General features: G+C 66.8%; 59 protein-coding genes and 1 pseudogene (2 of these 60 cut by a window edge). 29 read left to right on the top strand and 31 right to left on the bottom strand.

The genetic code is table 11. The features are described from left to right. The 4 genes in view from DQP57_RS01590 to DQP57_RS01575 are tightly spaced (at most 41 nt apart) and all read left to right on the top strand, a layout consistent with a single transcriptional unit that may run on beyond the window. On the top strand, positions 1-444 hold the 3' portion of the coding sequence (locus DQP57_RS01590; protein WP_112631093.1) for an LLM class flavin-dependent oxidoreductase. Its footprint begins 858 nt before the window's first position; the window shows 444 of its 1,302 coding nt (coding positions 859-1,302); its start codon lies off the left edge, out of view; the stop codon is at positions 442-444. 41 nt (positions 445-485) lie between these two features. After that, positions 486-1,313: a coniferyl-alcohol dehydrogenase gene (locus tag DQP57_RS01585; RefSeq protein WP_112631091.1), complete on the top strand. Its 828-nt coding sequence runs from the start codon at positions 486-488 to the stop codon at positions 1,311-1,313. Next, entirely contained in the window at positions 1,301-2,290 is a 990-nt protein-coding gene (locus DQP57_RS01580; protein WP_112631089.1) for a cyclase family protein, read from the top strand. The genes DQP57_RS01585 and DQP57_RS01580 overlap by 13 nt, the downstream gene beginning before the upstream one ends. Then, the gene (locus tag DQP57_RS01575; RefSeq protein ID WP_112631087.1) at positions 2,290-3,105 is read left to right on the top strand and encodes an alpha/beta fold hydrolase; all 816 of its coding nucleotides are present in this window, start codon (positions 2,290-2,292) and stop codon (positions 3,103-3,105) included. Before DQP57_RS01580 ends, DQP57_RS01575 begins: the two co-directional genes overlap by 1 nt. A gap of 3 nt (positions 3,106-3,108) precedes the next feature. Here the strand turns inward: DQP57_RS01575 and DQP57_RS01570 are convergent, their stop codons facing one another. After that, positions 3,109-4,719 carry a multicopper oxidase family protein gene (locus DQP57_RS01570; protein ID WP_112631085.1) on the bottom strand — a complete coding sequence of 537 codons (1,611 nt, stop codon included), beginning with the start codon at positions 4,717-4,719 and terminating at the stop codon, positions 3,109-3,111. Positions 4,720-4,997: 278 nt separating this feature from the next. Beyond that, on the bottom strand, positions 4,998-5,762 hold the full coding sequence (locus DQP57_RS01565) for an SDR family oxidoreductase (RefSeq protein WP_112631236.1): 765 nt from the start codon (positions 5,760-5,762) through the stop codon (positions 4,998-5,000). Between the two features lie 183 nt (positions 5,763-5,945). Between DQP57_RS01565 and DQP57_RS01560 the strand changes: the two genes are divergently transcribed. Beyond that, positions 5,946-6,755: an SDR family NAD(P)-dependent oxidoreductase gene (locus tag DQP57_RS01560; RefSeq protein WP_112631083.1), complete on the top strand. Its 810-nt coding sequence runs from the start codon at positions 5,946-5,948 to the stop codon at positions 6,753-6,755. Between the two features lie 20 nt (positions 6,756-6,775). Here DQP57_RS01560 and DQP57_RS01555 read toward each other — a convergent pair whose 3' ends face one another. The 4 genes from DQP57_RS01555 to DQP57_RS01540 are packed head-to-tail and all read right to left on the bottom strand — an operon-like array spanning position 6,776 to position 10,761. Continuing rightward, positions 6,776-7,609: a glycosyltransferase family 2 protein gene (locus DQP57_RS01555; protein ID WP_112631081.1), complete on the bottom strand. Its 834-nt coding sequence runs from the start codon at positions 7,607-7,609 to the stop codon at positions 6,776-6,778. After that, the gene (locus tag DQP57_RS01550) at positions 7,609-8,541 is read right to left on the bottom strand and encodes a glycosyltransferase (protein ID WP_240631642.1); all 933 of its coding nucleotides are present in this window, start codon (positions 8,539-8,541) and stop codon (positions 7,609-7,611) included. Before DQP57_RS01550 ends, DQP57_RS01555 begins: the two co-directional genes overlap by 1 nt. Next, positions 8,477-9,718 (bottom strand): glycosyltransferase family 4 protein, encoded by a 1,242-nt coding sequence (locus DQP57_RS01545; protein WP_112631077.1) that lies wholly within the window; start codon positions 9,716-9,718, stop codon positions 8,477-8,479. Before DQP57_RS01545 ends, DQP57_RS01550 begins: the two co-directional genes overlap by 65 nt. Then, positions 9,715-10,761 carry a glycosyltransferase family 1 protein gene (locus DQP57_RS01540; protein WP_112631075.1) on the bottom strand — a complete coding sequence of 349 codons (1,047 nt, stop codon included), beginning with the start codon at positions 10,759-10,761 and terminating at the stop codon, positions 9,715-9,717. The genes DQP57_RS01545 and DQP57_RS01540 overlap by 4 nt, the downstream gene beginning before the upstream one ends. A 245-nt stretch (positions 10,762-11,006) precedes the next feature. Between DQP57_RS01540 and DQP57_RS01535 the strand changes: the two genes are divergently transcribed. The 9 genes from DQP57_RS01535 (at position 11,007) to DQP57_RS01495 (ending at position 20,937) form a co-directional block, all read left to right on the top strand. After that, positions 11,007-11,672: a TetR family transcriptional regulator gene (locus DQP57_RS01535; RefSeq protein ID WP_112631073.1), complete on the top strand. Its 666-nt coding sequence runs from the start codon at positions 11,007-11,009 to the stop codon at positions 11,670-11,672. Positions 11,673-11,683: 11 nt separating this feature from the next. Then, entirely contained in the window at positions 11,684-11,878 is a 195-nt protein-coding gene (locus tag DQP57_RS01530) for a ferredoxin (protein ID WP_112631232.1), read from the top strand. A 5-nt stretch (positions 11,879-11,883) separates the two neighbouring features. Continuing rightward, positions 11,884-13,128 carry a cytochrome P450 gene (locus tag DQP57_RS01525; RefSeq protein WP_112631234.1) on the top strand — a complete coding sequence of 415 codons (1,245 nt, stop codon included), beginning with the start codon at positions 11,884-11,886 and terminating at the stop codon, positions 13,126-13,128. Positions 13,129-13,286: 158 nt separating this feature from the next. Continuing rightward, complete coding sequence (locus DQP57_RS01520) at positions 13,287-14,348, top strand: amidohydrolase family protein (protein WP_205869004.1); 1,062 nt, start codon at positions 13,287-13,289, stop codon at positions 14,346-14,348. Continuing rightward, positions 14,348-15,601, top strand: coding sequence for a M24 family metallopeptidase (locus tag DQP57_RS01515; protein ID WP_112631071.1), 1,254 nt, complete (start codon positions 14,348-14,350; stop codon positions 15,599-15,601). Before DQP57_RS01520 ends, DQP57_RS01515 begins: the two co-directional genes overlap by 1 nt. Beyond that, positions 15,591-16,718: a M24 family metallopeptidase gene (locus DQP57_RS01510; RefSeq protein WP_112631069.1), complete on the top strand. Its 1,128-nt coding sequence runs from the start codon at positions 15,591-15,593 to the stop codon at positions 16,716-16,718. Before DQP57_RS01515 ends, DQP57_RS01510 begins: the two co-directional genes overlap by 11 nt. A 2-nt stretch (positions 16,719-16,720) precedes the next feature. Further along, positions 16,721-17,698 carry an enoyl-CoA hydratase/isomerase family protein gene (locus tag DQP57_RS01505; protein WP_112631067.1) on the top strand — a complete coding sequence of 326 codons (978 nt, stop codon included), beginning with the start codon at positions 16,721-16,723 and terminating at the stop codon, positions 17,696-17,698. After that, complete coding sequence (locus DQP57_RS01500) at positions 17,644-20,121, top strand: CaiB/BaiF CoA-transferase family protein (RefSeq protein ID WP_112631065.1); 2,478 nt, start codon at positions 17,644-17,646, stop codon at positions 20,119-20,121. Before DQP57_RS01505 ends, DQP57_RS01500 begins: the two co-directional genes overlap by 55 nt. Positions 20,122-20,127: 6 nt before the next feature. Then, on the top strand, positions 20,128-20,937 hold the full coding sequence (locus tag DQP57_RS01495) for an SDR family NAD(P)-dependent oxidoreductase (protein ID WP_112631064.1): 810 nt from the start codon (positions 20,128-20,130) through the stop codon (positions 20,935-20,937). A 75-nt stretch (positions 20,938-21,012) separates the two neighbouring features. Here DQP57_RS01495 and DQP57_RS01490 read toward each other — a convergent pair whose 3' ends face one another. Next, positions 21,013-21,843 carry an SDR family NAD(P)-dependent oxidoreductase gene (locus DQP57_RS01490; protein ID WP_112631063.1) on the bottom strand — a complete coding sequence of 277 codons (831 nt, stop codon included), beginning with the start codon at positions 21,841-21,843 and terminating at the stop codon, positions 21,013-21,015. Positions 21,844-21,929: 86 nt separating this feature from the next. Here DQP57_RS01490 and DQP57_RS01485 point away from each other — a divergent pair, with 86 nt between their 5' ends. Together DQP57_RS01485 and DQP57_RS01480 are read left to right on the top strand one after the other, a co-directional pair. Then, positions 21,930-22,421, top strand: coding sequence for a MarR family winged helix-turn-helix transcriptional regulator (locus DQP57_RS01485; protein ID WP_112631062.1), 492 nt, complete (start codon positions 21,930-21,932; stop codon positions 22,419-22,421). 20 nt (positions 22,422-22,441) lie between these two features. After that, positions 22,442-22,858 (top strand): DUF5313 domain-containing protein, encoded by a 417-nt coding sequence (locus DQP57_RS01480; RefSeq protein ID WP_112631061.1) that lies wholly within the window; start codon positions 22,442-22,444, stop codon positions 22,856-22,858. Positions 22,859-22,861: 3 nt separating this feature from the next. Here the strand turns inward: DQP57_RS01480 and DQP57_RS01475 are convergent, their stop codons facing one another. Continuing rightward, complete coding sequence (locus tag DQP57_RS01475) at positions 22,862-23,710, bottom strand: mycofactocin-coupled SDR family oxidoreductase (RefSeq protein ID WP_112631060.1); 849 nt, start codon at positions 23,708-23,710, stop codon at positions 22,862-22,864. A gap of 235 nt (positions 23,711-23,945) precedes the next feature. Then, on the bottom strand, positions 23,946-24,596 hold the full coding sequence (locus DQP57_RS01470) for a TetR/AcrR family transcriptional regulator (RefSeq protein WP_112631059.1): 651 nt from the start codon (positions 24,594-24,596) through the stop codon (positions 23,946-23,948). Positions 24,597-24,838: 242 nt separating this feature from the next. On the opposite strand from DQP57_RS01470, the gene DQP57_RS01465 reads away from it, so the two are divergent. Continuing rightward, a complete protein-coding gene (locus tag DQP57_RS01465) occupies positions 24,839-26,014 on the top strand; it encodes an acyl-CoA dehydrogenase family protein (protein WP_112631057.1) in 1,176 nt (391 codons plus the stop codon). Positions 26,015-26,022: 8 nt separating this feature from the next. Here DQP57_RS01465 and DQP57_RS01460 read toward each other — a convergent pair whose 3' ends face one another. The 8 genes from DQP57_RS01460 to DQP57_RS01425 form a co-directional block, all read right to left on the bottom strand. Continuing rightward, complete coding sequence (locus DQP57_RS01460) at positions 26,023-26,292, bottom strand: DUF4190 domain-containing protein (RefSeq protein WP_112631055.1); 270 nt, start codon at positions 26,290-26,292, stop codon at positions 26,023-26,025. 78 nt (positions 26,293-26,370) lie between these two features. Further along, entirely contained in the window at positions 26,371-27,129 is a 759-nt protein-coding gene (locus DQP57_RS01455) for an acyl-CoA dehydrogenase family protein (protein WP_240631648.1), read from the bottom strand. 74 nt (positions 27,130-27,203) lie between these two features. Next, complete coding sequence (locus DQP57_RS01450; RefSeq protein ID WP_112631052.1) at positions 27,204-28,301, bottom strand: acyl-CoA dehydrogenase family protein; 1,098 nt, start codon at positions 28,299-28,301, stop codon at positions 27,204-27,206. Positions 28,302-28,318: 17 nt separating this feature from the next. Further along, a complete protein-coding gene (locus tag DQP57_RS01445; RefSeq protein ID WP_112631050.1) occupies positions 28,319-28,789 on the bottom strand; it encodes a nuclear transport factor 2 family protein in 471 nt (156 codons plus the stop codon). Then, positions 28,767-29,987, bottom strand: coding sequence for a metal-dependent hydrolase family protein (locus DQP57_RS01440; RefSeq protein WP_112631048.1), 1,221 nt, complete (start codon positions 29,985-29,987; stop codon positions 28,767-28,769). Before DQP57_RS01440 ends, DQP57_RS01445 begins: the two co-directional genes overlap by 23 nt. 3 nt (positions 29,988-29,990) lie before the next feature. Beyond that, positions 29,991-30,314 carry a hypothetical protein gene (locus DQP57_RS01435; RefSeq protein ID WP_112631046.1) on the bottom strand — a complete coding sequence of 108 codons (324 nt, stop codon included), beginning with the start codon at positions 30,312-30,314 and terminating at the stop codon, positions 29,991-29,993. Further along, positions 30,298-31,575 (bottom strand): aromatic ring-hydroxylating oxygenase subunit alpha, encoded by a 1,278-nt coding sequence (locus tag DQP57_RS01430; RefSeq protein ID WP_112631044.1) that lies wholly within the window; start codon positions 31,573-31,575, stop codon positions 30,298-30,300. Before DQP57_RS01430 ends, DQP57_RS01435 begins: the two co-directional genes overlap by 17 nt. 17 nt (positions 31,576-31,592) lie before the next feature. Further along, complete coding sequence (locus DQP57_RS01425; protein ID WP_112631042.1) at positions 31,593-32,111, bottom strand: carboxymuconolactone decarboxylase family protein; 519 nt, start codon at positions 32,109-32,111, stop codon at positions 31,593-31,595. A gap of 401 nt (positions 32,112-32,512) precedes the next feature. Here DQP57_RS01425 and DQP57_RS01420 point away from each other — a divergent pair, with 401 nt between their 5' ends. The 8 genes from DQP57_RS01420 (at position 32,513) to DQP57_RS01385 (ending at position 39,485) form a co-directional block, all read left to right on the top strand. Further along, positions 32,513-33,811: an amidohydrolase family protein gene (locus DQP57_RS01420; protein WP_112631228.1), complete on the top strand. Its 1,299-nt coding sequence runs from the start codon at positions 32,513-32,515 to the stop codon at positions 33,809-33,811. Between the two features lie 72 nt (positions 33,812-33,883). Further along, positions 33,884-35,050, top strand: a complete 1,167-nt coding sequence (locus DQP57_RS01415; protein ID WP_112631040.1) for an acyl-CoA dehydrogenase family protein — start codon at positions 33,884-33,886, stop codon at positions 35,048-35,050. A 114-nt stretch (positions 35,051-35,164) separates the two neighbouring features. After that, positions 35,165-36,319, top strand: a complete 1,155-nt coding sequence (locus DQP57_RS01410; protein ID WP_112631038.1) for a thiolase family protein — start codon at positions 35,165-35,167, stop codon at positions 36,317-36,319. A 115-nt stretch (positions 36,320-36,434) separates the two neighbouring features. Further along, entirely contained in the window at positions 36,435-37,049 is a 615-nt protein-coding gene (locus DQP57_RS01405; protein WP_112631036.1) for a TetR/AcrR family transcriptional regulator, read from the top strand. After that, positions 37,046-37,552: a hypothetical protein gene (locus tag DQP57_RS01400; protein ID WP_112631034.1), complete on the top strand. Its 507-nt coding sequence runs from the start codon at positions 37,046-37,048 to the stop codon at positions 37,550-37,552. Before DQP57_RS01405 ends, DQP57_RS01400 begins: the two co-directional genes overlap by 4 nt. 161 nt (positions 37,553-37,713) lie before the next feature. Then, positions 37,714-38,985 (top strand): cytochrome P450, encoded by a 1,272-nt coding sequence (locus tag DQP57_RS01395; RefSeq protein WP_112631032.1) that lies wholly within the window; start codon positions 37,714-37,716, stop codon positions 38,983-38,985. Continuing rightward, complete coding sequence (locus tag DQP57_RS01390) at positions 38,982-39,170, top strand: ferredoxin (protein WP_112631030.1); 189 nt, start codon at positions 38,982-38,984, stop codon at positions 39,168-39,170. Before DQP57_RS01395 ends, DQP57_RS01390 begins: the two co-directional genes overlap by 4 nt. A gap of 30 nt (positions 39,171-39,200) precedes the next feature. Next, a complete protein-coding gene (locus DQP57_RS01385; protein WP_112631028.1) occupies positions 39,201-39,485 on the top strand; it encodes a DUF1330 domain-containing protein in 285 nt (94 codons plus the stop codon). A gap of 3 nt (positions 39,486-39,488) precedes the next feature. Here DQP57_RS01385 and DQP57_RS01380 read toward each other — a convergent pair whose 3' ends face one another. The 7 genes and pseudogenes from DQP57_RS01380 to DQP57_RS01350 all read right to left on the bottom strand — a co-directional run bounded on the left by DQP57_RS01380 (position 39,489) and on the right by DQP57_RS01350 (position 45,695). Next, the gene (locus DQP57_RS01380) at positions 39,489-39,689 is read right to left on the bottom strand and encodes a ferredoxin (RefSeq protein ID WP_007777398.1); all 201 of its coding nucleotides are present in this window, start codon (positions 39,687-39,689) and stop codon (positions 39,489-39,491) included. An 11-nt stretch (positions 39,690-39,700) separates the two neighbouring features. After that, a complete protein-coding gene (locus DQP57_RS01375) occupies positions 39,701-40,906 on the bottom strand; it encodes a cytochrome P450 (RefSeq protein WP_112631026.1) in 1,206 nt (401 codons plus the stop codon). Between the two features lie 111 nt (positions 40,907-41,017). Beyond that, positions 41,018-41,775: pseudogene (locus tag DQP57_RS01370) on the bottom strand (NAD(P)-dependent oxidoreductase). A 38-nt stretch (positions 41,776-41,813) separates the two neighbouring features. Continuing rightward, positions 41,814-42,629, bottom strand: a complete 816-nt coding sequence (locus DQP57_RS01365) for an NAD(P)-dependent oxidoreductase (RefSeq protein WP_112631024.1) — start codon at positions 42,627-42,629, stop codon at positions 41,814-41,816. Continuing rightward, a complete protein-coding gene (locus DQP57_RS01360; protein ID WP_112631022.1) occupies positions 42,629-43,585 on the bottom strand; it encodes an alpha/beta hydrolase in 957 nt (318 codons plus the stop codon). Before DQP57_RS01360 ends, DQP57_RS01365 begins: the two co-directional genes overlap by 1 nt. Positions 43,586-43,592: 7 nt before the next feature. Further along, positions 43,593-45,257 (bottom strand): thiolase C-terminal domain-containing protein, encoded by a 1,665-nt coding sequence (locus tag DQP57_RS01355; protein WP_112631020.1) that lies wholly within the window; start codon positions 45,255-45,257, stop codon positions 43,593-43,595. A 114-nt stretch (positions 45,258-45,371) separates the two neighbouring features. Further along, positions 45,372-45,695, bottom strand: a complete 324-nt coding sequence (locus DQP57_RS01350; protein WP_112631018.1) for a hypothetical protein — start codon at positions 45,693-45,695, stop codon at positions 45,372-45,374. 177 nt (positions 45,696-45,872) lie between these two features. On the opposite strand from DQP57_RS01350, the gene DQP57_RS01345 reads away from it, so the two are divergent. The 3 genes from DQP57_RS01345 to DQP57_RS01335 are packed head-to-tail and all read left to right on the top strand — an operon-like array spanning position 45,873 to position 48,520. Next, positions 45,873-46,796: an NAD-dependent epimerase/dehydratase family protein gene (locus tag DQP57_RS01345; RefSeq protein WP_112631016.1), complete on the top strand. Its 924-nt coding sequence runs from the start codon at positions 45,873-45,875 to the stop codon at positions 46,794-46,796. Positions 46,797-46,807: 11 nt separating this feature from the next. After that, entirely contained in the window at positions 46,808-47,551 is a 744-nt protein-coding gene (locus tag DQP57_RS01340) for a hypothetical protein (protein WP_112631014.1), read from the top strand. A gap of 12 nt (positions 47,552-47,563) precedes the next feature. Further along, a complete protein-coding gene (locus DQP57_RS01335) occupies positions 47,564-48,520 on the top strand; it encodes an LLM class F420-dependent oxidoreductase (protein ID WP_112631012.1) in 957 nt (318 codons plus the stop codon). Here DQP57_RS01335 and DQP57_RS01330 read toward each other — a convergent pair whose 3' ends face one another. The 3 genes from DQP57_RS01330 to DQP57_RS01320 are packed head-to-tail and all read right to left on the bottom strand — an operon-like array spanning position 48,521 to position 51,312. After that, entirely contained in the window at positions 48,521-49,696 is a 1,176-nt protein-coding gene (locus DQP57_RS01330) for an acyl-CoA dehydrogenase family protein (RefSeq protein ID WP_112631011.1), read from the bottom strand. Between the two features lie 27 nt (positions 49,697-49,723). Then, on the bottom strand, positions 49,724-50,020 hold the full coding sequence (locus DQP57_RS01325) for a ferredoxin (RefSeq protein WP_112631009.1): 297 nt from the start codon (positions 50,018-50,020) through the stop codon (positions 49,724-49,726). After that, positions 50,017-51,312: an NADH-ubiquinone oxidoreductase-F iron-sulfur binding region domain-containing protein gene (locus tag DQP57_RS01320; protein WP_112631007.1), complete on the bottom strand. Its 1,296-nt coding sequence runs from the start codon at positions 51,310-51,312 to the stop codon at positions 50,017-50,019. The genes DQP57_RS01325 and DQP57_RS01320 overlap by 4 nt, the downstream gene beginning before the upstream one ends. Positions 51,313-51,348: 36 nt before the next feature. Here DQP57_RS01320 and DQP57_RS01315 point away from each other — a divergent pair, with 36 nt between their 5' ends. Continuing rightward, on the top strand, positions 51,349-51,822 hold the full coding sequence (locus tag DQP57_RS01315) for a hypothetical protein (RefSeq protein ID WP_112631005.1): 474 nt from the start codon (positions 51,349-51,351) through the stop codon (positions 51,820-51,822). Between the two features lie 17 nt (positions 51,823-51,839). On the opposite strand, the gene DQP57_RS01310 is transcribed toward DQP57_RS01315, so the two are convergent. The 4 genes in view from DQP57_RS01310 to DQP57_RS01295 are tightly spaced (at most 29 nt apart) and all read right to left on the bottom strand, a layout consistent with a single transcriptional unit that may run on beyond the window. Beyond that, a complete protein-coding gene (locus DQP57_RS01310; RefSeq protein WP_112631003.1) occupies positions 51,840-52,706 on the bottom strand; it encodes an alpha/beta fold hydrolase in 867 nt (288 codons plus the stop codon). Between the two features lie 15 nt (positions 52,707-52,721). After that, positions 52,722-53,120 (bottom strand): Rieske (2Fe-2S) protein, encoded by a 399-nt coding sequence (locus tag DQP57_RS01305; protein ID WP_112631001.1) that lies wholly within the window; start codon positions 53,118-53,120, stop codon positions 52,722-52,724. A 1-nt stretch (position 53,121) separates the two neighbouring features. Further along, positions 53,122-54,267 carry an amidohydrolase family protein gene (locus DQP57_RS01300; RefSeq protein WP_112630999.1) on the bottom strand — a complete coding sequence of 382 codons (1,146 nt, stop codon included), beginning with the start codon at positions 54,265-54,267 and terminating at the stop codon, positions 53,122-53,124. 29 nt (positions 54,268-54,296) lie between these two features. Beyond that, on the bottom strand, positions 54,297-55,143 hold the 3' portion of the coding sequence (locus DQP57_RS01295) for an amidohydrolase family protein (protein ID WP_112630997.1). Its footprint extends 245 nt past the window's final position; 847 of the gene's 1,092 nt are visible here — the last part of the coding sequence; its start codon lies off the right edge, out of view — the gene reads right to left on this strand; it ends in the stop codon at positions 54,297-54,299.

Here is a 55,143-nt window from a genome sequence, read left to right as displayed (position 1 = left end):
TATCTCGAAGAGGTGGAGAAAGATCCGACGCTGGCCTACGGCCCCGGCCGGGGTGCGATCGGATCTCCGGCCACGGTGCGCGAGTTCCTGCGCGGTTACGAAGAAAGCGGCGTCGACGAGATCATCCTGCTGCTCAACCCGCGCAGCCATGAGGGCACCATGGAATCGATCGAGCTGATGGGCTCCGAGGTGCTGCCCGAGTTCATCGAGCGTGACGCGAAGGCGGTGGCGGAAAAGGCGAAGCGGCTGGAGCCGGTCATCGAGAAGGTGGAGGCGCGCCGGCCGAAATCGACCGCACCGCAGTTCGACGAGGATTACTCGTTTGGTGGACTCCCGACCGGCCGCGGCGGTAAGTTCACCGCGAGCGAGATCCCCGAAGCCATGGCGGAGATCAACGAAGGCCGGGTTCAGGCGGCGCAGCGCGCCAAGGAACAGCAGAAGTAGTGCCGGGCAGCATCTGAGTCGGGAGAATTTCGAGGCCAGCCTTGGGAGCAATCGACGAGCTCTGGCGCTACGACGGTCGCCGTGCGGTGGTCACCGGATGTGCCTCCGGCATCGGCGAACACGTGGTGCGCCAGCTCGGCGAGCTGGGGGCCGAGGTGATCGGCCTGGACAAGCGACAGCCGGACTTCGCGATCGACGAGTTTCATGAGGTCGACTTGGCCGATCGAACATCGATCGAGTCGGCGGTGGCCGCCGTCACCGGTCCGGTCGACGCGCTGTTCAACGTCGCCGGCGTGTCGTCGGGCATCGGCGACCCGCTGCTCGTGCTGACCGTCAACTTCCTGGGGACGCGCCACCTCACCGAGGCGCTGATACCGACGATGGCCGCCGGGTCGGCCATCGTGAGCGTGTCGTCGCTCGCGGCGGCCGCCTACCGGGAGCGTCTGCGGGAGGTGGCGCCGCTGTTGCGTACGACGACGATGCAGCAGGGTGTCGACTGGTGCCGTGAACATCCCGACGCGCTGGGCACCGGGTATCAGTTGTCCAAGGAAGCGATCATCCTGTACACCATGCGCAGTGCGACGCCGCTGGGCGCGCGTGGAATCCGTATCAACTGCACCGGGCCGGGCGTGACCGAGACGCCGATCCTGGACCAGCTGCGCACCGTCTACGGACAGGGCTTTCTCGACGACATCCCCAAGCCGCTCGGTCGTGTCTGTGAACCCGCCGAGCAGGCCTCGGCTCTGCTGTTCCTGAATAGCAATGCGGCGAGCTATATTTCGGGCCAGGTGTTGTGGGTCGACGGCGGAAACGTGGGCGCCGCGATCGCGGGCGAACTCGAGGAAGGACGTGCTCCGTGGCCAGTGTGACCGACTTTCGCCGGGCCGCTCGTGACGTCAGTAACTGGGGGCGCTGGGGTGATGACGACGAGCTCGGCACGCTGAACTTCATCACCTCCGAAAAGGTCGCGCAGGCCGCGAGTTTGGTCCGGCACGGGAAGGTGTTTCCGCTCGGAGTGGACTTCGGGTCGTCGGGACCACAGGGGGCCTTCGGTTTTCGGCACAATCCCATCCACGTGATGACGGTGGACGGCGGTGACGCCGGCACGCTCGCTCGATACGGCCCCGATTGGGACCGCAATCCGACGGCGGCGCAGATGGGTCCCTACTTCGTCGACAATCTGTTCAGGTTCAACGACGACATGATCATCATGCCGTTGCAGGCGGCCACCCAGTGGGACGCGTTGTCGCACGTCTATTACGACGACACGCTCTACAACGGGATCCCCGCGGGCTCGGTGACCAGCCTCGGGGCCCGTCACCTCGGCATCGAAAAGGTCGACGGCAAGGGCATCACCTCGCGCGGTGTGCTGCTGGACCTGGTGCGCCATCGCGGCGCCGAGGTCTTCCTGGAGCACGGAAGACCCATCACGCCAGAGGAATTGGACGACGTCGTCCGCTCCCAGGGCGTGGCGATCGGACGCGGTGACATCCTGCTCATTCGGACGGGATGGTGGACGAGGTTCCTCCAGACGGGCAACAAGACCGAACCGTATTCCGGCCTGGACTGGCGATGCGCCCAGTGGCTGCACGATCACGAGATCGCCGCGGTCGCCTCCGACAACCTCCAGGTCGAAGACCCGGTGTCCGGGGTCGAGGGCGTGTTCTTGCCCTTCCACCTGCTGACGCTGCGCGACATGGGCCTGATGCTCGGGGAGTACTGGGACCTCACGGCGCTGGCCGCCGACTGCGCCGCCGACGGTGTGTACGAGTTTCAGCTCATCGCGCCGCCCCTGAGATTCGTTGGGGCAGTGGGCTCACCGGTGAATCCGATCGCGATCAAGTGATGCAGCGCAAATCGTTATCGGTCGACGGGCTGACCACCAGTTATCTGGAGGCCGGCGAAGGCGACCCGGTGGTGCTGCTGCATGGTGGCGAGTTCGGTGCCGGCGCCGAACTCGGCTGGGAACACAACATCGCCGCGCTGTCCGCGCGACATCGGGTCCTGGCGCCCGACCAGCTGGGGTTCGGGCAGTCCGCGAAGGTCATCGATTTCGTCGACGGCCGCGGCATGCGGATCCGGCATGTGGCACGGTTTTGCGAACTGCTCGGTGTCGATTCGGCACACTTCGTCGGCAATTCGATGGGCGCCATCAATCTGCTCACCGATGCCACGTCGGACACCCCGCTGCTGCCCATCCGCAGCCTGGCCGTCATCTGTGGCGGCGGTGAAATCCAGCAGAACGCGCATTTCGAGGCGCTGCAGAACTATGACGCGACGCTGCCCGCGATGCGCCGCATCGTCGAGGCGTTGTTCTTCGACCCGCGGTATCCCGCTGACGACGAGTACGTGCGGCGCCGTTACGAGTCGAGCACCGCGCCGGGGGCGTGGGAAGCCATCGCCGCGGCCAGGTTCCGTCGCCCCGGCGCCACGCCGTCCGCGACGCCATCGAGCGCTCGCGCCTACGAACGCATCGACGTACCAACGCTTGTCGTGGAAGGGGGAGGCGACAAGCTCCTTCCGGGCGGTTGGGCCGCCGAGATCGCCAAGCAGATCGACGGCGCCCGCTCGGTGGTCGTCGACAACGCCGGACACTGCCCCCAGATCGAGCAGGCCTCGGTGATCAACCAGTTGCTGCTGGATTTCCTGGGCGCGGTCTGACCGTCAGAAGACGTAGTCCAGGCGGGTCATCATTCCGGCGACCTGGTGATAGGTGTTGTGGCAATGCATCATCCAGGTTCCGGGATTATCGGCGACGAGCACCGCGACGAGCTTCTGCTTGGGCAGCACCATGACGGTGTCCTTGCGGGCGCCCGGGCTTCCGTCGGCCTTGATCACCTGAAACGTGTGTCCGTGCAGGTGGATCGGGTGATACATCATCGTCGGGTTGTCGAACGTGATGGCCGGCCGTTGGCCCTGTTGCACGTGCAGCGGATTCGTCTTGCTGTAGGGCTGCCCGTTGATCGTCCAGTTGTATTGCATCATGTTGCCGCCCAGGACCACCGGGAGGGTGTGGCCGGGGTCCGGGCGGCCCAAGTTGGCCGGCGTTGTGGCGGTGAACATCTCGACGGTGCCGACCCGTTTGGTGAGTTCCCCCGGCTGGAACTGGGGATCGGGTGCGCTGCCGGCGCCGGTGGAGAGCAGCGCGCGGGCCAGGCCGTTCTTGCCTTCGGCGACCGCGACCAACGGGAAGACGCCGTCCGCGGCGGTCACGGTGACGTCGTAGCGTTCGGCCATGCCGATAAGCAGGGCGTCGACTTGGGCGGGCACCACGGCGTAGCCGTCGGTGTGCGTCACCGTCATCGCGTGACCGGCCAGCGCCACCCGGAACGTGGTGCCGGAGGCGGTGTTGATGAAGCGAATGCGAATGCGTTGACCGGGCTTGGCGCTAAACGTCATGGGCGAGGCCGGGATTCGCCCGTTGGCCAGATAGTAAGGGTAGGCGATATCCCCTGCGTCACCCCCGAGGAGGTCGCTGGTGCCGATGCCCGCCGCCGGGGGTGCGGGCGCTGCGCTCGTCGACGTTGTCGGGCTGGTTGATGTCGTCTCCGGCGTCGAGGTGGGACTTGTCTCCGTCGTCGTGGTTGGCGGCGTGGTCGTTTCGGGCGCGTTCTGCGGAGGTTTGTTCGGGTTGCTCAGTTCGCTGTAGAGCTGCTGCGGACTCTTTCCGGCGCCGTCGGTCCAGTCATCGAGCACGACGATCCACTCGGCGTCGTAGTTGCCCTCCGTCGGATCGTCGACGATGACGGGCAGATACAGACCGGTGTCCTCGTCCAGGCCGGTGTGTGGATGTGCCCAGTAAGTCCCCGAATTCGGCACCGAGAACCGGTAGGTGAAGTCTTGGCCGGCCGCGATGTTGGGGGTGGCCGGCTCGGCGCCGTCCATGTCGTTGCGCAGCGCGATGCCGTGCCAATGCACCGACGTCGGATGGTCGAGGCGGTTCGACACCGACACGACGACCTCGTCGCCGATGCGGGCGCGGATCACCGGGCCCGGGATGCTGTTGCCGAAGGCGAGCGTGCGGACGACCGGTCCCCCCAGGTCGACCTGGACCGCCTGGGCTGTCAACTTGGCGGTGACGGTGCGGCCGCTATGTGGCCGCGCCGCCTCGGTTTCGGCGATGGCCGCGGACATCCGGGCATTGCCCGACGGCTCGGGCTTGGATTGACTGCACGCCGTGAGCGCCAACCCGCCGGCGATGCCGGCGGCCATGAAGCCGCGCCTGGTGAGCCGAGTTCTGTCGAAGGGCGGGCCGCTGGTGGGTTGCACGGGCAATCGGTGCTCCTCGTCTTTGGCTCGCCCCAACGTTCTCGTGCTTGGATGCTAGGCGCAGCGCCGCCACCAGCGCTAGACCTTTCGCTTATCGCGCCTGCCGAGCGACATGTCGTGACGACCCGTGGTCACCTCAACCCGGCCGCGCTCCAACGCATTTGGGCACACGTCGGCGAGCCCGGGGACGAGTACCGCCGCGGCCCGCCTCGGATTGAACCAACCGTGCGTTGCCCCACTGGTTTCATGGCTTGGTCGACCCTGGCCGGGTCGCGGCGGGCTCTTTACTTGGCGTCCCTGGGGAGCTGGGCTGCCAGCCAGTCGCCGAAGCTGGTGGGGTAGAGGGTCACTTCTTCGCCCTCGACGGGCACGATCATGCGGTCGTCGAGCACCGCCCCGTAATACTTGGCCTGCGGGTCGGTCACCACTTCGCGGGTGTCGCCCGTCGCGGCGAACTGCGTCCGGATGAAGTCGTCCATGCCCCGCTTCTCCGGGCCGGCGATGTTGATCAGCCCCGCCGGCTCACCGACCGCAGCGCGGGTGACGGCCGTGGCCACATCCGCGGCAGCGATCGGCTGAAACGCGCCGTGCGGGGCGCGAACCGTGTCGCCGTCGGAAAGCGAATCGGCAATTCCCCCAACGAATTCGAAGAACTGCGTGGCTCGCACAATCGTATACGGCGCATCGGATTCCTTGATCAGCTTCTCCTGGGCGATCTTGGCCCGCATGTAGCCGCTCGCCGCGGCCCGGTCGGCTCCCACGATCGACAGCGCGACATGGTGCTGCACCCCGGCGGCACGCTCGGCCTCGAGCAGGTTGCGGGTGGAGGCCGTGAAGAAGTTCAAGACGTCGTCGTCAGCCCAGGATGGGGAGTTGGACACGTCCACCACCGTGTGGACTCCGGCGACGGCCGCGGCGAGACCGTCGCCGGTGACGGCGTTGACCCCCGAGCGAGGCGAGGCGGCGACAGCCTCGTGCCCCTGTTCGGTGAGTTGGGCGACTACCTGTGCGCCGATCAACCCGCTGCCCCCGATCACCAACACCTTCATGATCACGCCTTCCAGGTTTCCCCGATGCACTGCCTACTCAGCATGGTCCAGACCGTTGCGGGTCGGAACCCCTTGATGCGCCTAACCCTACGAGAAGCGTCGGACGAGACCGTCATCGGCGCTGGCGCCGCCACTTAAATCAATTGCTTGACTTAACGCGGCTTGCGCCGATTAACTCGTCGTGTGGTCAACGAATTGGACGGCACGGTCGCCATCGTCACCGGCGGGGCTTCGGGCATCGGTCGCGGCCTGGTGGAGCGGTTTGTGGCCGAGGGCGCACGAGTCGTCATCGCCGATGTCGAGGCCGACCGGGGCGAGGCGTTGGCCACCTCGCTCGGCGGCGCCGCCGCCTTCCGCAAGACCGACGTCTCCGATCCCGACCAGGTGGGAGCGCTGGTATCCCATGCCGTCGAGAAATTCGGCGGCCTGCACGTCATGGTGAACAACGCCGGCATCTCCAGCCCGCTGCGAAAGTTGCTCGACGACGACCTCGCCGATTTTCACCGGGTGATGGGGGTCAATGTGCTCGGCGTGATGGCCGGCACCCGAGATGCCGCACGGCACATGGCCGAACAGGGCGGCGGGTCGATCATCAACATCACCTCGATCGGCGGCATCCAGGCCGGCGGCGGCGTGATGATCTACCGCGCGTCCAAGGCGGCCGTCATTCAGTTCACCAAGTCCGCCGCAATCGAATTGGCCCACCACGACATTCGGGTCAACGCGATCGCGCCGGGCAGCATACCGACCCCCATCCTCGGGAAATCCGCGGCCGGCATGGACCCAGAACAACTGAAGCGATTCGAGGCGCGGATCCGTCAGGGCATGCGCGATGACCGGCCGCTCAAGCGCGAGGGCACGCCCGATGACGTTGCCGAGGCGGCGCTGTACTTCGCGACCGACCGGTCCCGCTACGTCACCGGAACCGTGCTGCCGGTCGACGGCGGGACGGTGGCGGGCAAGGTCGTTCGGCCCAAAAAGCACGAGGGATAGCGCGGCCTCACCGAGTTGGCTCAGGACCGGTCGACACAGCGGACCGGCCGTCCGTTCGCCTGGCGACGGATGAGGCCTTGGTCGGCGAAGGAGGACAGCCAGCCCTCCATCGGCCACCAACCCCAGCGTCGATGGAAGATCGCGGCATTGCGCAGTATGTCGTCCAGGTGTTCCACCGGAGGGTCGGCAACCGGATGGTACTGGTGGAAAGCGTGTGCACCCCCAACCCAGCGCATTGGAATCCGTTGCGCTGCGGCGGATTGCGCGAAATCGGTGTCCTCTCCGCCATAGCCGCGGTACAGCTCGCAGAATCCGCCGATCCGCCGCCACGTAGCGGCCTTCACGGCAAAAGACAGCGACCAGAACAGCTTGTAGTCCGTCGCGGCGACGACCGTGCCGTCCGGTGGGGCCGGCCGGGCGGGATGCGGAGCAGGCTCCGACCGAATCTTTGAGATCACGTAGCCGCCCGGGCCGGGCGGCCGCAGATACGTCACTGGCCCGCACAGAATCGCGTCCTCGTGTTCTGGACGGGCTGCGACGCCGCGGTAACGGCCGAGCAGCTCGGCGCCCGGGATGCAGTCGACATCGAGGAAGACCATGAGGTCCACGGCATTTCGAAGCGCCTCGGCGGCACCCGCGTTGCGCCCCATCGCGACCGGCAGCGGCGGTACGGCCGGACAGTCAAGGACCATCGCCGACGCCCCCAGCTCACCCACGACGGTGGCGATTTCTGGGTCGCCCAGCGCGACCACGATGTGCAGGTCCGGCCGCAGCGCGGCTGTGGCGAGGCCCTCGAGCTGCCTGCGCAGGTGGGCGCCGCGGCCGTGAACAACGGTGATGACCGCGGTCCGCATCACGTGCCGTTCCTGCAGCGACGGGCTGTCGACTCGATCGCCTCGGCGGCGCGGCGCGAGGCCCCGTCCACTTCCCACCGCCGCCATCGATGGGGATCGATTGCCATTGCGTTGGACAGCAGCGCGGCCCAATCCCTCGGGTCGGGCAAGCCCTGCGTGACGACGGCAAGCCGGTGGCGCTGCAGCGCCCGAGCTGTGGCGTGCTGCTCGTCGAAGGGGCGGGGCCTCGGGATGACTACCGCCGGGCGCTGTGCCGCGGCGACATCGGCGACGCAGCCTTGACCCGCGTGTGTGACGACGACATCCGCCGCCCGAATCTTCGGCCACGGATCATCTGCCCATGAACCGTCCTTGCCGCCGAGCGCCGTCCAGGAGAGCACCGAATGCGCTGCGGCACAGTCCTGTAACGACGCACCCCATTCCTCGCCCGCTCCGCTCAAAACGACTACCTGTGTTTCGTCCAGTGGTCGGATGCGCACCGACGATGTGGGCTCGTCGTCGGAGCGGTCGCGACCTTCGAAGCGGCTGATGCCACCGACGTAGCTGGTCTTGTGTTCCCACTGCCGCAGCCAGGGCGGCACACACAGCGCCCTCGGCCAGGCGGCAACGATGTGATCGGCCAGCCGGTGCACAAACACATGCGGGCCGTCTATCCGCTTGCCGGGCAACGCCATAACGATCACCGGCACGCCGAGGAGCCGGACGAACGCCGCGACTTCGACCGACACATCGACGACCACGGCCTCGGGCCGCGCCTGCGATACCCATGCCGCGATTTCGTTCATTCGCCCGCTGAAACCAGCGTCGTGATGCGGCGCCCAATGCAGCGCGCCATGCGCGGTGACTTCGTGGGGCCGCGCTCCCTCGTCATCGCGCGGTAACCTCACGACGTCCGCAAAGGGGTGTGGATCCGGGATTTCCAGCGACGTCATCGCCGTCATTGGGCGGCGCATCCGGGCGCAGATGCTCATGGCCCGCGCCAGATGGCCGAATCCGTGGTGGTGAATGTAGTAACCGATCATGTGTCCTGCCCGCGGAGTCGTCGATCATCTGTCGGTACAAGTCGATGTAGGCGGTAATCATCGACTCGGCCGAGCATCGACTAATGGCGTGCTCGCGCACCTGCTTTCGTGGCAGCTGGACCACGCCGGGAATGGCCTCAGCCATCGCGGTGACGTCGCCCGCGGCGACGAGTTGGCCGGACGAGGAACTGATGAGTTCGGGGATGCCGCCGCGGGCGAACGCCACGACGGGGGTGCCGCACGACATCGCTTCGGCGACGACCAGACCGTACGGCTCGTCCCAGGTCGGGGTGACGAGGGCCGCCGCCGAATGACCGACCAGAGCCGCCAACCGTTGGTGGTCGAGATGACCCGCATACTGGATGTCGCCATGCAGGTGAGGTTCGACCTGATCGACAAAGTAGCCGTGGTCCGAGACCGGTCCGGCGAGAACCAAAGGCCTGCAAGCGACTTTGGCCGCGGCGATGGCTAGGTGGGGAGCCTTTTCGGGCGTGATGCGGCCAAACCACACGAGCTTGGGACCGCCGGCGCCGAGGGGCCATTGACCGGTGTCCACGCCGTTCGGGACGACCGCGATGTCACGGACGACGTTTCGCCACGCGGCCGCGGTGTGGCGGGAGACGGCCGTAAAGCGAGTGCCTCGTCCGGTGGCGGCGCTGATCGCCGACTCGAGCCACGGGGTCGGCGGTGTATGCACCGTGGTAAGCATCGGGGTGGACAACGTCGACGCCATCGCCACCGGAAGGTAATGGAGGCTGTGGTTGTGGACCACGTCGAACTCTTGGCTGCCGGCCCCCGCAAGCCACAGCATGAAGGACAGGTACGCATGGTGGTCGGCCATGAACGCCGCCGGGGGCATCGACACGTCGTGGCGTGCCGCCGCAGAGAGATCCAACGGACGCACGTCGAGCATCTGGCACTTCAATCCCGGGTCCGAACCGGACGCTGCGAACAGTGACACTCGATAGCCGCTGGACGCCAGCGCGCGGGCCAAGTGGCAGACGTGCGCTTCCAGCCCCCCGGCAAACGGTTGGCGAATCGGATAGCGGGTGGAGGCGATCAAGGCCACGCGCAGCGGTGCCGTCATTTCAGGACGCCGCGGTAGATGGCGCGATGCGCGGCGGCAAGTTCTCGCCTTTCGGTGAGCCGGTCGACCCAGCCGGCCCGGGGAGCGGGGTCACCGGCGGCCCAGCGCGCGTATGCCCGGTGAATCGCATGGCACAGAGATGCTTGGTCGAAGCCTTCGTCGCTGTAGCCGAAGACCCCGCAGGGACGTTGCTGGTGATAGAAGCCGCAGCTCGGGGCCAATACGGCGGTTCCGAGATCGTATCCGGCCTCCAGCCAGCCCGAGTGGGTGCCGAACCGATAGGGGAGTACAGACACCGTCAACGACGACAGGTACTCCCACAGCTCGTCGTCTGAGAAGTACGGGTGCACGCGGACCCGGACGTGCTCGTGGCGGTCATAGCTCAGCAGTGCCGCGCCGGTCTTCGGCGCGAACCAGTGATTGTCGGAATCGAAGATCTCGTCGTGGAGGTCGACCTGCAGGATCGCGTCGGGCAGCGAGGACAAGATCTCGGTGAGCGCCTGGACGAGGGGCAAGGGGTCCATGTTGGCGCGCAGGCTCTTGGCGTGGATGCCGACGATGAATTGCTCACTGCGGGCGCGGGGTTTCTCGATCCAGTCCCTCTCGAGCACGTGAGGATGCGGCAGCACGCGAACCCGCCGTGCCCAGTTGTGCCGAATCAGCTCTGCAGCACCCGGCGTTAGCGTGATCAGTTCGTCCGCCGCGGCGATCAGGACGTCTTGCTGCGCGGTATGGGCTTGGGGTTCCGGGTGATGCGGATTGCGCAAGTCGTGCACCGTGTAGACCAGGGGTTTTTCGTGCACCTTGAGCTCGTGGACAACTCCGGTGAGCACCTCGGGACCGATAGCGTCGAATCCGAAGTGAACGTGGAACACATCGAATCGTGAGTGATTCTCGCTGACCCATCCCGGCTCGAGCATGAGCGGCGGCCACCAGCCCCCGGGCACGGTGCGTCCGTCCGCCGGAACGGGATCATCCAGCCGCACAACGGAATCCGCGCTTGGATCCCCAAGGTGGCGTACATAAACGTGTGACGCCGGCACTGAAGCGACGCGTAACAACCCAGCCTCTTCCCGGAGCTCGGTTAGGGGGGCGGCCGCGGGCCCTGGCGGCACTGTCCCGCCTATCGGCAAACAGAACCGTTCCTCCTCGCTGAAGAACAGTAAGACCGTGCAATACCCGCCATCCGCACGCCCAAACGCGGAGTCGCGGCCGCGCACCCGCATGGCGGATTGCGCAATTAAATCAATCGCTTGACTTAAACCACGGCAGGAGGTTGACTGATCCGATGACCACCGCCGGCCGGACCGTTCGCACCGAGCGGGCCAGTTCCACCCAAGAGGCGATCCTGGTGGCCGCCGAGCGCCTGTATGCCGAACACGGCATGTTCGCGGTGTCCAACCGGCAGGTCAGCGAGGCCGCCGGTCAGGGCAACAACGCCGCGGTCGGCTACCACTTCGGCACCAAGGCCGACCTGGTGCGGGCGATCGAGCAGAAGCACCGCGGGCCCGTCGAGCAATTGCGCGAGCGGATGGTGACCGAGCTGCTCGAGACGGGCGGTGCCACCGAAATGCGCAACTGGGTGGCCTGTTTGGTACGGCCGCTCACCGATCACCTGGCGGAGCTCGGCAACCCGACGTGGTACGCGCGTTTCGCGGCGCAGGCGATGACCGATCCCGCCTACTACAACATCATCGTCAAGGGCGCGCTCAGCTCGCCGTCGTTGGTCCAGGTGGTCGAGGGCATCAACCGCTGCCTGCCCGAGCTGCCGGCCGAAGTGCATTTCGAGCGCAACATCATGGCGCGAAACCTGTTGATGCACACCTGCGCCGACCGTGAACGCGCGCTCGCCGCAGGCGCGGTGACATCCCATCGTTCATGGCGGGCCGCGGCATCCGGGCTCATCGACGCGATCGTAGGCCTGTGGCTGGCGCCCGTGACGGCGTACGAGTGAAGGGCGTGCGAATGAAAGTGACTGTCGATCAAGACGTTTGCGCTTCATCCGGGAACTGCGTGATGAACGCGCCCGAAGTGTTCGACCAGCGCGATGACGACGGCGTCGTCGTGCTGCTCAATCCCAGTCCCACGCCCGAGCAGGCCGAGGGCGCGCGCCGGGCCGCGGCGGCCTGTCCCGCGCTTGCCATCCACATCGAGGAATGAAAACGATGTCCGACACCCTGACGAGCACCGCGACGGAGCACACGTCCGAAATTCCGGACTACCCGATGGCCCGGGAACCGCGCTGCCCCTTTGCCCCGCCGCCAGATGTCATGGCGCTGGCCGCAGCCAGACCGCTGTCCCGGGTCCGGATTTGGGACGGCAGCACACCGTGGCTCATCACGGGCTACGAGCAAGTGCGCGAGCTGTTTTCGGATTCACGGGTCAGCGTCGACGACCGGCAGCCCGGGTTTCCGCACTGGAACGAGGGCATGCTGTCCACGGTGCACAAGCGGCCGCGATCGGTCTTCACCGCCGACGGCGAGGAGCACACCCGATTCCGGCGAATGCTGTCGAAGCCGTTCACCTTCAAGCGTGTCGAGGGTCTGCGCCCGACCATCCAGCGGATCACCGATGAGCACATCGACGCGATACTCGCCGGACCGCAGCCCGCCGACATCGTCAGCGCGCTGGCGCTCCCGGTGCCCTCGCTGGTGATCAGCCAGCTGCTGGGTGTTCCCTACGAAGACGCCGACATGTTCCAGCATCACGCCAACGTCGGGCTCGCGCGTTACGCCACCGGCGAGGACACCGTCAAAGGCGCGATGAGCCTGAACAAATATCTCGCTCAGCTGGTCGAGGCCAAGATGGATAATCCGGCCGAGGACGCGGTTTCCGATCTCGCCGAGCGGGTCAAGGCCGGTGAACTCAGTGTGAAAGAGGCCGCTCAGTTGGGCACCGGCTTGCTGATCGCCGGGCACGAGACCACATCCAACATGATCGGGCTGGGCGTGCTTGCCCTGCTGGAAAACCCCGACCAGATGGCCGTCATCCGCGACGCCGATGATCCGAAGGTCGTCGCCAGCGCGGTGGAGGAACTGCTGCGCTACCTGAGCATCATCCAGAACGGCCAGCGCCGCGTCGCTCTCGAAGACATCCACATCGCCGGCGAGACCATCCGCGCCGGCGAGGGCATCATCATCGATCTCGCCCCGGCCAACTGGGATTCGAGCGCGTTCGCCGAACCGGACCGGCTGTACCTGCATCGCTCCGGAGCCGACCGCAACGTCGCGTTCGGCTATGGCCGCCATCAGTGCGTCGGGCAGCAGCTGGCCCGCGCCGAGCTGCAGATCGTCTTCCACACGCTGGCGCGGCGCATTCCCACGCTGCGACTCGCCATTCCGCTCGAGGAGGTTCCGTTCAAGGATGACCGACTCGCCTACGGCGTCTACGAACTGCCGGTGACCTGGTAGCCCAGCTCGCTACTTGCAAAGAAATTTTCGCGGATCCGATTGGAGGGTCAATGATGACGACGAAGCCTTGCCTGCTCTATCCACCCGGCGGTTACGGCGCTCCGAAGGACCGGCGCGGTCACGCCGCGGGCAGCGATGTCGGCCTGCCCAAGGGGACCGTGGTGTTCTCCGCGGACAACCACATCTCGCTCGCCGATGACATCTTCTACCAACGCTTCCCGGACGACCTGAAGGACAAGGCGCCGCGGATCTGGTACGAGGACGGCGCCTACCAGGTCGGCCGCAAGGGCCAGTCGTTCCTGCCCGGCGACTTCAGCGCCGTGCTCATGCAGTACGACGACCTGCCCGGTGCCGCGAGCACCAACATCGAGGCCCGCATCCAGGAGTTGCACGACGACGGCGTCGAGAAGGAATTGGCGTTCCCCAACGCGGTGCTGGCGCTGTTTCACTACCCGGACAAGCAGCTGCGCGAGCTCGCCTTCCGCATCTACAACGAATACATCGCCGAGCTGCAGGAGCGCGCAGGCGGCCACTTCTACGGGGCCGGACTGATCAACTGGTGGGACCCGCAGGGCACCAGGAAGACGCTCGAAGAGCTGAAGTCGTTGGGCCTCAAGACCTTCCTGCTGCCGCTCAACCCGGGCAAGGACGACGACGGCAACATCATCGACTACGGCAGCACCGCAATGAAGCCCGTCTGGGACGAGATCGAGGCCGCCGGCCTTCCGGTGACCCACCACATCGGGGAGACCCCCCCGAAGACCCCGTGCCAGTTCAACAGCGTGGTGGTCGGCATGATGATCAACATCGACGGATTCCGTGAGCAATTCGCCAAGTACCTGTTCACCGGGATTCTCGATGACCATCCCGGGTTGCGAATCGGCTGGTTCGAGGGCGGCATCTCTTGGGTGCCGTGGGCGCTGCAGGACGCCGACCACCTGATGGGCTCCTACCAGCACATGTTCAACCGCGCTCTCGAGCACGAACCGCGCTACTACTGGGACACCCACATGAGCGCCTCGTTCATGGTCGACCCGTTGGGCCTGCAGCTGATCGACCAGATCGGGGTGGACAAGGTGATGTGGTCCAGCGACTACCCGCACAACGAGAGCACCTACGGCTATTCCGAGAAATCGCTGAAATCCGTTGTGGACGCGGTGGGTCCGGAGAACGCGGTGAAGATCGTCAGCGACAACGTCACGAAGTTCCTGGGTCTGTAGTGACGACGTTCGCGCGACTGGATGCCAACACCGGCCACGGGCTGGTGATCCCCGAAACCGCCGACCTGGCCCGCCTGCGCCGCGAGACCGGGGCGCGGCTGCGCTCGGCGATGGGCGAGCGCGGTGTCGACGCGATGATCCTGCTGGGCAACAACGCGGTGGTCTATGCCACCGGAGCCAGCTGGCCGCTCGGCGACGCCGGATTGTCCTACGTCGAGCGGCCGGTGGCCGTGGTGCTCGCCGACGACGAGTGGCCACACCTGTTCCTGCCGTTCCGCGAGGGTGCGTCCCAGGAGTCGGACCTGCCGGCCGATCACCTGCACGGGCCCGTGTATCTCGAATTCGACGAGGGCGTCCAGCACTTCGCGCGTCAGCTGGCAGATCTCATCCCGGCCAAAGCGGTGGTCGCGGTCGACGAGTTCACCGGCGCCATGTCGCGTGCCGCCGAGGTCTTGTTCCCGGGCGGGGCACCCGTTGACGCCGCGGCCATCGTGAGCGCCGCCAAGTCGGTCAAAACGCCGGACGAATTGTCGTGCATGCGCACCGCGATCCGGATCACCGATGAGGCGATGGTCGAGGTGCAGAAGCGCCTGGCGCCCGGGATCCGTCAGATCGATTTGTCGGCAAGCTTTTTGCGCCGCGCCTTCGAGCTGGGCGCGACGGCCAGCATGCTCGAACCGATCTGGCAGGTGATGCCGCCCAGCAAGGCCGAGGGGGTGTGGACCACGCACGGTGATCTGGCGCTGCCGCTGCTGACCACCGAACGCGAGCTGGCCGAGGGCGACGTGCTGTGGACCGACGTCAGCATCACCTATCAGGGCTACTGTTCGGACTTCGGGCGCACCTGGATCGTCGGCCGCGATCCGTCACCGCGTCAGCAGGCGCAGTTCGACAAGTGGTTCGAGATCATGAGCGCGGTGCTGGGTGTCGCCAAGGCCGGTGTGACCGCGGCCGATCTCGGGCGCGCCGCCATCAAGGCCAACGGCGGCAGCAAGCCGTGGTTGCCGCACTTCTACCTGGGCCACGGTATCGGCGTCAATGCCGCCGAAATGCCGATGATCGGAACCGATCTCGGCCAGGAGTTCGACGAGAATTTCGTCCTGCAATCCGGGATGGTGCTGGTGCTAGAGCCCGTGGTGTGGGAGGACGGCACCGGCGGCTATCGCAGCGAAGAGGTCCTGGTGATCACCGAGGAAGGCTGGATCCGTTTGACCAACTACCCCTATGACCCCTATGGCTCCCATGTCAGTTGACGTCTGCCCTGACGAGCGCACGCTGCGCCTGGGGCGCCGCGAGCGGGCGCTGGCCCAGATGGCGGCGCACGATCTCGACGTCCTGGTCCTCGGCCGGCAAGCCAATGTCCGGTATGTCACCGGGGCCCCGCAACTGTGGGTCGCCGGCACCCGGCCCTTCGGCCCGACGTGCGTGCTGGTGCGTGAGACGGGTGCCGTCCACCTCCTGAGCACCTGGGACGAGGGCGTTCCCGACGACATCCCGCACGAAAACCTCTACGGCATCTCGTGGAACCCGATGAACACCATGTCGGCGCTGCAACGCATCGACGGTGCGGCGACGGCACGGCGCGTCGGAACCGACGCGCTGTCACCGGTTTTCGCGCAGTTGCTGCCGACCGCATTTCCCAACGCGCAGCTCGTCGATGGCGAGCTTGCCATGCGGGCGGCGCGCCGAATCAAGACGGACGAGGAGATCGCCGCGATCCGCGAATCCGTCGCGGTGGCCGAGTCGGCGCTGGCCGTCGCGGTGTCCGAGTTGCGGCCGGGGGTGAGCGAGCAGGCGCTGGCCGGCGTCTTGCTGGAGGCAGCCGCGGCCGGCGGGGTGAGCACCCCGTCGAATCAGGATGTCGCATGGGTGACTTCGCGCAAGCACCCATGGCGGCGGGCACATGGCGATGGTCGTATCCAAGACGGTGACCTGGTCGCGTTCTCCGCTGGAGTGCTGGCGGGAGGCTATGTCGGCGAGGTCGGCCGCACCTGGCCGGCCGACCCCAGGACTGCGCCCGACGGGGCCGCCGTCCTGCAGCGTCGCTGGGAGCACTTGTGGGACAAGCTGATCGGCGCCTGCCGGCCCGGCGCGGGCGCGGACGAACTGCTCGCCGCCTACGACGCCTCGGGCGAGCCCGCGCCGCCGATGCCGGTGGCCCGCGGTCTCGGCATGGGGTTCGACCCGCCCGTCGTGTCCCAGCACCTGCCGACCACCGCGGCCGCCGAACGCCTCGAGCCCGGCATGGTGCTGGCCGTGACGGGCTATGTGTGGGAAGAGGGAGTCGGCGCGATATTCGGGCGAGAAGCGGTCCTGATCACCGCCGCCGGCCCCGAAGTGCTCACCGGTAGTCCGTTCTGGCAGCCGTAGCCATGGCCAAGCGCTCGGAGCCGGCGGCCGAGGAGATCATCCGCTACGACAAGGACACCACGACGCGGATCGCCACGATCACGTTCGACCGGCCGGACTATCTCAATGCGCCGACGGTCGCCGCGCGGGTGCGCTACGCAGACCTGTTGCACCGGGCCAACATCGACGACGACGTCAAGGTCCTGGTGGTCCGCGGTGCCGGCGACGACCTGGGTTCGGGCGCGGACCTCACCGAGGTCATGCAGATGCGCGACGCGACCGACCAGGGCCCGCGGCTCGCCGAGTACCGCATCGGCGCCGACGAGGTCCGATATCCGCCGCAGGGGTCGTTCCGGAACGGCGCCACCCTCGGCCAGTGGTATGCCAACCCGAACTCGGGCATCCGCGGCCTGCAGGACTTCAAAAAGATCAGCATCCTCGAGGCCAAAGGCTACTGCTACGGCTGGCACTTCTACCAAGCCGCGGATGCCGACCTGGTGATCTCCAGCGACGACGCGCTGTTCGGGCACCCGTCGTTTCGCTATTACGGCTGGGGACCGCGCATGTGGTGGTGGGCGCAGACCATGGGCATCCGGAAGTTTCAGGAAATGGTGTTCACCGGAAGGGCTTTCACCGCCGCGGAGATGTATGACTGCAACTTCCTCAACAGCGTGGTGCCGCGGGCTGAACTCGAGGCGGAGGTGGGGAAATACGCGCTCGCCTGCGCCAGTAACCGGCCCACCGACACGGTCTTCATGCAGAAGGTCTTCTTCGAGATCATGAAGCAGTTCCAGGGCGAATACCTGGGCAGCATGCTCAGCGGCGTATTCGAGTCGTTGGGAGGCAGCGTCCGCCCGGACGCGGGCGACGAGCTGATGCTCGATGACGCGATGCAGCGGGGCCTGGGCGACGCGGTCAAGGACAACGACGACAAGTTCCCCGCCGAATGGCGGCTGAGCAAGAAGGCGCGCAAACAAGCCAAAGCGAAGAAAAAGAAGTAGTGGCAGACATCGAACCGCCGCTTGCCGGCTATACCGTGATCGACCTGACCACCGGGATAGCGGGGGCCTACTGCACCAAGCTGCTTGCCGACGGCGGCTCCAGTGTCGTGAAAGTGGAGCCACCAGAGGGTGATTCGCTGCGGACATGGTCGGCCTCGGGCGCCGCCATCCCGACCGGCCGCGACGGCGCCCTGTTCAGCTTCCTGGCCGGGGCGAAACACAGCGTCGTTGCCGATCCCGCCAGCGACGACGACACCGAACTGGTGAACCGGCTGCTGGGCGCCGCGGACGCGGTGGTGTGGTCAGCCGGCTCCGAAATCGCCGCGCACCCGGCCTTCACGCCGCGCGCCATCCATGCCCGGCACCCGCATCTCGTCGTCACCTCCATCACCCCGTTCGGCCTGGAGGGCCCCTGGCGCGACCGCGCGGCGACCGAGTTCACGCTGCAGGCCTGGTCGGGGGGAATCGTCGGGCTGGGCCGCGGCGAGCAGGAGCGTCCGCCGGTCTTCGTCGGCGGTCAGGTCGGTGAATACTTGGCCGGCGTCTACGCGAGCGTGGCCACCCTGGCATCCCGATGGCGCCGAATCGACGGCGGCCCAGGGGAACTGCTGGACCTGTCGATGCTCGAGACGCAGATCCTGTGCCTGACCTATTACCCGGTCTCCTACTTCGAACTGCTCGGGCGGCCGTGGCGAGACATGCGGCGGCCGACGATTCCGGGAGTGGCTCAGGCCAAGGACGGCCTGGTCGATCTCGGGTGTGGGACCGCCCAGCAGTGGTTCGACTTGTGCGCGATGGTCGGCCATCCCGAGTGGATCGACGAGCAATCGCCGCTGTCGATCACCGAGCAGGCGAACATCCACGCCGAGGAGATCTTCGCCTGGCTGGCCGACACCCCGGTCGACGAAATCCGGGAACTGGCCTCGGCATTCCGCATCCCCAACGCGCCCGTCGCCAACGGCGCCAACGTGACCTCGTTCGATCAGTTCCTGGAGCGCGATTCATTCGTGCGCAATCCGCGCGACGGCTTCCAGCAGCCCAGCCACCCGTACCGCATGCGGCCCGCGCGGCTACGCCAACCGCAGCCGGCGCCGCGGCTGGGCGAGCACACCGAGCACTACCGCGCCGCGCAGCTACGGCCGCGGCCTACGCCGAGCGGAGCCGCGAAGGCGTTGCCGCTCAGCGGCATCCGGGTGCTGGACCTGACGACGTTCTGGGCGGGCCCGTGCTGCACCCATTCGCTGGCCTTGCTCGGCGCCGAGGTCATCCACGTCGAGTCCACCCGCCGTCCCGACGGCACGCGGATGATCGCCGGCATACCGCTCACCGAGGACCGGTGGTGGGAGAAGTCGCCGATCTTCGAGGCACTCAACACCAACAAGAAGGGGCTGACCCTGGACCTGCAGAGTCCGCGGGGCCGGGAATTGTTGCGTGAGCTCGTCGCGACGTCCGACGTGCTGGTGGAGAACTTCACGCCGCGGGTGCTCGACCAGATCGGCCTGGATTTCGCAGCCGCTCAATTGATTCGGCCGGACATCGTGATGGTGCGGATGCCGGGCTTCGGCATCGAGGGACCGTGGCGTGACAACCCGGCGTTCGCCTACGTCATCGAATCGGCCTCCGGGGTGAGTTGGCTCACCGGCTACCCGGATCGCACGCCGTATGACCCGTATTCGATCGGCGATCCGAACGCCGGGGTGCACGCGCTCAACGCGATACTGCTCGCGCTCGAGCACCGGCGCCGCACCGGCGAGGGCGTGTTCGTCGAAGCGGCGATGGTCGATGCCGCGCTCAGCATCGCCGCCGAGCAGGTGATCGAGTACTCGGCGTACGGGGCCGTGCTGCACCGCGCCGGCAACCGAGGACCGACCGCCGCGCCGCAGAACCTCTATCTCAGCGCCGACATCGACGAGTTCGGCCGGCCCGACAGCTGGGTCGCAATCGCCGTGACCACCGACGCGCAGTGGGCCAATCTGGCCCGGGCGATCGGATCACCCTCGTGGGCAACCGATCCCGCGCTCTCGACCGAGGCGGGCCGGCGGCTGCATGAGGATCGAATCGACCAGCGACTCGCCGCCTGGTGCGAGCACCGCACCCGCGACGAAATCGTCGCAACCCTGTGGGACGCGGGCGTGCCGGTGGCCAAGGTCATGCAACCGCACCGGCAAGCCGAGCTCGAACAGCTGGCATTCCGGGACTTCTTCGAAGTCGTCGACCATCCCGTCAACGGTCCGGCTAGGCTCAGCACCGTGCCGATGAGGTTCTCGACGGGGCCCGACAAGTTCCACACCGCGCATGCGCCGTTGCTGGGGCAGCACAATCACGAACTGCTGTCCCGGCTGGGCTTGTCGGATTCGGAGATCGCCGAACTGGAAGCCGACGGTGTGATCGGCAGCGCACCGGCGATGCACGCGCGGAGCTGAACGACGATGGCGATCGACCCCTCGAACATTCTGCTCACCGACCGCGTCGCGGTGGTGACCGGCGGGGGAGCGGGCATCGGTCGCGGCATCGCCGCCGGCATGGCCGCATTCGGTGCGCGGGTGGCGATCTGGGAGCGCGACCCGCAGACCTGCGCCCAGGCATCCGACGCCATCGGAGCCCTGGGAATCGTCACCGACGTCCGAGACGCCGCCCAGGTGGACGCCGCCCTGGAGCGCACCAGCGCCGAGCTGGGCGCGCCGACGATCCTGGTGAACAATGCCGGCGGCGTGTTCTCCTCGGCCCTCCTCGACACGAGCGAAAACGGCTGGGACGCACTGTATAAGGCGAACCTGCGCCACGTGCTGCTCTGCACCCAGCGAGTTGCCCGGCAGATGGTGGCCGCCGGTGTTGGCGGCAGCGTCATCTCGGTGACGTCGATCGAAGGCGTGCGAGCCGCACCGGGCTATGCGGCATACGCCGCGGCCAAGGCGGGTGTCATCAACTACACCAAGACCGCGGCCCTGGAGTTGGCGCCGCACGGCATCCGGGTCAACGCGATAGCGCCCGATATCACGCTCACCGAGGGCCTGGCCGCGCTCAACAGCGACGGTGCGGCGGCGGCGATGGCCGACATCGTGCCGCTGGGGCGTCCCGGTCATGTCGACGAAATCGCCGGCACCGCGGTGTTTTTGGCTTCCGACATGTCGGTCTACCTCACCGGTCAGACGCTGCACGTCGACGGCGGCACCCACGCTGCCGGCGGCTGGTATCACGACCCCCAGACCGGTGATTACCGGCTGGGCCCGACGCCCTAGCGGCGGTCGCGGGTGCGGTGAAGCCGGGCGCCGGGGGCACCTTCCGCCCGCGGGGGACGGGGCGCCGCCATCAACCTAGTGCGTCCAGCCCTCGGCGGCCTGTTCGTCGAAGGTCCGGTCAATGCGCTCGAACCGGCGACGGATCGAGTCCCGGGCGGCCCCGTGCGGCAGCACGTACAGCCGATTGGCCAGGATCGCATCGGCCGTCAACCGCGCGACGTCGTCGGCGCCGACCGCCTCGTCCTGGGTCGGCAGTGTCCCAAAGGCGCCCTCGGGCGACGCTGAGAGTCCGTAGTCGGCGCCGCGAATCCGTTCGGAATTGGAGACCAGCTTGGTCTCGACCACCATCGGGCACAGCACCGAAACCCCGATGCCGTTGGGCTTGAGCTCGCGGGCCAGCGTTTCGGCGAGTCCGACGACCCCGTACTTGGCGACGCCGTAGGTACCAAGGCCGTTGTTGGGCACCAGCCCGGCGAAGGACGCGGTGAATGCGATGTGTCCGCCCGTGCCCTGATCGATCAGCCTCGGGACGAACGCCTCGACGGCATGGATCGAGCCCCAGAGGTCGATGTCGATCACCCAGCGCCAGTCGTCGTGGTTCGTCTGGGCCATCGGTCCCGCGACGACGATGCCCGCATTGCTGAACACGACGTCGACCTGGCCGAGCAACCGGAACGACTCGTCCGCGAGGTGAACCATCTCCTCGAGGTGCCGGACGTCGCAGAGCACCCCATGCGCGTCGAACCCCTCGGCGCGCAGCCGATTCACCGCCTGTTCCAGTGCGGGCTGATCGACGTCGGAGAGCACAACGCGGGCCCCCCGGCGGGCGAATTCGGTGGCGGTGGCCAAACCGATGCCGCTTGCACCGCCGGTGATGACTGCCCCGCGTCCCTGGAAATCGTCCATAGCTGCCGAGCGTATTACCTCCCGCGGTGGACGGTGTGAGGGACATCATGTAGGTAGCACGCTAACTATTAGGGCACGATGTAGTGATGGCCGCCCCGACCATTCGCCACATCGATCCGCTGGCCCTGGAACACCAGGTGTGCTTCGCGCTGGCGACCACCAACCGGGCGGTGTTGGCGGTGTATCGACCCCTCCTCGAGCCGCTCGGGCTGACCCATCCGCAATATCTGGTGATGCTGGCACTGTGGGATCACCGCAAGACGCCCGGGGCCGACCAGTTTCCCTTGTCGGTCAAGCAGATCGCCGCGGCGTTACAGATGGACTCCGCGACGCTGTCGCCAATGCTCAAGCGCTTGGAGGGGCAGGGGCTGATCACTCGTGCGAAGAATCCCGCCGACGAGCGCACCACCGATGTGACGCTCACGCAACGCGGAATCGCGTTGCGGCAGAAGGCACTTGCGATTCCGCCCGCCGTCGTGGCGCGCCTGGGTGTCGAGCTGTCCGAACTCGAGAACCTGCATCGAGTACTCACCCGAATCAACGCCGCCGCCGTGGCGGCGGGCGCACTGCAATCCTGACATCACCGCGAGGAGCCATTATGACCGCCGCAAAACCCAATCTCTGGCAGCGCATCGGCTATGCCTACGGCCGGCGACTGCCCGACTCGATGCGTGACTGGGTGGCGCGCGATCTGGCCGGGGAGGGTGCCATTCGCCGGCACATGATCAGGTGGGCCATACCGCCCCTGCTGGTCCTCGCCCCGTTTTGGTTGCTGCCCGCCTCGCTCTATGTGCACACGGAGATGACGGCGCCGCTTTACATCTGGGCGTTGCTGATAACCCTTGCCCTGAACAAGGTCTGGCGCCGGCACCGGTTGGCCGTCCATGGGCTGGACCCGAACCTGGTCGACGTGCTCAACCGGCAAAAACAGGCACGGATGCACGAGGACTACGTCCGTCGCTATGGCCCGCGACCCGAATCGGCCGAATGGCAGTCGAACAGCAGCCCCTTTTAGCGGCTACTTGAGGCAGCTACCCGCGTCGATGGGCAGGGTCACGCCGGTGATGTAGCGAGCCTCGTCCGAGGCGAAGAACAGCACCGCGTTGCTGATGTCGATCGGCTCGACCCAGGGGATCGGCAGCGTGTGGAACAGCTGACAGATCGGCGCCATGTCGTCGGGCCCCGGGTTTTCCAGGTCGGGGCGGAACATCTTGAAGGTGCCGTCGTTGTGCAGCATCGGCGTCTTGACGTGGGTCGGATGCACCGAGTTGACGCGAATCATGTGTTGTCCCAGTTCAACTCCGAAGGCGCGCATCAGCCCGACGACGCCGTGCTTGGCCGCGACGTAGTGACCGGTGTGGGGGTAGGCCTTGAGCCCGCCCACCGAGCTGGTCAGGATGATCGAACCGCCGTTGCCGCCCGCGATCAGATGCGGCACACCGGCTTTCACGGTTTTCCACACCCCGGCCAGGTTGATGTCGATCATCTCGGTCCAGTCTTCTTCGCTGGTCTTGTCCAACGTTTCACCGCCGTTGCCGATCCCGGCGTTGGCCACGATGATGTCGAGCCGGCCGAGCTGCTCGACCCCGGTGTCCACCGCCGCCTTGAGCGCGTCGAAGTCACGCACGTCGACCTCGGCCGTGAAGATCCTGCGGTTGTGTCCCTTGACCAGGTCGGCGGTCTCGGCGAGGTCCTCGGGTGTCGATGCCGGGATCGCGGTGTCCACGACGCCTTCGCGGATGGGCTTGCAAATGTCGATGGCGATGATGTCGGCGCCCTCCTGGGCCAACCGCACCGCGTGACTGCGGCCCTGACCGCGCGCCGCTCCGGTGACGAAAGCGACTTTGCCCTCAACACGTCCGGTCATGGCTACCTCAACTCCTGACTTGATCTGTCGGCACGCCTGCGCCGGCGAACGATGCGTTCGGGACCGCGGGTCTTGCCGCCCTTGAACTCTGTCATTCGGCCGTCACGGGTGTCAATGACGAATCCGTTTCGGCTATTTGTGATTCTAGATATTAGAGAATCTCATTCTCACCGGCAAACGGCGTGCGCTATTTGCTCATGGTGAGAAACGGGAGAACGCGGGCGCGTTCGGGGTGCTACGCGACGAATCCGCGTGAGCAGAAATCCCACACCTCTTCGGCGGTGATGGGATGGGTCGTCGCGTCGTCGGGGCCGCCGCTGGATTGCGCGATGAACATCACTGTCTGCATGGTCATGGCGGCCACCCGCTTGGGATTGATGGTGGTGCGCAGCTTGCCGGCGTCATGCGCCGCGTCCATCAGTTCCGTCAGCAACGCGAGCAAGGGCGCGTGGGCGACCTTGACCTCGGCCGGATGCGTCACCAGCAGGCGAGGGGCAAAGTCCGTGAACAGTGGACGCTTGGCCGTCGGGTCCGGGCGGGACGCTTCGTAAAGCAGCTGAACGGCGACCTGCAGCCGCTGCAGCGGGTCGGCCTGGTTCTCGGTGGCCGCGCGGATCTGGTCGGCCGACCGGCTCAGCGCGTCCTCGAAGAGCGCCAACAGCAGCTCGTGCTTGCCGTCGAATTGCAGGTAGAAGCTGCGCAGCGACTGGCGGGAGCGGTCCACGACCTCCTGCACGGTAAAGTCCGTGCTGCCCTTTTCGATGATGATGGCCTGGGCGGCGTCGAGGAAGCGCTGAACACGCTGCGCCGCACGCAATTTCGCCGTTTTGATCGACCGCTCGACCGCACGCTGCTTCCAGGCCGGCTCTTCGCTTGGATTGGTCACGGCCGACTCAGGTGATTGCCGCGCGGGGAGAACATGGTTGGACTCTACCGGAGAACGCCGTGACATCGCTGCGCTCGACCCCCTCACGGATCACGTGTCGGAGATTGTAACTTTCTTACCACGAGAATACTATTCTCTTAGACGTGTGTATGGAAGCTTAATCGCAAGAGTGAACCACGTCGTCGGCGGAAACCCTGATCTACCGACGCGTGGGAGTGCTCAGGACTATCCCGGGAAGTGCTGTGCAGCTGACATTTGACGCCGACGTGGAGGCGTTCCGAGCCGAATTCGTTGCTTTCCTCGACGCGCATCTGCCTGCCGAGGCCGAGGCGTTGGTGCGACCGCGGTCGAGCTCGGACATCCCGGAGTGGGCCCGCCGATGGCAACGCCTGTTGTTCGACAGCGGCTGGCTACAGCCCGGCAATCCGCCGGAGTTCGGCGGACGCAACGCGACGCTGCTGCAGCAATACGTGTACTCCGAAGAGTTGTCGCGCCGGCGGATCTATCAGAGTTTCAATCCGCAGGGTGTCGGGATCATCGCGGCGTCGTTGTTGTCGTTCGGCACGCCCGAACAGAAACAGCGTTGGGCGGTGCCGATCCTGCGCGCGGAGATCACCGCGTCGCTGGGGATGAGCGAACCCGGCGCGGGCTCGGATCTCGCCTCGCTGAAGACGCGCGCGGTGCTCGACGGAGACCACTTCGTCGTCAACGGGCAGAAGGTGTGGACGTCGGGTGCACATCACGCCGACGTGTTGCTGACATTCGTGCGCACTGATCCGGACGCGCCAAAGCACAAGGGGATCAGCGCTTTACTGATCCCCACCGACATCCCCGGTGTGGTGCGGCGCCCGTTCGCCTCGGTCGGCGACATCGAAGACGTCGACTTCAACGAGGTCTTCTTCACCGACGCCCGGGTGCCGGCCGAGAACCTGGTGGGGGAGCTCAACGCCGGCTGGCGCGTCGCGACCGGTTCGCTCGGCCACGAACGCGCGATGCTGTGGCTGGATTACGCGGACATGCTGCACGCCATGACCGTCGAGTCGAGTCCTTCGGGCCCGGTGCAGCGGGATCGATACGCGACGCTGGTGATGGATTATTACGCGATGCGGCTACTGGGGTCGGCGACGCTGGCCAAAGCCGCGCGCGGCGAAGAGGACGTGCCCGCCCAGTCGGTGCTCAAGCTGCTCGGCTCGGAGGCGATGCAGCGCGCCTGTGAGGACGCGCTGGCCGCCAAGGACGCCGAGGGACTGGCGCTGCGTGGGGTCACCGCCCCGTTCGCCCCGCTCAACCTGGACAGCCACTACGGCAGCTGGTTTGACCGGTACACACGCACCTTCGCCGCCACCATCGCCGGTGGCACGTCGGAGATTCAGCGCAACATCATCGCCGAACGCGTGCTGGGGTTACCGCGCAATTGATCTGTGCGTCAGTGGTTTCGGGCATCAAGGCGGGCGTAGTAGCCGATCGCCACCAGTCCCGCCACTATCGCGATCGTTCCTAAGACCATGCCGGCCACGGCCGTTCGGCGATTGTCCGCTTGGCCGCGGGCCACCCTCCGCCGGGCGATATCGCCGGTCACCACCGCCGCGATGCCAAAGGGCACCCCGAGCAGCAGCCAGCAGGTGATGAGTCCGACCAGGCCCAGCAACACCGAGGCGACGCCGAACTGGTTTTGTGGTGTCTGCGCCTGACTCATTGCGTCCCACCTCCCAGGGCGCTATCGCCCCCGCGAAGCATCTCATGCTCGGCGGGCGGTGGGGTGCGGGCCCGGCCGTTACAGCTGCGCGAGCCGGGGCGCGGAGCCGGTCGCCACGACCGCCTTGCCGGCCTGACGTGTCAATTCTCGTGAACTACCCAGCAGCCCGTCGAGGATCAGCGACCGCTTGACGTGATGATGCAGCGGGTGTTCGGCGGTGAAGCCGATGCCGCCGAGCACCTGCTGGCAGTGACGCGCGGTGGTCAGCGCCGCCTGGCCGGCCGCGGCCTTGGCCAGCAGCGAAGCCAGCCCCTGGGGGTCATCACATTCCGTGGCGGCCTGCAGCGTCGCCTCGGCACCCTCGATCGCGACCAGCGCCTCGGCCAGCCGATGCCGGATCGCCTGGAACGAACTGATGTGCCGACCGAACTGCACCCGGTCCACGGCGTGTTGACGAGCCAGGGTCAGCATGGCGCGACTGGTGCCGACCAGCCACCATCCCAGGGCTCGCCACCCCGCATGCAGCGCGGCGGTCGGCAGGGAATCGTGTTGCGGCACAGGGTGTATTGGCAGCAGCTCGTCGATCGCCGAGTCGGTGTGGTCACGGCGCTCCCACAGCACCCAGGTGCCGCCGGCGAACGGCAGCGGCAGCGTGCCCCCGGGCGCGTCGCCCGCCGCGCACAGCACCACGTCGTTGAGCACGGGAGCGTGCGCGCCGGTCTCGCCGAGCAGTTTGAACACCAGAGGTATTGCGATGTCGGGCATTTCGTCGAGCATGTCGCGCCAGCCGAGCTCGGTCAGCGCCGCGTCGAGCTTGGCTCCCGAGGCGGCCGTCATCGTCGTCCGCAGCGACTCCGCCAGCAGGCGCAGCGATTCGGGATCGGATTCGGTGTCCGGCGAAGGGGTCACGTTCACTCCTTCCCGAGATCGAGTAGCCGGCGGGCGATGATATTGCGCTGAATCTCGGCGGTGCCGCCGTAGATCGTCGCGGCACGCGAATACAGGTATTCCGAACGCCACGGTGTGTCCTCGAGCTCGAGTGTTCCCGGCAAGACGTCGCGGACGGTGTCGTAGAGCCGCTGCTCCGCGGTGGCCAGCAGCACCTTGTCGATGGAGGTGTCCGGCCCCAGCCGGGCCCCGTCACGCATGCGATGCTGGGTGGCACGCGATCGGCAGCGCAGCGTGTGAAGCGCCAGATAGGCTGCGCCGAGCGCGGATTCGTCGGGTCCGCCGGTCTGTGACGCCGTGGTGATGAGGTCGTCGAAACGCGAGTAGAGATAGGCGATCCGTTGCCAGAAGCAGGCGGAGCGTTCATAGGGCAGCAGGTCCATGGCCAGTCGCCAGCCGTCCCCGGGCTTGCCCAGCATCCGGCTGGCCGGAATCACCACGTCGTCGTAGTACACCTCGCAGAATTCGTCGACACCGTGCATCGTGCGCAGCGGGCGGATGGTGATGCCCGGGGTGTCGAGGTCGACGAAGAACGCGGTGATTCCGTCGTGCCCGGGCGCGGTGCGGGTGAGCAGGACGCACCGGGTGGAGAACTGTGCGAAACTGGTCCAGACCTTTTGCCCGTTGACGATCCAGTTGTCGCCTTGCTGCGTCGCACGGGTGGTCAGCGAGGCCAGGTCACTGCCCGACCCAGGCTCGGAAAAGCCTTGGCACCATTGCTCTTCCCCACTGAGCAGTCGAGGCACCATTTCCTTGGCGAGCTCGGCGGGGGCGTAATCGATCATCGTGGGCGCGAGCACCTCGAGCATCGAATAGGGGCCGGGTTCGGCCAGCCGGCGACCGACCACCTCTTCGCCGACGATCGCGCGCAGCACGGCGGGCCCGCCCAGCCCGCCGACCTCGACGGGCCAGCCGAACCGCATCCAGTCGGCGTCGTAGAGCGCGCGGCTGACCCGGGCGAACTGCCGCATGTGCCCCTGCAGCGAGTGATCGGGCCCGGGGGTCAGATCGTTGTCGTCGAGCCATGCGCGCAGGTCGGCCCGGAACTGCTCGACATTCACTTCGATGGGTCGGCTCCTTAAGTCGCTGCCTGGGCCGCGGAGTCACCGGCGGGGCGGCCGATGGCGTGCGGGCGCCCGGAGTCGTGCACACCGCTGCGGCGGATGAAGGTCATGGCTCGGGTCTTCAGTCGCCACCCATCGCCGGTTCGCAGATAGGTGTCGCGGTAGTAACCGATCCGCATGTCGTGCGTGGCGTGGTCGATGAAGCACAGCGGTTGGGTGCCGGTGGCCGCATCCCCGTCGAGGTCGATCACCGCGGTTCCGGTGAGGAACAAGCCCTTTGGGGCCGCGGCCACCAATTCCGGGAATCGGCTCAGGCTGTAGGTTTCACCGAAGGCGCTGTAGGTGCCGTCGGGAGTGAAGACGGCGACCAGACCCTCGATGTCCTCCTGGGTGATGGTGACCGCGTAGCGGCCGAGCAGCTGCTGGATCTCGACCAGGTCATCAGTTCGGGTCGGGCCGCTCTTAGGCTGATCGGGCGTCGACATAGACCTTGCCGCCTTTCATGACGAAGCTGACGCGCTGGGTAACCGTGATGTCTTCCAACGGGTTTCCCGGCACCGCGATGATATCCGCGAGCTGGCCGGGCGCGAGGCGCCCCCGGTCGGTCTTGTTGATGAGCTCGGCCGCGGTGATGGTGGCGGCCCGCAGCACCGCCAGCGGCGGCATGCCCCATTCCACCAGCGTCACGAGCTCGTCGGCGTTCTTGCCGTGCGGGATGGCCGGGGCGTCGGTGCCGACCGCGATTTTCACACCGGCCTCGTAGGCCGCCTTGATCGAGGTTTCGGCCTTGGGGAACATCTCGGCGGCCTTGTCCTGCAGCGCTTTCGGGGCGCGAGATACGTCCATCGCCTGGGCGAGCCTGCGGGTGGTCACCAGGAACCTGTCGTTGTCGACCAGCATCTGGATGGCCTCGTCGTCCATCAGGAACCCGTGTTCGATGCAGTCGATGCCGCACGCGACCGCGTGCTTGACCGCTTCCGCTCCGTGCGTGTGGGCGGCGACACGCAGCCCACGGCGGTGCGCCTCGTCGACGATCGCGCGCAGTTCCTCGTCCGAATAGTGTTGCGCCCCAGCCTCACCGGTGAGCGACATGACGCCGCCGGAAACGCACACCTTGATCAACTCGGCGCCGTGCTTGATCTGGTAGCGCACCGCCTTGCGGATCTCGTCGACCCCGTTGGCGATGCCCTCTTCGACCGTGAGCTCGAGGGCACCCGGCATGAATGCGGCGAACATCGTCGGGTCAAGGTGCCCGCCGGTGGGCGTGATCGCGTGGCCGGCCGGGACGATGCGGGGCCCGTCGATCCAGCCCGCGTCGATGGCCTTGCCCAGGGCGACGTCGAGCAGGTAGCCGCCGGTCTTGACGAACAATCCCAGGTTGCGCACGGTGGTGAAACCGGCGCGCAGCGTGCGTCGGGCGTTGCCGACCGCGCGCAGCACCCGCGTCGGCGGGTCGTCCTGAACCTGGGACAGCCCGGGCGTCTCGCCCCGTCCGCCCATGAGCAAATTGACTTCCATGTCCATCAGACCCGGCAACAGGATCGCGTCGCCGAGGTCGATGATGTCGCCTTCGGGGTCGCCCCCGACGCGGGCGATCCGGTCGTCCTCGATCGTGAGGATGCCAGGCCGAACGATCTCGCCGCTATCAACGTCGAGCAGCCCTGCGGCCTTGAGCGTCAGCACCGGTTAGATCACCGGTTCCCGGATCACTTCGACCCATGCCGCACCGCTGTCCGGCACGCGTGGCTGCTTCCACGCCTCGATGGGGAACGACACCATGACCAGCGATTGCATCATGTGCATCAACGTCTTTGCGTCATCCGGCATGTCATCCAGGGGGAACTTGTCGCAGTAGGCGATGACGTCGTTCAGCAACGGGAACGCGACGTCGTAGAACTCCTGCATCTGGGGCATCGTCGAGGCCAGTCGTTTGGCGTAGCGCTCGGGCTCGGTGGCCAGGTCCCACTCCAAAAAGGGCTCGAGGGCGGCGAATTCAGACGGTAGCGCCATTGCGCTGGTGCTCCTTGACGTAGTTGGCGGTGGTGTGGTGCAGATGGCGGATCAGGACTTCCTGGTCGCAGAGCAGGAACTCTTTGACGGCCCGGGTGCCGATCATGGTCTGGGTCGCCTCCAGGGTGTTGGCATCCTGCAGCGCATACTCCTTGAACGTCACCGCGGCCAGCTCCTGGGCCAGGCGTTCCCGCGCATTGCGGGGCGGCACGAAATACAGGGTCGACTCGAAGATGTGCTTGTCCACCGCGGTCGGCCAATAGTGGTAGGTCAGATACCAGCCCGGCTCCCAGATCAGCAGCATGAAGTTCGGGTAGAACAGCCACGAGTCGATGCCCCACTGCGGGACCCGCTTGACGTTGACACCCGGTGGCAGCTCCAGCTTCTCGATGATCTCCGGCTTGTCCCACGGGCCGAACAGCCCGCTGCGCAGCACCTGGTCCATCGGCTTGACCATCGACATGTCCGGGGGCGGTGCCTGACCGCCCCAGGTCGACTGCAGGTTGTGTGGGCCGGCCAGTTCGTAGTGCAACGCTTCGTAGCCGAACTTCTGAATCTTGGCGGCTTCTTCCTTGGTGTACTGACCCTGGTGCAGGATCGGCGCGTGGTAGAACTCGACGAACGCGTCGATGAACAGCTTCCAGTTGCTGCCGACCTCGGCCCGGTATGAGTAGGTCTCGGTCATCTCACCGAACGGGTAGCCCTCGATGCTCTTGGCCAGCGGCCCGAGGTAGTCGGTCAGCGGCGCCGCGTTGTCGTCGAAGTTGATGAAGATGAAGCCTTCCCACACCTCGCAGCGAACGGATGCCAGGCCGAAGTTGGACTTGTCGAGGTCGAAGAACTCTTCTTCCTGTTGAACGAAGGTCAGATCGCCGTCGAGGCTGTAGCGCCAGGCATGGTACTTGCAGGTGAACTGGCGGCAGGTGCCGGAGGTCTCCTCGTTGGGAAAGTCGTTCCACACCAACTTGTTTCCGCGGTGGCGGCAGACGTTGTGGTACGCCTTGACCGACCCGTCCTTGGTCTTGGCGATGATGACCGACGTGCCTTTGCCGGCCGAGGGTAGCTCCCTGGTGAAGTAGCTGCCGGTGCGCGGCAGGCGCTCGACCCGGCCGACGTTGAGCCACGTCTTCCTGAAGACGGCGTCGCGTTCGGCCTCGAAGAAGGCGGGATCGATCGAGTCGGTGTAATCGACCGGCGCGGTCCCCAACTCGGGGTAGTTTTCTGTCCAGCTGCCGGCGGCTGGCTTGGCGAAGTGCGGCAAGGTTCTTACTCCTCTTGTCAGTGCTGTTCGGCGTGTTCGGGCTGGATGCCAAAAGTGTTGAAGGCCATGGCCAGCAGCGCGTAGCAGCCGACCGTGAAAACGAAATCCATCCGTTGCTGGTCATCGAGGCGCTCGCCGAGCGCCGCCCAGGTCTGGTCGGACAACTCCGACTTCTCGTCGAGCTCGTCGACCCCGGTGATCACGGCTTGGTCGAACGCGTCGGCGCCCTCGCCCCGCTCCAACGCCGCGATCTGCTCGTCGGTGATGCCCTCGTCCTTGGCCATCCGCACGTGGTGCGACCACTCGTAGGCGCACTGCCGGCGATGGGCCACCCGCAGGATGGCCAGTTCGCGGATGCGGGCGGGCAGGGTGGACGACATCAGGAGGTGAACGTTGAACCGGAGAAACGCCTTGGCCAGCGCGGGATGGTGGGCCAGCGTGGAGAGCGCATTGTTGGTGTCCGCCCCACGCATCGCCGAGAGCGCCTGCCGGGTCGCCTCGTCCCACTGGTCGGCGGGGAGCGGCTGCAAGCGCATCGGCAGTGTCCTCTCGGTGAAAGAGAATCGGATTCTCATTTGCAACTAACAGACTGGCACGAAACGTGCGTCCGGTCAATGCCGGCGTGCCGCTCCGACGCGGGCGCGGCCCCCGCCCTTGCTCGCTCGGTCCCCGCGCCGCCGCCCCCGTCTATACGGCGGCAATCGGCGGCGTGCCGGTGTGCCGACCCGGGGTTCTACCTCACCGCATCGCCGCGCGACCGAGGGGCGATGAGCCTGCGCGTTCGGCCGCTGGTCAGGAGGCTGCGGCGCCGCCGAGCAACCGCTGGATGTTGATTCTCGCCTGGCGAGAAGATAGTTTTCAATTTAGTGATCTTGGCACGGGACAGCGATTCGCCGAGGCTCTAATCGATCCGGTGGATCCGATGGAAGGGACGGCCATGAACAAAGAAGACATGATTCTGATCAGCGTCGACGACCACACCGTCGAGCCCCCGGACATGTTCAAGAACCACCTGTCGAAGAAGTATCAGGACGACGCGCCCCGGCTGGTACACAACGCCGACGGGTCGGACATGTGGAAGTTCCGCGACACCGTCATTCCCAACGTCGCGCTCAACGCGGTGGCCGGGCGGCCCAAGGAGGAGTACGGCATCGAGCCGACGGGCCTCGACGAGATCCGGCCCGGTTGCTACAACGTCGACGAGCGCGTCAAGGACATGAACGCGGGCGGCATCCTGGCCTCGATCTGCTTCCCGTCTTTCCCCGGCTTCGCCGGACGGTTGTTCGCCACCGACGACAACGACTTCTCGATCGCGCTGGTGCAGGCCTACAACGACTGGCACATCGACGAGTGGTGCGGCGCCTACCCGGCGCGGTTCATCCCGATGGCGATCCCGGTGATCTGGGATGCCGAGGCGTGTGCGGCCGAAGTGCGGCGCGTGGCCAAGAAGGGTGTGCATGCGCTGACCTTCACCGAAAACCCCGCCGCGATGGGCTATCCCAGCTTCCACGACGAGTACTGGAACCCGCTGTGGAAAGCCCTGTGCGACACCGACACCGTGATGAACGTGCACATCGGGTCGTCGGGACGACTGGCCATCACCGCGCCGGATGCGCCCATGGACGTGATGATCACGCTGCAGCCGATGAACATCGTGCAGGCCGCCGCGGACCTGCTGTGGTCGCGGCCCATCAAGGAATACCCGGACCTCAAGATCGCGCTCTCCGAGGGCGGAACCGGCTGGATTCCCTACTTCCTTGAGCGCGCCGACCGCACCTTCGAAATGCACTCCGCCTGGACGCACCAGGACTTCAAGGGCAAGCTGCCCAGCGAGGTTTTCCGCGACCACTTCCTGACCTGCTTCATCAGCGACAAGGTCGGAGTGGCGCTGCGCAACATGATCGGCATCGACAACATCTGCTGGGAAGCCGACTACCCGCACAGCGACTCGATGTGGCCCGGCGCCCCCGAAGAGCTGTGGGATGTGTTGTCGCTGAACAACGTTCCCGACGACGAGATCAACAAGATGACCCACGAGAACGCGATGCGCTGGTACTCGTTCGACCCGTTCACGCATATTTCGCGCGAACAAGCGACCGTCGGTGCGCTGCGCAAGGCCGCCGAGGGGCACGACGTGTCCATCAAGGCCCAGGGCCACGGCAAGGACACCCGCGGCGGCTCGTCCTTCGCGGACTTCGCGGCCAACGCGAAAGCCCTGACCGGCAACAAGGACTGACACCCCACCGACGAATTCGCGCGCCGGTGCACAAATTGACGTGAAGGAGATCTGGCAGTGCCCGGCGAGGGAATGAACTTTGAGCTGACCGACGACCAGGAACTGATCCGTCGGTCGGTCGCGGAACTGGCAGGGAAATTCGACGACCAGTACTGGATGGAGAAGGACCAGTCGCACGAATTTCCGACCGAGTTCTACAAGGCCATCGCCGATGGCGGCTGGCTGGGCATGACGATCCCGACCCAATACGGCGGTCATGGCCTCGGAATCACCGAAGCGACGATCCTGCTCGAGGAGGTCGCCAAGTCCGGCGGCGCCATGAACGCCGCCAGCTCGATTCACCTGTCCATCTTCGGCATGCAGCCGGTTGTCGTGCACGGATCCGACGAACTCAAGGCCCGTACGTTGCCCGCCGTCGCGACCGGCGAGGTGCACATCTGCTTCGGCGTCACCGAACCCGGTGCCGGGCTTGACACTTCGCGCATCACCACGTTCGCCAAGCGCGACGGCGATCGCTACATCGTCAACGGTCGCAAGGTCTGGATCTCCAAGGCGATGGAATCCGACAAGATCCTGCTGCTCACCCGGACGCAGAGCTACGACGAGGTCTCGAAGAAGACCGACGGGATGACGCTGTTCCTCACCGATCTCGATCGCAGCCGCATCGACATCCGCCCGATCCGCAAGATGGGCCGCAACGCCGTCAGCTCCAACGAATTGTTCATCGACAACCTCGAGGTACCCGTCGAGGACCGAGTGGGCGAGGAGGGCAAGGGCTTTCAGTACATCCTCGACGGCCTCAACCCGGAGCGGATGCTGATCGCGGCCGAGGCTCTGGGCATCGGCCGGGTGGCGCTGGAGAAGGCGGTGAAATACGGCAACGAGCGGGAGGTGTTCGGCCGGCCGATCGGCATGAACCAGGGACTGCAGTTCCCGCTCGCCGATTCGCTGGCCCGGCTGGATGCCGCCGAACTCATGCTGCGCAAGGCCACCTGGCTGTACGACAACGGCAAACCCTGTGGGCGCGAGGCCAATACGGCAAAGTATCTGTGCGCCGATGCCGGCTTCACCGCGGCGGACCGAGCGCTGCAAACCCACGGCGGCATGGGTTATGCCGAGGAATACCACATCACGCGTTATTTCCGGGAGGCCCGGCTGATGAAGATCGCGCCGGTCAGCCAGGAGATGATCCTGAACTTCCTGGGAGCCAACGTGCTGAAGTTGCCGAGGAGCTACTGAGGTCTAACGTAGGTTTGTCACTCGCCGGACGTGCACTCGGAGCGACTTTTTCACGACTTGCTCGCGCCCGGTGCACGTTCGGCGAATGAGCCCCCAATCAATCGGAGTAGGGATATGCGTGAAACAGTCATCGTCGAGGCCGTGCGGACACCGGTGGGCAAGCGCAATGGCGCCCTGTCCGGCATGCATGCCGCCGACCTGTCCGCGGTCGTGCTGACCGAACTCGTCGAGCGCACCGGTATCGGCCCCGAGATCGTCGACGACGTGATCTGGGGCTGCGTCTCCCAGGTGGGCGACCAGTCCAGCAACATCGGCCGTTACGCGGTCCTGGCCGCCGGCTGGCCCGAGACAATCCCCGGCACCACCGTCAACCGCGCCTGTGGGTCCAGCCAGCAGGCGCTGGACTTCGCCGTGCAGGCGGTGATGTCCGGCCAGCAGGACGTCGTGGTGGCCGGTGGGGTCGAGGTCATGAGCCGCGTCCCGCTCGGTTCGGCCCGGGCAACCGGCATGCCCTACGGCCCGAAAGTCCTTGCCCGCTATGACGACTTCTCCTTCAACCAGGGGCTGTCGGCGGAACTGATCGCCAAGAAGTGGGGATTTTCCCGGGCCCGGCTCGACGAATTCTCGGTGGAGTCCCACGAGCGGGCCGCCGCGGCCCAGGACGCCGGGGCGTTCACCGAGCAGCTGGTGCCGGTGTTCGTCGAGGGAGCCGACAACAACGTCGTCACGGCCGACGAGGGCGTGCGGCGCGGCAGTACCGTCGAGAAGCTCGGCACGCTCAAGCCCGCCTTCGCCGAGGACGGCGTGATCCACGCCGGCAATTCCTCACAGATCTCCGACGGCGCCGCCGCGCTGTTGGTGACCACCGCGGAGCTGGCCGTCGAGCTCGGCTTGACGCCGATCGTGCGGTACCTGGCGGGGGCGGTGACCGGCGCGGATCCGGTGCTGATGCTCACCGGCCCCATCCCGGCGACCGAGAAGGTGCTGGGTAAGGCCGGAGTCGCGCTGTCCGACGTGGGGGTCTTCGAGGTCAACGAGGCCTTCGCGCCGGTTCCGCTGGCGTGGCTGGCGGAGACCGGAGCCGACCCGGCCCGGATGAATCCGCTGGGCGGGGCCATCGCGCTGGGACACCCGCTGGGCGCGTCGGGCGCGGTGTTGATGACGCGCATGGCCCACCACATGCGCGACAACGGGATTCGTTACGGGCTGCAGACCATGTGCGAAGGCGGCGGCACCGCCAACGCCACGCTGGTCGAGCTGGTGGGCTGACACCCGAGGCCCTAGGGCACACAAGCGGGCACCACGTGACCCTTGTCACAGCGGGCAAACTAACCTACTGTGTGTTCACTAGGTTGGTTTTGGCACGTCGGTAGAGAGGACCCCGGTGCCCGTCGCGCGGCGATACGACACGCTTCTCGCCAAGGGTGAGGACCGCAAGCAGCGGATCCTCGACGTCGCCCAACGCCTGCTCACCCGCAACGGCTGGCGCAGCACCACGCTCGCCCAGATCGCCGGCGAGGCCGGGGTGACCCCCGCGGGGCTGTTGCATCACTTCGAATCGAAAGAGCAGCTCCTCCACGCGGTTCTGGATGCCCGAGACCTCGACGACGACACCCACGCCGACCGGACCGGGGACCTGTTCGACCAGATCGCCGCCGTCGCGGACCGATTCCACCGGGCCCCCGAATTGGTGGGCACGTTCACGGTGCTGCTCGTCGAGAACATCCTTCCCGAGGCTCCGCTGCACGACCGCATGCTGGCCAGGCACCGCGCCGCGACCGACATCGTCGCCGAGCTCATCCGCCGCGGTCAGGCCGATGGCCGGTATCGCCAAGACATCGACCCCGCCGTCAAGGCGGTAGAAATCCTCGCCTTCGTCCACGGAATGGAAACCACATGGTTACTCGATCCCTCGATACCGCTTCCCGAGGTGTTCAAGCAGTACGCCGAGGCACTGGCGCGCGACTTCGCGCCCCCGAAGAAAGGCGAGACGACATGAGATACCGGCTCGACGTCGTCGCCACCACCGCGCTCGACGTGGTGCGGTTCGCCGGCGGCTGGATCTTCGACCGGTCCATGGCGGGTTGGGACGTCACCGTGCTGGTGACTGAGCACCCCGGCGACCGGTCGCTGCAGATCATCGGCGCCCAGGTGCTCGACCTCGAAGAGGCCCTGGCGTCCGTGCAATCGCGGCCCCGCCCGCAGGCCCTGGCCGCCGCCGCGGACCTGTTCGGTTGCGACGCCCGGGTGCGTCAGGGCGTGCTGCAGGCCCTCGATCAGGGCGCCACGGAGGTCACGCTGTGGGGCGAGAACTGGCCGTCCGAACTCGACGACAGTGTGGGCCTGGTGCAGCACCAGCTGAGCATGGCGGCGCAGACGTTCAAGGCCCAGGCCCTGGCGGCCGCGGCGGCACCGCACGCCCCCATCGGCCGCGTCGAGACGTTCCGCAGCGGGCTGCTGGCGTGGCCCTCGGTGGCCGCCGATTTGGTTCCCGCCAGCTAGCCGAGCGGCGGGCCGGCGCGCCACAGCCCGGCAGACAGCGAACTCGCGCGTCGTGTGACACCCGGCGGGGGCCCGTCGTTGACGACCACCACCCCATGTGAAAATGTAATACTCATCCGCGAGAGGCACATTCTCACTAGCCGAGATTCAAGGAGCAGGAGATGGCGAACGAATTCTCCGAGCCGGACTTCTTCCGCGGCAGCGAGCTCATCGAGGACCCGTACCCCTACTACGAGGCGCTGCGTCAGCGGTGCCCCGTCACCCGGGAGAGCCATCACGACGTCACCATGATCACCGGTTGGGACGAGGCGTGTGCGGTGCTCAACGACGCCGAGACCTGGTCCTCGTGTATCTCGGTGACCGGCCCGTTTCCCGGCTTTCCGGTCCCGATCGAGGGTGACGACATCACCGAGCTGATCGAGCAGCACCGCGACGAGCTGCCGTTCAGCGACCAGCTGCCCACGCTCGACCCGCCGACCCACACCAACCACCGCTCCCTGATGATGCGGCTGATCACCCCCAAGCGCCTCAAGGAGAACGAGGACGCCATGTGGGCCCTCGCCGACCAGGCGCTCGACGACTTTCTCGCACCGGGGCGCGGCGAGTGGATCAAGGGCTTCGCGAGCCCGTTCACGCTGCTGGTCATCGCCGACCTGCTCGGCGTCCCGATGGAGGACCGCGACAAGTTCGTCAAGGGCATCGCTGACCACGCGGGTGGCGGTATCGGCGGCACCAAGGGATCCCTGGCCCACAGCCCGCTGGAATTCCTCTATGGCCTGTTCTCCGACTACGTGCGCGACCGCCGCCAGAATCCTCGCGACGACGTGCTGACCGGACTGGCCACCGCCACGTATCCCGACGGTTCGATCCCGGAGGTCGAGGACGTGGCCCGCGTCGCCAGCAACGTCTTCTCCGCGGGACAGGAGACCACCGTGCGGCTGCTCGGTGCGGCCCTGCAGACGCTGGGCGAGCGCCCCGACATCCAGGCGCAGTTGCGCAAGGACCGCAGCCTGATCCCGAATTTCATCGAGGAGTCGCTGCGCCACGAGAGCCCGGTCAAGGGCGACTTCCGGATGAACCGGCGGCCGGTCAACGTCGGCGGCGTCGACCTGCCGGCCGGCACCACGGTGATGATCGTGCAGGCCGCCGCCAACCGCGATCCGCGGCGGTTCGAAGATCCCGCCACCTTCGACCCGGCCCGCAAGAACGCGCGCCAGCACATCGCGTTCGGGCGCGGGATCCACAGCTGCCCGGGGGCCCCGCTGGCGCGGGCGGAAACCCGGGTCGCGATCGAACGGCTGCTCGACCGCACGACGGACATCAGGATCAACGAGGACGTCCACGGGCCGGCGAATAACCGTCGCTACCACTATGTTCCGACGTACATCCTGCGTGGCCTGACCGAATTGCACCTGGAGTTCACGCCGGCATGAAGGTGTGGGTGGACGACCAGCGGTGTCGCGGTCACGGCATGTGTCTGACGCTGTGCCCCGATGTGTTCAGCCTGACCGACGACGGTTACGCCGTAGCGATAGATTCCGATGTCCCAACGGATTTGGAATCGGCCGCGCAGGAGGCGATCCAATGCTGTCCCGAGCAGGCGATCAGCGAGAAATAGTCAAAGTTCCAGGCGAGTAAGGAGATTCGAGTGGCCAAAGGGTATGTCATCCTCACCGAGGCCATCAAAGACCCGGAAGGCATGAAGGCATACGCCCAAGCCGCCGGATCGGCGATGAGCGGCGCCACGGTTCTCGCGGTGGACACCGCGCCCAAAGTCATCGAGGGCGACTGGCACGGCGACCAGACCGTGGTGCTGGAATTCGAGTCGGTGGATGCGGCTCGGGCCTGGTACGAATCCGAGGGCTACCAGAAGGCGGCCAAATTGCGCCAGCAGGCCGCCGACTGCAACGCGGTCATCCTGTCCGGATTCTGATCGCTACTCTCCGACGATGGAGATCGCCTGACGAGGACACTGACGGACGGCCTCGCGCACGTCCGCCTCGTTCTCCGGAGTGACTTCCTCTTGGTGGACGGTCAACATGTCGTCGTCGCCGAGCTCGAAGATGTCTGGGTTGATGCCCATGCAGACACCGTTGCTCTCGCAGAGTCCCCAATCGACCTCGATCTTCTTCGTCATCGTGGCCCCCTTTAACGAAGCACCTTGACGGGCACGTTCTTCCAGCCCGCCACGTTTTGCATGTTCACTCGTTTACACCCGGCCCAGTCCACTTCGTAGCGCGGCATGAAGTCGAGCAGCCGCTCTAGCGCGATCCGGCTTTCCAGGCGCGCCAACGCGGCCCCCAGGCAGCTGTGGATCCCATACCCCAGTCCAAGGTGCTGCGCCTCGGTCTGGTCGCGCTCGATGTTGAAGGTGTCGGCGTCGGTGAAGGCGTCCGGGTCGCGGTTGGCCGCGGCGCCGCAGAGGAATACGGGTTTGCCCGCCGGGATCACGCCCCCGCTCACGTGGGCCTCTTTGAGGGTGTAGCGGACGTTGTATTGCACCGGCCCCTCGTAGCGCAGCAGCTCTTCGACCGCGCCGGGAATCTTGTCGCGGTCCTCCTGCAGCATCTGCCACTGGTCGGGGTGCTTGGCGAAGATCACCGCGGCGTTGCCCATCAGTTTGGTGACGGTCTCGGCGCCCGCGCCGCCCAGAAGGGTTGCGAAACCGCAGATCTCGATGTCGTCGAGCTTGCGCAGCTGGCCGTCTTCACCGGGGATTTCGGCGGCGATCAGCCGGCTGATCATGTCGTCCTGCGGCGCCTGGCGCCGCTCTTGGACCAGGCTGAAGTAGTACATCGCCGTGTCGATATTCGCCTGCATGCCCGCTTCGCTGACCTCGATCTGGCCCGGCTCGTGATGCAGGCTGGTGTCGATCCAGTGCCGGACCTGCTGGCGGTATTCCTCGGGCACACCGGCCATCCGGGTGATGACCTCCACGGGGAACGGCCCGGAGAAGTCCTGCACGACGTCGAAGTTGTCCGGGTCGACCGCGCCCAGGTACTTGTCGATTACCTCGATGATCGTCTCCCGCTGCGACTGGATCGCCCTTGGAGTGAACGCCTTGTTGAGCAGGCTGCGCATGTGGCGGTGCTCCGGCGGATCCATGAAGATGATCGACTTCTGCTCGGGGGCAATGCCCCGGCGCACCATCGCCAGGTCGCAACCGCGGGCGGACGAGTACGTTTCGAAGTCCTTGAACGCGGCCGCCACGTCTTCGTGACGCGTCAGCGCGTAGAAGTCCTCTTTTTCGTCGTAATACAGTGGCGTTTCCTCGCGCATCCGCCGATAGATGTCGAACGGGTTGTTGAAATAGTCCTCGGAGTACGGATCGAAGACGACCTTCGGTTTTGTCACTGCATCCTCCTCAGCGGCGAGGTCGGGCTGAACCTTTACAGCGGAGTCACTGACTGTAACGCTAACGGTAATACCTTCGTGACGAACCGGAAAGACCAAAACGCTGGCATTTCATACCCTCTTCGCGGCGCCGACGGCCGCGATGACGTCATCCAGCGCACCCAGACAGCTGCCCCGCGCCTCGGCGGCGGCGCGGACGGTGGCTACATCCTTCGTCAGGAACTCACCGGTCATTTCGATGAACGACGCGAGGGAGCCGCTCGTCGCGACGAGGTTCAGCACGCGGCTGGCCGCGCTGCCGTGCGCCAGGGCCGTCAGCAGCGCCGATTCCGGCACGCCGAGCGCTTCTCCCAGTCGAATTGCCTCGGCGAGCAGCCCGATCTGCGCAGCGAACAGCGCATTGTTGACGAGTTTTACCTTCTGCCCGGCGCCGGCCGGCCCGACGTGCAGGACCGGGTCGCCGTAGCACGCCAGCAGCGGTCGCACGCGGTCAACCGCTTGGTCGGCACCGCCGACGAACAGCGTCAGCCGGCTGGCGGCGATGTCCTGGGGGCCCCCGCTGACCGCGGCATCGACGACGTCAACGCCGTCGGCGCGCTCGGCGATCACCGCGATGGTGTCCGGGTCGACGGTGGTGTGCAAGACCAGCGCCGCACCGGGCCGCAGGGCGGATAGCAATTCGCCGGCCAGGCAGTTTCTCGAACCTGGTCGTCGGTGAACACGCAGAGCACCACGACGTCGGCTCGGGCACCGGCGTCGGCCGCGCGGCCGACGGCCCGCGCGCCCAGTTGCTCGAGCTCCCGGCGCCTTTCGGTCGTCCGGGCAATGGCTCGGACGTCGTGACCGGCCGCCACCAGACGCCCGACCATGGGGCGGCCCATTCGCCCCGCGCCGATGAATCCCACTCTCACCGCGGGTGGTCCATCAGCGCCAGCGCCGCGTCGGCCGCGTCGAGCACCGCGCCGCCGTCGGCCCCGGCTTTCTCGGCAAGGTCGACGACCAGCCGAACATCCTTTTGCAGCAGCCCGCCCGCCACCCCGGCCAACCGATCGAGTTCGCCGATACCGCCGAGGGCATTGAGCGCAAAGCTGTTGCCGCTGCTGCGGGAGACCACCTCGGTGAGGCGGTCCGGTTCGACGCCCAGCGCGTTCGCGAGCGACAGGGCGGTGGCCGCCGTGGCCAGGTTGGCGGTGAAAAGCAGGTTGTTGAGCAGCTTCGTCGTTTGTCCGGAGCCCAGCTCGCCCAGATGAACGACGGGATCGGCATAGGTCTGGAAGACGGGGCGGCAACGCTCGACAACGTCGGTGTCGCCGCCCACCATCACCAGCAGCCGGCCCTCGGCCGCCGCCCCGCCCCCGCCGCTCACCGGCGCATCGATGACGGAAACGCCTTGGGCGGCGGCCGTGTTCGCGAGTTCTCGGCAGGTGTTCGGGTGCACCGTGCTGTGCACGGCGATGACGCTTCCTGGCCGCATCGCCGACAGCAATCCGTTTGTCCCGCAAGCTAGTTCGTCGATGTCGGCATCACCGACCACGCAGAGGCAGACCAGGTCACTGGCCGCGGCGAGTTCGGCCGGAGACCCGGCGGCGCGGGCCGCGGTGTCGGCGAACGCCTCGAGGGCCTCGGGCCTGCGCGCCCACAGGGTGGTGGGGTAGCCGCCCTCGACGATCCGGCGCGCCACGGGGCCGCCCTGGCTGCCCAGCCCGATGAATCCGACGCGCATCAGCCCGCCTCCTCGTCCACCGATCGTGACGCTGCAGTCACGTCGGGGCTCGACAGTGACTGTGGCGCCACATTCGAGGGGCCGCCTGGGCGTGAAGCGCCTTCGGCCACGCAATCACGCACGAAATCAAGGACTTTCGCGTGGTAGGTGGGGGCGGCGTGGCTGAGGCTGATGTTGTGCCCGGCGTCCGGTTGTCGATGTACGACCAACCGCGGCGCCCCCGCGAACAGGGCGCCGATCTCGGCCACCGCCGGATCATCGGTCTGCCACACCTTTTCGTGCTCGGCGATGCTGAAGTGCACCGGGACGCGCACGGCGGGCGCGAGCTGCGGGAAAGTCTGTCGCGCCCAGTCCGACACCATCTGGTCCTCGTAAGACGGGGCCGATGGCGAGACCGTGGCGCCACCCAGGACCTCGGGGGGATAAAGCTCCACTGGGCTCCACAGCAATTCGCGCATGCCAGACGGGCGGCGTTCGCGGGTGGCCGTTTTCAGTATTTCCTTGGCGGCGGGGTGGTAGTGCCGGCCAGTGCCCGCGAGCTCGATGCCGAGCAGGCCGGCACCCCGCTCGTCGGCGGCGAGCCGCAATGTCAGCTCGCAGCCGCCCGAATGGCCCCACACGAACATCCCTGCGCCACAAGGTCGTTGGCCGAGGATGCGGTCGATGGCGCCGTAAGCCAGGTGCACGCGCTGCTCGCCGGAGACCATCGCGTCCGGATACGGTGCCGAGCTGCCATAGCCCGGCCGATCGAGGGCCACCACGGTGAATCCGGCCGCCGCGCCGGTCCGCAACAGCGAGTACGAGGGGTGGCCGGGGCAGTCGAAATACATTGCGGTGGTGCCGCCGCCGTGGATGGCCACGATCACGGCCTCGGGGTCGTCGGCTTCGGCGACCAGCGCCGACATCGGCACCCCGTCGACGATCACCAGCCGTGGTCGCGGTGCCGCGGTGTTCATGTCCGCCTCATTCCGGGGCCCGCAGCAGGAGCACGCCGCTGGGAGTGAGCCCGCCACTGCTGACGACACCGACGCGGGCGCCGGCGACCTGGCGTTCACCGGCCTCCCCGCGCAGCTGAGTGATGGCTTCGTGCAGCAGACCCATGCCGTGCGTGCGGCCGTGCGAGAGCTGGCCGCCGTGGGTATTGAGCGGCAGCTGCCCGTCGCGTGCGATGTTCTTGCCGCCGTCCAGGAATTCCTTAGCCTCCCCGATCCCGCAGAAACCGAGCGCCTCGATCCAGGACAGGCAGTTGAAGGAAAACCCGTCATACAGCTCGGCGACATCGACATCGGCGGGCCGTAGCGAGGTACGCGTCCACACGTGCGCCGCCTGGCCCAGCACCTGCGGCTCGTGGGTGAGAGTGCTCTGGTCCCAGTCGAGTCGCTCGACGATCTGCGTTCCCACGGCTTCCACCAGCACCGACGGCTTGGCCAGGTCGCGGGCGGCGTCGACGGCCGAGACGATGACGGCGATGGCGCCGTCGCACGGCACGTCGCAGTCGTAGAGCCCGAACGGCGTGGTGATGGGGCGCGCATTGAGGTAGTCGTCCATCGTCATCGGCGACCGGTAGATGGCCGTCGGGTTGAGTTCGGCGTTGGCGCGCTGGTTCAACGCGATCCAACCCAGCGTTTCCTTGGTGGTGCCATACCGGTGAAAGTGCCGTTGCGCGTTCATCGCCAGCGTGTGCGCCGCCGACGTGGCGCCAAATGGCATCTGCCAGCCCGACATTCGGCCCGCTGAAGCGCCGGCCGGGGTGATCTTGCCCTGCTTCATCAGCTCGCCGTTGGTGGCTTCCCACAGCGTGCGGAAGCACAAGATGTGGCGCGCCAGGCCGCAGGCCACCGCCAGCATCGCGGCGATCACCGAGCCGCCCGGGCCGAAGGTCTCCATGGCGCCGTTATGCCACGTCGGACGGATGCCGAGCGCACCCTCGAGGGCGGTGGTGCCGCCCTCTCCGAAGCCGCCGACATTGATCGCGCCGGGGTAGGTGGACAGACCGTCGATGTCGGCGTAAGTCAGGCCGGCGTCGGCGATGGCCGCCTCGCATGCCTGCACTGTCAACGCCAGCGGCGGTTGCATCAAGCGGCGGCCGATCGGCGACGCCCCGATCCCGGTCAGCGCGACCTTGTCTTCGAACTTGTCCACCGTGAGCATCGGGCGGACGTGCTCGCCAAAGCGTTCCGGAGCGATCTCGTCGTCGGGCAGGGGAGCGGAGCGCCCGTCGGCGCTCGGCTTGAACAGCGGAAACCACACGTCCTCGACCTGCTCGAAGACGACCTCGACCGGTTGGCCGAGTTCGAGCTGTTCGGGCACGCATTCCACGATGTTCGTGGTCAGTCGCACGCGCGGATCTTCGGCGATAGCCACCTGCGCGATCACGTACGGAGCCACCAGCCCGGGCAAGCTGAACCGCTCGTTGATGGTGAATCCGGCGAGCGTCGCCCGGCCCGAGACGGCACGCACACCGATGTCGCGGGACCGGCAGTATCGGCACACCGGCGCCGGCGGATGGATCAGGGAGTCGCAGGATTTGCATTCCTGCAGCCGTAGCTCCCCGTCGGCACCCGAGGTCCAGAAGAATTCGTTCTCCTGCGTGACCAGGGGCAATGGGCGGCCGGGTGCTGCTGACACGTCACCTCCGGTGCGTCGCGCTGCCTATTCGGTAGGGCCGTTATACGAATCGGAGAATCACGTTATCACCCGCGAGCAGGCACGATCTAGACCGCACCTGCCCGATGAGCGCCGTCAGTACGGCACCCAGGTGCCGTCGAAATAGGTACCCCATTGGTGAAAGCCGGCATTCCACATCGGCTCGTTCGGTGACCACCACGGCCGCGGCGGAGGCGGTGGGGGCACGTCCTGCGCCGCGAATGGCGGCGCGTAGGCCGGCGGGGTCGCGTACCAATCCGGCATCGCCGGCGGCGGTTTGCACTCCATGGTGACCCGATTCCACGACATGTTGCGATCGCAGTCCGCCCAGCCGATTCCCGGCGTGAGGATCACCGCCGTCGCCATCCCGATGAAGGCGCACCCGATGACAACTGTCAGACGACGTACAAACCACCTCATGGTGGGCCTCCCAATGGGGCCATCGTGACCTTGGCTGTCTCAGTTTATTCCGCTGCTAGCGCCGCGACTAGTGACCGACATCCACACGCCACACCGAGTCCGACGTCGTGGCGTTCCGTCGCGAGCCGGGGTTATGCTCCACTGGCGATATCAAGTACTTAACATTCGGAGGGCTGATTGCTCGACGCGGAGAAGGTCCTGATCACCGGGGCGACGGGCAAGATTGCATTTCCCATCGCGCGTGCGCTGGCGGCGGCGGGAAACGAGGTGTGGGGCGCCGCTCGCCTGAAAGATCCCGCGGGCCGGGAAAAACTTGTGGACGCCGGGATCACACCGGTGGCGCTGGACGTCGCTGCGGGCGACTTCTCCGGTCTCCCGGATGATTTCACCTACGTCTTCCACGCGGCCGTGAACCCGGGCACGAAGGACTGGATCCAGTGTGTGGAGACGAATGCGCAGGCGTCCGGCGACCTGCTCTACCATTGCCGCGCCGCAAAGGGTTTCGTCTTCTGCTCCACCGGCTCGATCTACGCCTATCAGGGCAGGCGGCCGCTGACGGAGACCGATCCGCCGGGGGCGCCGCTGCGGGCGAACTACAGCTTCTCCAAGGTTGCCGCGGAGGCGGTCTGCAGCTGGATCGCCAGGCGCTTTCAGATTCCGCTGACCATCATCCGGATCTGTTCGACGTACGGCCCCCAGGGCGGTGCGCCCGCCGACCGTCTCGATGCGATGTTGGCGGGCAAGCCCATTCGGCTGCATCCGGACAAGCCGAACAATTACAACCCCATCTATGAAGACGACTACGTGGCGCTGGGCATCCGAGCGATGGAGGTCGCCGCGACGCCAGCGGTCGTGGTGAACTGGGCCGGCAGCGAAACCGTCAGCGTGGAGGAGTACTGCGCCTTCCTGGGTGAGCTGGTCGGTGTCGAGCCGATCTTCGAGTACACGCCCCAGGCGCATACCCCGCTGTGGCCGGACGTCTCCCACATGCACCACGTGCTCGGCCGCACAAAGGTGCCCTGGCGCGAGGGTTTCCGACGCATGGTCGCCGCGCGCCACCCCGAAATCTCGCTGTCCCAACATGATTCGATGAAGACCTGAGGACCGACGCTATGCATCTTCCCGGCACGCCATCGGACGAGGTCCCCGAAATCCTTGCCGCCGGGGGCGGCGATATCACCACCCTGTTCGTCTCGATGGCGGTCCGCCACCCCGACGGAAAAGACGCCGAGTACCTGCGCTGGCACAGCCTGGACCACCGCCCGGAGCAACACCGCCTGCTCGCGGTGCGCGCCTCGCTGCGGTTGGTGTCCACACCGGCCTGCCGCTCGGCCCGCGCGGTCGGCGACGGCCCCTTCGATGCGGTCGACCACGTGATGACGTACTTCTTCACCGACGCGGCCGGATTGCGCGATTTCAACGAACTGTCCACGGCGCTGGGCAATGCCGGTCGCAAACTCCCGCTGCTGCCGCCGGTGCAACGCGGCGTGTACGACGTGCACAGCAAGGCCGCCGCGCCGCGCGCCAGGGTCGGGTCGGACGTGTTGCCCTGGCTGCCCGTGCGGGGCGCGTTCGTGGTGGTCGAGCGGGGAGTGGCGTCGCCGGACCCGCTGGTGGACGTCGACGGCGTCGCCGGTGTGTGGTCCGCAGTGTCGCGTCGGGTCGACGCCAGCTTGGCTAGCGCACCGGCGAACCAGGCGATCACGTATTGCTTCCTCGACGGCGACCCGATTGCCACCGCGGCGCGGCTGCGGCCGGTGCTCGAGGCTCGCTGGGCCGAACCGGGCGTCGAAGCATTGTTCGCCGCACCGTTTTTCGCGGTTGTCCCGTACGAGTGGGATCGCTATGTGCCGTAGGAAAGGGGCCGCATGCGCATCGGCTTGATGGTCGGCTCGGACAAGGAGCGCCCCCGCGCCGACCGGCTCGCCGGCCTGATCGACGACGGGGTCGCCGCCGAAAGCGACGGTTTCACCGCGTTCTGGATGCCCCAGGTCCCCGGCTATCTCGACGCGCTGACCGCGGTGGCGCTGATCGGGCACGCCACCGAGCGCATCGAAATCGGAACGGCCGTCGTGCCGATTCAGACTCGCCATCCGATGATCATGGCGCAGCAAGCCCTGACCACCCAGGTCGCCTGCGGCGGCCGGTTCACGCTGGGCATCGGACCCTCGCATCATTGGATCGTCAACTCGCAGCTGGGATTGCCCTATGACCGCCCGGCGCGCCTGATGGGTGACTACCTCGACGTGCTCCTCGCGTCCTTCGCCGGTCCGGGCAGCGTGGATGTCGACAACGAAAGCTATTGCGTCCATTCGCCGGTCGACGTCACGGACGCCTTCGCGGTGCCGGTGCTGCTGTCGGCGCTCGGACCGACAATGCTGCAACTGGCCGGCGCGCGGGCCGCCGGCACCGTGCTGTGGATGGCCGACGAGCGCGCGATCGGCGACCACGTCGTTCCGCGCCTCACCGCGGCGGCCGGCCGGGCCGGGCGTCCCGTGCCCCGGATCGTCGCCGGTGTTCCGGTCGCGCTCTGCTCGAACAGCGAGACCGACGATGCTCGCGGCTACGCCAGCGAGGTGCTTGGGCACGCGGACTTCTCGCCCAACTATGTGCGACTGCTGCAGCACGGCGACGCCGAAGACGTCGGTGACACCATGGCGGCCGGCGACGAGACGGCCATCCTGGATCGGTTGCGCCGCTACCGGGATGCTGGCGTCACCGACCTTGCGGTGCGAATCGTGCCGTTGGGCAAGGACATTGAAGAGCGAACCACGTCTCGGCGTCGAACTCAGCAGTTCCTGTCGTCGCTGTGTCCGGCCTTGTGATCAGCGCGAGGGTAGACCGAGGACGCGCTGGGCGACGATGTTGCGCTGAATCTCCGACGTGCCGCCCGCGATCGTGCCCGCGTAGCTGCTGATGTAGCGCGCGAACCAGCTGGCGGTGAAAAGATCTGGGGCGTAAGGGTTGTACTGGGCCGTCAGCATCTTGTCGCGCAGACCGTCGGCCCCGGCAGCGTCCAGTGCGTGCCGCAGCGCGCTCTGTTCGGCCTCCGAGCCGAACACCTTCAGCACGGACAACGCCGCCACGTCCACCTCGCCGCGGGCCGCCCGGCCCAACGCGGCCGAACCGAGCAGCCGCAGCGCGTAGTAGTCCATCACGATCGTGGCGTAGTGGTCCGCGTTGACCTCGTCGCGCGGCCGGTAGTCTTCGAGGAGTTGCTCGAGCCGGTTCGCGAAGGCCATCCACATCAGGGTGCGCTCGTGGCCGAGCGAGCCGTTGGCGACCCGCCACCCGCCGTTGAGCGGGCCGACCAGGTTGCGCGCGGGCACCCGGACGTCGTTGAAGAACACCTCGTTGAAGTCCAGCTCGTCGCGGTCGTAGACGGAGGGGAAGGGGCGACGCACCAGCCCGGGACTGTCGGTCGGGATGAGCAGCGCGCTGATTCCCTTGTGCCGCACGGCGTTCGGGTCCGTGCGGACGAACGTAAGGATGACGTCGGCGTCATGGGCGCCGGAGGTCCACACCTTCTGCCCGTTGACCACGAACTCGTCGCCGACCAATTCGGCCTTCGTCCGCAGCCCGGCCAAATCGGAGCCGGCGCCGGGCTCGCTCATGCCCAGGGACGCGGTCTTTTCGGCTCGCAGGATCGGGACGGCCCAGCGCCGCTTTTGCTCCTCGGTGCCGCAGGACAACAGCGACGCGGCGATGATGCCGACGCCCTGGGGATTGAAGCAGTGGTAGATCCGGCGACGCGACAGCTCCTCACGATGCACGAACTGCTGCAGGATGGTTGCGTTGCGGCCACCGAATTCCGGTGGGTTGCCGGGCAGTAGCCACCCATGGTCGAACTGAAGGCGCTGCCAGCGGCGCGACCATTCGGGCACGTGCGAGGTCGACGACGGCCGCTCCGCGGCTTGGGCTTGGGTCGGCAGGTGCTCGGTGAGAAAGCTGACGAATTCTGCGCGAAACGCTTCCACGTCGGCGTCAAAGGTGAGCTGCATGGCACTGCTCCTACGGGCGGGGACGGCTCAGCGCGTAAATCCCCACTCCGCCTCGTTCTCTTCGGTTTTGAGGTGCTCGGCCGGATCCGCGGTGTCGGCCAGCGGCGGCTGCGAGGCGCGGGCGGTGCGTTGGCCGATTTCGGTGATGGCGTGCACCGGGCAGTCGAGCAGCGCCCGCATGACCGCGTCGCGATCCGCCTCCGCCACCGTGCCGTCCCCGATGAGGGAGGCATATCCCCAGTCGTCCAGCGAGAAGTATCCCGGCGCATGTTTGGCGCAGATGCCGAAGCCGTCGCAAATGGTGCGATCCAGACGGATTTTCATGCGTGCCTCACAGGTTCCGCCTCGTAGGGACGGTCCGCGCGGAACGCACCGCCGGCGCAGTCCTGGCAGGCGCCGTTGAGATGGGCGGCGACGTCGTCGGGGAACTGATCGAGCAGGCTGGCGGCGACGTTCGTCGCGGCATCGAGCGTCGCGCACGCGCCGCGCCCACGCAGCAGCACCGACCAGCGGCGCAACCGTTCGACGTCTTCTGCCGTCGCGGCGCCGTCGCGCAGCGCACCGGCGACCGCGGCCATCGCCGCCGTCCCGTTGAAGCACGATCCGCATTGGCCGGCGTTTTCGCGGTCGAAGTACGCGAGCACCGATGCCGCGACCGCGACGGGGCAGTCCTCGGTCAGCAGCGAGATCGCGCCGCAGCCCAGCCCGCTGCCGACGCGTCGCATCGTCTCGTGGTCCAGGGTGGTCTCCAACACCGAGCGATTGAGCAGACCGGCGAAGTAGCCGCCCATCAGTGCTCCGCGCACCTGGTCGGCCGGGACACCGTGCAGGGCAAGCAGTTCGGTGAATGGCAGCCCATGCGGAAGTTCATACAGGACGGGAGGTCGCCCGCTGCCGGTGATGGTCGCCAGGAAGGTGCCCGGCGACAGCGTGGTTCCCTGCGACCGGAAGTCGGCCGACCCGTGGCCCTGCAGGTAGGGGAGGTTGGCCAGGGTCTCGACGTTGCTGACGAGCGTGGGACGGTCGTCGACTCCCGCTTCGAAGGGGCGCGGCGGCTTGTCCGTCGGCTTGGCCGGGCCACCGTTGATCGCGCGAACAGCGGCCGTCTCCTCGCCGGCCACGTACCCCGGCGCCACCGTGCGCAGGTCGATCGTGACGCCGAGCGCGCCGGGATCCAGCTCGGCGAGCGCGGATTCGATGCTGTGCGCCGATTCCGGGTCGGACACGTAGACGTGGGCGCGGTCCGCGGCGACGACCGTCGCGGCCAGCCGCAGACCGTCCAGGACGAGGTGGGGGCGATTGCGCAGCAGCCAGCGGTCCTTGACCGAAGCCGGTTCTCCCTCTTCGCCATTCGCGACGACGACGGGGACACCCAGCAGGCGCCCGTTGTCGCGCACCGACCGCAGCTTCACCGCCAGCGGAAACGCGGCACCGCCGCGGCCGACCAGGCCACTGGACTCGACTTCGGAAAGGAATTCATCGGCATCGGCGAGCGGGCGGTAGCCGCCGAGCTTGCGATAGGACGTCAGGTCTTCGCGGGCCTGCTCGCTGAGCAGCCGCGGTGGGCATCCGGGCCATGGCGCGGTGGCGATGGTGGTGGACTGGGTGGTGTTCAATGCTGGCCTGCCATCGTGTTAGTTAGGCTTGCGCACATGCGAACTGCGGTGGTGCGTGTGAACGTCGACCCGGAGAGCGTGCTCGAGCCCGCACAGCTACGCGACGGCATGGCGGCTCTCCTCGAGCTGGTGGCCGCGGCCGGCGCGGACGTGGTCGACAACGACCTCGCATCCCTGCCGGCGACCCGCCGCGAAGTGGAGCTGCTCATTGCGGCCGAGGACGGTGACACGGCCAAGGCCACCGCAATCGGATTGTGCGCCAGAGCGTTCGGTATTGATCCCGTCGCGGGAGTGATCACCTTCGTCAGCCGGGGCACCGACGACGACGCGCACGGCGTGCTGTCGGCGTTCGGGCTCACCGGTGACATCGAGCGCACCCCCGGCGACGACGGATTCGACATCGTCCATGTGACCCTGCGCGAGTCCGACCTCGAGCGGATTCCGGAAAGCCGGGTACACACGGCGCTCGAGGCGTCGCTGAATTGCGAGGTCCGCATTTCCACGAGGTGATGCACCGTGTCGCGCCATCACGAACCCAAAAATTCCAGGATTGCGGGCGCCGCCTGCACCCAAGTGTCGAACATGTTGAAGTGCTGCACCCGACCGGCGGCGCGGTCTTCCGAGGCCCGCTCCCATGCGTCCTCGGGCCACGGTGGGTCGATGAGCTTCGACCCCTTGATCAGGCAGCTGACTTCCAGCGACGTCCGCTTCGGGTGATCCATGTCGTTCTCACCGCCACGAATGATCAACGTGGGCACCGTGATCCGGTCGAACATCTCGTCCTCGACACCCGGGATCGTCTGGCCCGGCTTGGAGACGAACGCGTTGAGCCAGCGCAGCATCAGCTTGAGGAACTCGTCTTTATCGAAGTCCAGGAACCGCTGCTTGTTGTTCGGATTCTCCTCGATGCGCTCCCGCCACTCGGCCACCTTCACCACCCCGTCCATGCCGGTGCCGCGCACCGCGAGGATGCTGGGAATGATGTAGAACGAACCGAGCACGAAGGTGCCGTAGGTGCCGCCGACGATGTTCCACACCACGAGCTTGGTGACCATCTCGGGGTAGAGCATCGTGGTCAGCATGGAATCCCTTGCGCCGCCGGAACCCCCGGCGAGGATGCAACGCTCGAAGCCCAGACCGGTCACGAGCTTGTGCAGTGTCTCGGCGCGCATGTGGGACTCGCTTTGTCCATAGAACTGCACATCCGAGGCGCCGCAGTTGGGCCGGTCCCACAGCAGTACCCGGTAGCCGCCCGCGACCAGGGCATCGGCCAAGGGACGCAGGCCGGGGATCTCCTTGCTGAACCGGCCGCCCGGCGTCAACGCAATGAGATCGCCAGAGTCACCGAGGATTTCGTAGACGACATTTCCCCCGTTGATCTCAATAGAAGGCACCCGATTCTCCTGTGGTTAGGCCTGAACCAAAACGCCGTTGCCGACGACGCGCACCGGATAGGTGCGGATACTCCATTCCGGCTTGACCGCCGTCGTGCCGGTCGCGAGCTCGAAGCCCCATTGGTGCCAGGGGCAGTAGATGTATTCCAGGTCGCGCACCATGACCGAGTCACCCGGTGCGGTCTCGTCGACGATGGTGCGCCCCCGGGCCCGTCCCGAACACAGCGGGCCGCCTTGGTGGGGGCAGTAGTTCGCGATGGCGTAGAAGGTGCCGTTGACGTTGTAGACGCCGACGCCGTGACGTCCGATCGGCACCAGTTTATGTGTGCCCGGCGGGATTTCGTCCACGGTAGCGACGACGTGCTCGCGGCCCTGGGCGAGACGGGGCTCGGGCCGTTTGGTTTCTTCGCTCAACTCAGAGCACCCGGGTCTGACCCTCGAGGACCGGAACGGTCTCGGGCAGGTGATAGGTCGCGATGCCGTTCTTGTACATCACCGCGTCGCGGGCGTGCTTGGGCAGGTGCTTGACCAACCAGCGCGGGTCGTCGAACGTCCAGTGCGGGTAGTCCGAGGAGAACAGCAGGATCTTCTCGCACTCCATCCATTCCAGCGCGCGGGTCAGTTCGGTCTTGTCTTCCGGGTAGTCCAGCGGCTGGGTGGTGAACTTGATGTGGTCCTTGACGTACTCCGACGGTTTGCGCTTGATGTCGAGCCACGATTTGCGGGCGTCGTAAATCGCGTCCATCCGCCACATCAGCGGCAGGATCCAGCTGAAGGCGTGCTCGACGAACACGATTCGCAGCCCCGGGAACCGGTCGAAGACGCCGTCGAAGACCAGGCTCATCACCTGGTTGGCCGCCAGCAGGGAGTAGGTCACCATGAAGTCGTGGTTGTAGCTGGGGAAGCCCACCGGCGGGATCGGCAGCTCGTCGAACTGGCTGCGGGACAGGTGGCAGCTCACGGTGATGTCATTCTTCGTGGCGGCCGCCCAGATCGGATCGTACTTCGGGTGGCCCCAGGACGGCCGCGGCTCGGCCTTGATCAGGATCTGCGCCATAAAGGGGTGCCCGGCCCAGCGCTCGATCTCGCGCACCGACTCTTCCGGCTCCTCGATGGCGATGCAGATCGAGCCGCGCCACCGCTCGTGCCAGTTGTTGTGGCTGTCCAGCCAGTGATTGGCCTGCCAGTCGTTCAACGCGGCCGACATTGCGTGCTGCGCTTCGGGAATGCGCGCCGGATAGGCCGCCGGCTCCAGGATGGCGATGTCGGAGCCGGCCTCCATGATCAGCTGGCGAAACGCCAAATCCGGGTCGCTGCAAGGAAACTCGCCGTTGGCTGGAAAGGAGTCCACGCGCATCGCGTAGGAGTGCGCGTAGTCCGGGGCGTCGTAGTAGATCTGCTCGCCCACTGTGCGAGTGAGGAAGTACTTGCTGCGCCACGGCTCGGCGATGTAGGGGAGTAGCTCGCCGCGCTTGGGGGCCGGGTGAACGTCCGAGTCGACGCAGCGGACGGCTATGCGCTCGGTAGCGGGAACCCGCTCCTGCGAATGGGTCAACGTCATCTGGCTCTCCTCAGTCTTTCGCGATACTTCTACTGTGCGCCCACCCCGGCGGGGATGTCTATGCCGTAGAGCCGCGCGGCGTTGCGCCAGCACAGCTTCTCGCGCTGCTCGGGCGACAACGCGCTGGGCAGCTTGCTGACATCGCCGCATTGCCAGTGCGGATAGCTCGAGCCGAACATCACCATGTCGTCCTTACCGGTGAAGCCGAACCATTCGCCGGCGAATTCGGCGTCGCCCGGGCCATCGAGACTGCCCTGGACGAAGAACACGTGGCCGGGCAGGTAATCGCTGGGAATCCTCGGGGCCCAGGGTGTCTGCTCCAGGTGCGGACGGCCGAACGTGTCCATCCTCCAGATGAACGGCGTCACGAAGTCGGCGGCACCGTCGCCCCAGACGAACTTGAGGCCGTCGAACCGCTCGAACACTCCCTCGGCGACCATGTTCATCAGGTGATAGATGTAGTTCAGCGCCATGAAGCTGACGTACTGCTCGTAGGTGCGGGTGTTCCCGTTCGGCGTCGGCGGAAAAGCGATGCCGGACCCGACCTCGATGTGCGCCGCGACGGGCAGGCTGGCGTCGACGGCGGCCTCCCAGATCGGCCAGAACTGCGGTTTGCCGTACAGCTCGCGGGATTGCAGCGGGACACCGATCTGGACCACCCGCGGGTGTGCCCGCCACCGCTCGATCTCGCGCAGGGCGCCGGGGATGTCGTCGGGGTTGACCCGGATGGTGCCGCGGAACCGCTCGCCGAACTGGCTGGACTCCAGCCAATTCGACACCATCATCTCGTTGTGGGCGGCGTGCAGTGCGCTGCCCAGGTGCCGGTCCGGCATGATGCCGCGCGCCATCGGATGCAGCACCGCCACATCGACGCCG

The sequence above is a fragment of the Mycobacterium colombiense genome, assembly GCF_003284935.1.
In the GTDB taxonomy this organism is placed as follows: domain Bacteria; phylum Actinomycetota; class Actinomycetes; order Mycobacteriales; family Mycobacteriaceae; genus Mycobacterium; species Mycobacterium arosiense_A.
This window is presented reverse-complemented; position numbering and strand designations above follow the sequence as displayed.

Excerpts from the sequence above, each read along its gene's own strand:
- DQP57_RS01380 (WP_007777398.1), bottom strand. The coding sequence starts at position 39,689 with ATGACGAAGAAGATCGAGGTCGATTGGGGACTCTGCGAGAGCAACGGT.
- DQP57_RS01555 (WP_112631081.1), bottom strand. The coding sequence starts at position 7,609 with ATGCGGACCGCGGTCATCACCGTTGTTCACGGCCGCGGCGCCCACCTG.
- DQP57_RS01525 (WP_112631234.1), top strand. The coding sequence starts at position 11,884 with ATGTCCGACACCCTGACGAGCACCGCGACGGAGCACACGTCCGAAATT.
- DQP57_RS01415 (WP_112631040.1), top strand. The coding sequence starts at position 33,884 with ATGAACTTTGAGCTGACCGACGACCAGGAACTGATCCGTCGGTCGGTC.
- DQP57_RS01365 (WP_112631024.1), bottom strand. The coding sequence starts at position 42,629 with ATGCGCGTCGGATTCATCGGGCTGGGCAGCCAGGGCGGCCCCGTGGCG.
- DQP57_RS01325 (WP_112631009.1), bottom strand. The coding sequence starts at position 50,020 with ATGAAAATCCGTCTGGATCGCACCATTTGCGACGGCTTCGGCATCTGC.
- DQP57_RS01510 (WP_112631069.1), top strand. The coding sequence starts at position 15,591 with ATGTCAGTTGACGTCTGCCCTGACGAGCGCACGCTGCGCCTGGGGCGC.
- DQP57_RS01340 (WP_112631014.1), top strand. The coding sequence starts at position 46,808 with ATGCATCTTCCCGGCACGCCATCGGACGAGGTCCCCGAAATCCTTGCC.
- DQP57_RS01500 (WP_112631065.1), top strand. The coding sequence starts at position 17,644 with ATGGCGGCTGAGCAAGAAGGCGCGCAAACAAGCCAAAGCGAAGAAAAA.
- DQP57_RS01315 (WP_112631005.1), top strand. The coding sequence starts at position 51,349 with ATGCGAACTGCGGTGGTGCGTGTGAACGTCGACCCGGAGAGCGTGCTC.
- DQP57_RS01330 (WP_112631011.1), bottom strand. The coding sequence starts at position 49,696 with ATGCAGCTCACCTTTGACGCCGACGTGGAAGCGTTTCGCGCAGAATTC.
- DQP57_RS01425 (WP_112631042.1), bottom strand. The coding sequence starts at position 32,111 with ATGCGCTTGCAGCCGCTCCCCGCCGACCAGTGGGACGAGGCGACCCGG.
- DQP57_RS01565 (WP_112631236.1), bottom strand. The coding sequence starts at position 5,762 with ATGAAGGTGTTGGTGATCGGGGGCAGCGGGTTGATCGGCGCACAGGTA.
- DQP57_RS01505 (WP_112631067.1), top strand. The coding sequence starts at position 16,721 with ATGGCCAAGCGCTCGGAGCCGGCGGCCGAGGAGATCATCCGCTACGAC.
- DQP57_RS01410 (WP_112631038.1), top strand. The coding sequence starts at position 35,165 with ATGCGTGAAACAGTCATCGTCGAGGCCGTGCGGACACCGGTGGGCAAG.
- DQP57_RS01445 (WP_112631050.1), bottom strand. The coding sequence starts at position 28,789 with ATGTCGACGCCCGATCAGCCTAAGAGCGGCCCGACCCGAACTGATGAC.
- DQP57_RS01535 (WP_112631073.1), top strand. The coding sequence starts at position 11,007 with ATGACCACCGCCGGCCGGACCGTTCGCACCGAGCGGGCCAGTTCCACC.
- DQP57_RS01455 (WP_240631648.1), bottom strand. The coding sequence starts at position 27,129 with ATGACGGCCGCCTCGGGAGCCAAGCTCGACGCGGCGCTGACCGAGCTC.
- DQP57_RS01420 (WP_112631228.1), top strand. The coding sequence starts at position 32,513 with ATGAACAAAGAAGACATGATTCTGATCAGCGTCGACGACCACACCGTC.
- DQP57_RS01300 (WP_112630999.1), bottom strand. The coding sequence starts at position 54,267 with ATGACGTTGACCCATTCGCAGGAGCGGGTTCCCGCTACCGAGCGCATA.
- DQP57_RS01395 (WP_112631032.1), top strand. The coding sequence starts at position 37,714 with ATGGCGAACGAATTCTCCGAGCCGGACTTCTTCCGCGGCAGCGAGCTC.
- DQP57_RS01550 (WP_240631642.1), bottom strand. The coding sequence starts at position 8,541 with ATGACGTCGCTGGAAATCCCGGATCCACACCCCTTTGCGGACGTCGTG.
- DQP57_RS01335 (WP_112631012.1), top strand. The coding sequence starts at position 47,564 with ATGCGCATCGGCTTGATGGTCGGCTCGGACAAGGAGCGCCCCCGCGCC.
- DQP57_RS01490 (WP_112631063.1), bottom strand. The coding sequence starts at position 21,843 with ATGGACGATTTCCAGGGACGCGGGGCAGTCATCACCGGCGGTGCAAGC.
- DQP57_RS01460 (WP_112631055.1), bottom strand. The coding sequence starts at position 26,292 with ATGAGTCAGGCGCAGACACCACAAAACCAGTTCGGCGTCGCCTCGGTG.
- DQP57_RS01475 (WP_112631060.1), bottom strand. The coding sequence starts at position 23,710 with ATGACCGGACGTGTTGAGGGCAAAGTCGCTTTCGTCACCGGAGCGGCG.
- DQP57_RS01435 (WP_112631046.1), bottom strand. The coding sequence starts at position 30,314 with ATGGCGCTACCGTCTGAATTCGCCGCCCTCGAGCCCTTTTTGGAGTGG.
- DQP57_RS01530 (WP_112631232.1), top strand. The coding sequence starts at position 11,684 with ATGAAAGTGACTGTCGATCAAGACGTTTGCGCTTCATCCGGGAACTGC.
- DQP57_RS01350 (WP_112631018.1), bottom strand. The coding sequence starts at position 45,695 with ATGAGGTGGTTTGTACGTCGTCTGACAGTTGTCATCGGGTGCGCCTTC.
- DQP57_RS01400 (WP_112631034.1), top strand. The coding sequence starts at position 37,046 with ATGAGATACCGGCTCGACGTCGTCGCCACCACCGCGCTCGACGTGGTG.
- DQP57_RS01545 (WP_112631077.1), bottom strand. The coding sequence starts at position 9,718 with ATGACGGCACCGCTGCGCGTGGCCTTGATCGCCTCCACCCGCTATCCG.
- DQP57_RS01390 (WP_112631030.1), top strand. The coding sequence starts at position 38,982 with ATGAAGGTGTGGGTGGACGACCAGCGGTGTCGCGGTCACGGCATGTGT.
- DQP57_RS01485 (WP_112631062.1), top strand. The coding sequence starts at position 21,930 with ATGGCCGCCCCGACCATTCGCCACATCGATCCGCTGGCCCTGGAACAC.
- DQP57_RS01360 (WP_112631022.1), bottom strand. The coding sequence starts at position 43,585 with ATGAACACCGCGGCACCGCGACCACGGCTGGTGATCGTCGACGGGGTG.
- DQP57_RS01575 (WP_112631087.1), top strand. The coding sequence starts at position 2,290 with ATGCAGCGCAAATCGTTATCGGTCGACGGGCTGACCACCAGTTATCTG.
- DQP57_RS01480 (WP_112631061.1), top strand. The coding sequence starts at position 22,442 with ATGACCGCCGCAAAACCCAATCTCTGGCAGCGCATCGGCTATGCCTAC.
- DQP57_RS01495 (WP_112631064.1), top strand. The coding sequence starts at position 20,128 with ATGGCGATCGACCCCTCGAACATTCTGCTCACCGACCGCGTCGCGGTG.